Source organism: Bittarella massiliensis (ex Durand et al. 2017) (assembly GCF_017566145.1).
Lineage (GTDB): Bacteria > Bacillota > Clostridia > Oscillospirales > Ruminococcaceae > Bittarella > Bittarella massiliensis_A.
The window spans coordinates 57,312-114,982 of the sequence record NZ_JABFCL010000004.1; the positions used below are offsets into that span (position 1 = coordinate 57,312).

Annotated in this window: 50 protein-coding genes, 1 CRISPR repeat array, 3 riboswitches and 1 other annotated feature (2 of these 55 cut by a window edge); of the genes, 16 read left to right on the top strand and 34 right to left on the bottom strand. The window is 64.6% G+C overall.

The genetic code is table 11. From position 1 onward, the window contains the following. From ffh to HJY11_RS06410, 4 genes are all read right to left on the bottom strand, one after another. Window positions 1–470, bottom strand: the beginning of a protein-coding gene (gene ffh, locus HJY11_RS06395; RefSeq protein WP_208075165.1) for a signal recognition particle protein. 853 nt of this gene lie to the left of the window's left edge; only the first 470 of its 1,323 coding nucleotides appear in the window; it begins with the start codon at window positions 468–470; its stop codon lies beyond the left edge, outside the window. Window positions 471–488: 18 nt separating this feature from the next. Then, entirely contained in the window at window positions 489–851 is a 363-nt protein-coding gene (gene ylxM / locus HJY11_RS06400) for a YlxM family DNA-binding protein (RefSeq protein WP_059003921.1), read from the bottom strand. Between the two features lie 173 nt (window positions 852–1,024). Further along, a complete protein-coding gene (locus HJY11_RS06405) occupies window positions 1,025–1,648 on the bottom strand; it encodes a GNAT family N-acetyltransferase (protein ID WP_208075166.1) in 624 nt (207 codons plus the stop codon). A 173-nt stretch (window positions 1,649–1,821) separates the two neighbouring features. After that, a complete protein-coding gene (locus HJY11_RS06410; RefSeq protein WP_208075167.1) occupies window positions 1,822–3,006 on the bottom strand; it encodes a metal-dependent hydrolase family protein in 1,185 nt (394 codons plus the stop codon). Window positions 3,007–3,231: 225 nt separating this feature from the next. Between HJY11_RS06410 and HJY11_RS06415 the strand changes: the two genes are divergently transcribed. The 5 genes from HJY11_RS06415 (at window position 3,232) to HJY11_RS06435 (ending at window position 9,919) form a co-directional block, all read left to right on the top strand. Continuing rightward, complete coding sequence (locus tag HJY11_RS06415) at window positions 3,232–3,567, top strand: FeoA family protein (protein WP_208075168.1); 336 nt, start codon at window positions 3,232–3,234, stop codon at window positions 3,565–3,567. Then, a complete protein-coding gene (feoB, locus tag HJY11_RS06420) occupies window positions 3,564–5,579 on the top strand; it encodes a ferrous iron transport protein B (protein ID WP_208075169.1) in 2,016 nt (671 codons plus the stop codon). Before HJY11_RS06415 ends, feoB begins: the two co-directional genes overlap by 4 nt. 25 nt (window positions 5,580–5,604) lie before the next feature. Then, window positions 5,605–5,808 carry a FeoB-associated Cys-rich membrane protein gene (locus HJY11_RS06425; protein WP_208075170.1) on the top strand — a complete coding sequence of 68 codons (204 nt, stop codon included), beginning with the start codon at window positions 5,605–5,607 and terminating at the stop codon, window positions 5,806–5,808. An 812-nt stretch (window positions 5,809–6,620) separates the two neighbouring features. Continuing rightward, on the top strand, window positions 6,621–7,499 hold the full coding sequence (locus HJY11_RS06430; protein WP_208075171.1) for an SPL family radical SAM protein: 879 nt from the start codon (window positions 6,621–6,623) through the stop codon (window positions 7,497–7,499). A gap of 242 nt (window positions 7,500–7,741) precedes the next feature. After that, window positions 7,742–9,919 carry an InlB B-repeat-containing protein gene (locus HJY11_RS06435; protein WP_208075172.1) on the top strand — a complete coding sequence of 726 codons (2,178 nt, stop codon included), beginning with the start codon at window positions 7,742–7,744 and terminating at the stop codon, window positions 9,917–9,919. A 96-nt stretch (window positions 9,920–10,015) separates the two neighbouring features. Here HJY11_RS06435 and HJY11_RS06440 read toward each other — a convergent pair whose 3' ends face one another. From HJY11_RS06440 to acpS, 3 genes are all read right to left on the bottom strand, one after another. After that, window positions 10,016–10,375, bottom strand: coding sequence for a type II toxin-antitoxin system PemK/MazF family toxin (locus tag HJY11_RS06440; RefSeq protein WP_044993090.1), 360 nt, complete (start codon window positions 10,373–10,375; stop codon window positions 10,016–10,018). A gap of 291 nt (window positions 10,376–10,666) precedes the next feature. Next, the gene (locus tag HJY11_RS06445) at window positions 10,667–11,209 is read right to left on the bottom strand and encodes a hypothetical protein (protein ID WP_208075173.1); all 543 of its coding nucleotides are present in this window, start codon (window positions 11,207–11,209) and stop codon (window positions 10,667–10,669) included. Window positions 11,210–11,286: 77 nt separating this feature from the next. Next, window positions 11,287–11,640 carry a holo-ACP synthase gene (gene acpS / locus HJY11_RS06450; RefSeq protein ID WP_368041549.1) on the bottom strand — a complete coding sequence of 118 codons (354 nt, stop codon included), beginning with the start codon at window positions 11,638–11,640 and terminating at the stop codon, window positions 11,287–11,289. 192 nt (window positions 11,641–11,832) lie between these two features. Beyond that, window positions 11,833–12,069, top strand: a binding site (T-box leader). A 103-nt stretch (window positions 12,070–12,172) separates the two neighbouring features. Here acpS and pheS point away from each other — a divergent pair. From pheS to HJY11_RS06495, 9 genes are all read left to right on the top strand, one after another. Continuing rightward, complete coding sequence (pheS, locus tag HJY11_RS06455; RefSeq protein ID WP_208075175.1) at window positions 12,173–13,186, top strand: phenylalanine--tRNA ligase subunit alpha; 1,014 nt, start codon at window positions 12,173–12,175, stop codon at window positions 13,184–13,186. Window positions 13,187–13,494: 308 nt separating this feature from the next. After that, entirely contained in the window at window positions 13,495–15,870 is a 2,376-nt protein-coding gene (gene pheT, locus HJY11_RS06460; RefSeq protein ID WP_208075176.1) for a phenylalanine--tRNA ligase subunit beta, read from the top strand. A 76-nt stretch (window positions 15,871–15,946) separates the two neighbouring features. Next, window positions 15,947–16,192 carry an IreB family regulatory phosphoprotein gene (locus HJY11_RS06465; protein ID WP_021660717.1) on the top strand — a complete coding sequence of 82 codons (246 nt, stop codon included), beginning with the start codon at window positions 15,947–15,949 and terminating at the stop codon, window positions 16,190–16,192. A 160-nt stretch (window positions 16,193–16,352) separates the two neighbouring features. Beyond that, window positions 16,353–16,439, top strand: a riboswitch (cyclic di-GMP riboswitch). Between the two features lie 81 nt (window positions 16,440–16,520). Next, the gene (locus HJY11_RS06470; RefSeq protein ID WP_208075177.1) at window positions 16,521–19,460 is read left to right on the top strand and encodes a leucine-rich repeat protein; all 2,940 of its coding nucleotides are present in this window, start codon (window positions 16,521–16,523) and stop codon (window positions 19,458–19,460) included. A 130-nt stretch (window positions 19,461–19,590) separates the two neighbouring features. Beyond that, on the top strand, window positions 19,591–20,070 hold the full coding sequence (locus HJY11_RS06475) for a helix-turn-helix domain-containing protein (protein WP_208075178.1): 480 nt from the start codon (window positions 19,591–19,593) through the stop codon (window positions 20,068–20,070). Next, on the top strand, window positions 20,067–20,546 hold the full coding sequence (locus HJY11_RS06480; protein ID WP_208075179.1) for a methylated-DNA--[protein]-cysteine S-methyltransferase: 480 nt from the start codon (window positions 20,067–20,069) through the stop codon (window positions 20,544–20,546). The genes HJY11_RS06475 and HJY11_RS06480 overlap by 4 nt, the downstream gene beginning before the upstream one ends. 388 nt (window positions 20,547–20,934) lie before the next feature. Further along, on the top strand, window positions 20,935–21,228 hold the full coding sequence (locus HJY11_RS06485) for a hypothetical protein (protein WP_208075180.1): 294 nt from the start codon (window positions 20,935–20,937) through the stop codon (window positions 21,226–21,228). 86 nt (window positions 21,229–21,314) lie between these two features. Then, window positions 21,315–22,118: an alpha/beta hydrolase gene (locus HJY11_RS06490; protein ID WP_208075181.1), complete on the top strand. Its 804-nt coding sequence runs from the start codon at window positions 21,315–21,317 to the stop codon at window positions 22,116–22,118. A 15-nt stretch (window positions 22,119–22,133) separates the two neighbouring features. Continuing rightward, window positions 22,134–24,125: a fructose-1,6-bisphosphatase gene (locus HJY11_RS06495; RefSeq protein ID WP_208075182.1), complete on the top strand. Its 1,992-nt coding sequence runs from the start codon at window positions 22,134–22,136 to the stop codon at window positions 24,123–24,125. A 120-nt stretch (window positions 24,126–24,245) separates the two neighbouring features. Here HJY11_RS06495 and HJY11_RS06500 read toward each other — a convergent pair whose 3' ends face one another. The 8 genes from HJY11_RS06500 to HJY11_RS06535 are packed head-to-tail and all read right to left on the bottom strand — an operon-like array spanning window position 24,246 to window position 32,565. Then, on the bottom strand, window positions 24,246–25,481 hold the full coding sequence (locus HJY11_RS06500) for a peptidase U32 family protein (RefSeq protein WP_208075183.1): 1,236 nt from the start codon (window positions 25,479–25,481) through the stop codon (window positions 24,246–24,248). Between the two features lie 6 nt (window positions 25,482–25,487). After that, complete coding sequence (mltG, locus tag HJY11_RS06505) at window positions 25,488–26,564, bottom strand: endolytic transglycosylase MltG (protein WP_208075184.1); 1,077 nt, start codon at window positions 26,562–26,564, stop codon at window positions 25,488–25,490. A 21-nt stretch (window positions 26,565–26,585) separates the two neighbouring features. Further along, window positions 26,586–27,155, bottom strand: a complete 570-nt coding sequence (locus HJY11_RS06510) for a 5-formyltetrahydrofolate cyclo-ligase (protein ID WP_368041550.1) — start codon at window positions 27,153–27,155, stop codon at window positions 26,586–26,588. Continuing rightward, entirely contained in the window at window positions 27,156–27,695 is a 540-nt protein-coding gene (locus tag HJY11_RS06515) for a DJ-1 family glyoxalase III (protein WP_208075186.1), read from the bottom strand. It lies immediately after the preceding gene. A gap of 51 nt (window positions 27,696–27,746) precedes the next feature. Next, window positions 27,747–28,601 carry a GNAT family N-acetyltransferase gene (locus HJY11_RS06520; RefSeq protein ID WP_208075187.1) on the bottom strand — a complete coding sequence of 285 codons (855 nt, stop codon included), beginning with the start codon at window positions 28,599–28,601 and terminating at the stop codon, window positions 27,747–27,749. Continuing rightward, window positions 28,601–29,491, bottom strand: coding sequence for a DUF2156 domain-containing protein (locus HJY11_RS06525; protein WP_208075188.1), 891 nt, complete (start codon window positions 29,489–29,491; stop codon window positions 28,601–28,603). Before HJY11_RS06525 ends, HJY11_RS06520 begins: the two co-directional genes overlap by 1 nt. A 22-nt stretch (window positions 29,492–29,513) precedes the next feature. Then, entirely contained in the window at window positions 29,514–30,176 is a 663-nt protein-coding gene (locus tag HJY11_RS06530; RefSeq protein WP_208075189.1) for a dTMP kinase, read from the bottom strand. A gap of 13 nt (window positions 30,177–30,189) precedes the next feature. Further along, window positions 30,190–32,565, bottom strand: a complete 2,376-nt coding sequence (locus HJY11_RS06535; protein WP_208075190.1) for an ATP-dependent helicase — start codon at window positions 32,563–32,565, stop codon at window positions 30,190–30,192. Between the two features lie 296 nt (window positions 32,566–32,861). On the opposite strand from HJY11_RS06535, the gene HJY11_RS06540 reads away from it, so the two are divergent. Then, window positions 32,862–33,107, top strand: a complete 246-nt coding sequence (locus HJY11_RS06540; protein ID WP_208075191.1) for a hypothetical protein — start codon at window positions 32,862–32,864, stop codon at window positions 33,105–33,107. A 124-nt stretch (window positions 33,108–33,231) separates the two neighbouring features. Here HJY11_RS06540 and HJY11_RS06545 read toward each other — a convergent pair whose 3' ends face one another. Together HJY11_RS06545 and HJY11_RS06550 are read right to left on the bottom strand one after the other, a co-directional pair. Next, entirely contained in the window at window positions 33,232–34,398 is a 1,167-nt protein-coding gene (locus HJY11_RS06545; RefSeq protein ID WP_208075192.1) for a sodium ion-translocating decarboxylase subunit beta, read from the bottom strand. A 33-nt stretch (window positions 34,399–34,431) separates the two neighbouring features. After that, the gene (locus HJY11_RS06550; RefSeq protein ID WP_208075193.1) at window positions 34,432–34,785 is read right to left on the bottom strand and encodes an OadG family protein; all 354 of its coding nucleotides are present in this window, start codon (window positions 34,783–34,785) and stop codon (window positions 34,432–34,434) included. A 303-nt stretch (window positions 34,786–35,088) separates the two neighbouring features. Between HJY11_RS06550 and HJY11_RS06555 the strand changes: the two genes are divergently transcribed. Then, the gene (locus HJY11_RS06555; protein WP_208075194.1) at window positions 35,089–35,931 is read left to right on the top strand and encodes a mechanosensitive ion channel family protein; all 843 of its coding nucleotides are present in this window, start codon (window positions 35,089–35,091) and stop codon (window positions 35,929–35,931) included. Window positions 35,932–36,272: 341 nt separating this feature from the next. Continuing rightward, window positions 36,273–36,698: a CRISPR direct-repeat array (repeat unit 32 nt; unit sequence GTCGCACCCCGCGCGGGTGCGTGGATTGAAAT). A 148-nt stretch (window positions 36,699–36,846) separates the two neighbouring features. Here HJY11_RS06555 and HJY11_RS06560 read toward each other — a convergent pair. The 17 genes from HJY11_RS06560 to rpoB all read right to left on the bottom strand — a co-directional run. Further along, the gene (locus HJY11_RS06560; protein ID WP_208075195.1) at window positions 36,847–37,158 is read right to left on the bottom strand and encodes a spore coat protein; all 312 of its coding nucleotides are present in this window, start codon (window positions 37,156–37,158) and stop codon (window positions 36,847–36,849) included. Window positions 37,159–37,180: 22 nt separating this feature from the next. Then, complete coding sequence (locus HJY11_RS06565) at window positions 37,181–37,363, bottom strand: spore coat protein (RefSeq protein WP_208075196.1); 183 nt, start codon at window positions 37,361–37,363, stop codon at window positions 37,181–37,183. A gap of 205 nt (window positions 37,364–37,568) precedes the next feature. Then, window positions 37,569–38,579, bottom strand: coding sequence for a rod shape-determining protein (locus HJY11_RS06570; RefSeq protein ID WP_208075197.1), 1,011 nt, complete (start codon window positions 38,577–38,579; stop codon window positions 37,569–37,571). Continuing rightward, window positions 38,566–39,276, bottom strand: coding sequence for a ComF family protein (locus tag HJY11_RS06575; protein ID WP_208075198.1), 711 nt, complete (start codon window positions 39,274–39,276; stop codon window positions 38,566–38,568). The genes HJY11_RS06570 and HJY11_RS06575 overlap by 14 nt, the downstream gene beginning before the upstream one ends. Then, entirely contained in the window at window positions 39,273–41,480 is a 2,208-nt protein-coding gene (gene recD2 / locus HJY11_RS06580; protein ID WP_208075199.1) for an SF1B family DNA helicase RecD2, read from the bottom strand. The genes HJY11_RS06575 and recD2 overlap by 4 nt, the downstream gene beginning before the upstream one ends. An 87-nt stretch (window positions 41,481–41,567) precedes the next feature. Then, on the bottom strand, window positions 41,568–41,897 hold the full coding sequence (locus HJY11_RS06585; protein WP_208075200.1) for a hypothetical protein: 330 nt from the start codon (window positions 41,895–41,897) through the stop codon (window positions 41,568–41,570). A gap of 457 nt (window positions 41,898–42,354) precedes the next feature. Beyond that, entirely contained in the window at window positions 42,355–43,533 is a 1,179-nt protein-coding gene (metK, locus tag HJY11_RS06590; protein ID WP_208075254.1) for a methionine adenosyltransferase, read from the bottom strand. 109 nt (window positions 43,534–43,642) lie between these two features. Next, a riboswitch (SAM riboswitch) is annotated at window positions 43,643–43,748 on the bottom strand. Window positions 43,749–43,777: 29 nt separating this feature from the next. Next, complete coding sequence (locus tag HJY11_RS06595) at window positions 43,778–44,359, bottom strand: ECF transporter S component (RefSeq protein ID WP_208075201.1); 582 nt, start codon at window positions 44,357–44,359, stop codon at window positions 43,778–43,780. Between the two features lie 94 nt (window positions 44,360–44,453). Continuing rightward, a riboswitch (FMN riboswitch) is annotated at window positions 44,454–44,598 on the bottom strand. A gap of 73 nt (window positions 44,599–44,671) precedes the next feature. Continuing rightward, window positions 44,672–45,130, bottom strand: a complete 459-nt coding sequence (locus HJY11_RS06600) for a GNAT family N-acetyltransferase (protein WP_208075202.1) — start codon at window positions 45,128–45,130, stop codon at window positions 44,672–44,674. A gap of 124 nt (window positions 45,131–45,254) precedes the next feature. After that, entirely contained in the window at window positions 45,255–46,178 is a 924-nt protein-coding gene (locus HJY11_RS06605) for a SufB/SufD family protein (protein WP_208075203.1), read from the bottom strand. After that, on the bottom strand, window positions 46,175–46,906 hold the full coding sequence (locus HJY11_RS06610; RefSeq protein WP_208075204.1) for an ABC transporter ATP-binding protein: 732 nt from the start codon (window positions 46,904–46,906) through the stop codon (window positions 46,175–46,177). The genes HJY11_RS06605 and HJY11_RS06610 overlap by 4 nt, the downstream gene beginning before the upstream one ends. A gap of 343 nt (window positions 46,907–47,249) precedes the next feature. Beyond that, complete coding sequence (gene tuf, locus HJY11_RS06615; RefSeq protein WP_208075205.1) at window positions 47,250–48,452, bottom strand: elongation factor Tu; 1,203 nt, start codon at window positions 48,450–48,452, stop codon at window positions 47,250–47,252. A gap of 130 nt (window positions 48,453–48,582) precedes the next feature. Beyond that, window positions 48,583–50,667 carry an elongation factor G gene (gene fusA / locus HJY11_RS06620; RefSeq protein ID WP_044992113.1) on the bottom strand — a complete coding sequence of 695 codons (2,085 nt, stop codon included), beginning with the start codon at window positions 50,665–50,667 and terminating at the stop codon, window positions 48,583–48,585. A 63-nt stretch (window positions 50,668–50,730) separates the two neighbouring features. After that, window positions 50,731–51,201: a 30S ribosomal protein S7 gene (gene rpsG, locus HJY11_RS06625; RefSeq protein WP_052537609.1), complete on the bottom strand. Its 471-nt coding sequence runs from the start codon at window positions 51,199–51,201 to the stop codon at window positions 50,731–50,733. Window positions 51,202–51,316: 115 nt separating this feature from the next. Next, window positions 51,317–51,742, bottom strand: coding sequence for a 30S ribosomal protein S12 (gene rpsL / locus HJY11_RS06630; protein WP_021658698.1), 426 nt, complete (start codon window positions 51,740–51,742; stop codon window positions 51,317–51,319). 234 nt (window positions 51,743–51,976) lie between these two features. Then, window positions 51,977–55,552, bottom strand: a complete 3,576-nt coding sequence (gene rpoC, locus HJY11_RS06635) for a DNA-directed RNA polymerase subunit beta' (RefSeq protein WP_208075206.1) — start codon at window positions 55,550–55,552, stop codon at window positions 51,977–51,979. A 30-nt stretch (window positions 55,553–55,582) separates the two neighbouring features. Further along, window positions 55,583–57,671 carry the 3' portion of a DNA-directed RNA polymerase subunit beta gene (rpoB, locus tag HJY11_RS06640; protein WP_208075255.1) on the bottom strand. Its footprint extends 1,631 nt past the window's final position, so 2,089 of the gene's 3,720 nt are visible here — the last part of the coding sequence; the start codon falls outside the window, past its right edge; it ends in the stop codon at window positions 55,583–55,585.

Consider the following 57,671-nt stretch of genomic DNA (forward strand, 5'->3'; position numbering starts at 1 on the left):
ACCCCGGCCTGTTCGCCCACCACCTGCAGCTGTTTGATGGCCGCCGGGCGGTAGACGTCGCAGGCCACCAGCAGCGGGCGGTGCCCCTGGCTTTTGAGCAGTTTGCCCAACTTGCCCGAGTGGGTGGTTTTGCCCGCGCCCTGCAGGCCGCACATCATGATGACGCAGGGCGGCTTGGAGGGGATGTGCAGGCGGCTGACCTCCCCCCCCATGAGGGAGATGAGCTCCTCGTGGACGATCTTGATGACCTGCTGGGCGGGGGTCAAACTCTCAAAGACGGCGGCGCCCACCGCCCGCTCGGTCACCGCGTCCACAAACTGCTTGGCGACCTTGTAGTTGACGTCCGCCTCCAGCAGGGCCAGGCGGACCTCCCGCATGGCGGTCTTGACGTCCTTCTCCCCCAGCTTGCCCTTCTGCTTTAACTTTTTAAAGGCGGCAGACAGCTTTTCAGACAATCCTTCAAAGGCCACGGTATTCCCCCCTTTCCCCTATTCGCCGATTTCTTTGACGGTCTCCAAGATCGCCTTGACCGACCGCTCGATCTCGGCGGAGGAGTTGTAGTTGTCGTTGAGCAGCGAGATGTTTTTGGCCTCCTGGGTGATCCGCTCCAGCCCCTGGTACATCTGGCGGTAGCGGCGGCAGAGGCCCAGCTTCTCCTCCATCTCCAGCAGGGTGGCCTCCCCCCTCTTGATGGAGTCGCGCACCCCCTGGCGGGTGATGCCGGTGTTCTCGGCAATCTCGCCCAGGGAGAGGTCCTGGTCGTAGTAGAGGACGATGCAGTCGCGCTGCTTCTCGGTGAGCAGCTCCCCGTAGAAGTCGCACAGCAGGGCGATCTCCAAATTTTTGGACACGGGCCGCTCCCCCCTCTCAAAAAGACACGCCGGAGGCCCGGCGTCGAGCCATCAGCGTGTAAAGTGTTTTTCTTTACATTGAGTATAGCAGAGCTCCGGCCCCCTGTCAAGGCCTTTCCCTTTACCAATTGCAATGTTCGTCAAAAAAGAAGGGGATATTTTGTGCAGGCGACCTATTTCTTCTTTCCGTAGACAAAGACGGTCACGTTTTCCACCCCGGCGTAGGAAAAGTGGGTCGCGGCCTCGGCCAGCCGCTGCAGCCCCTGCGCCTCGTAAAAGCGGTGGTTGCAGCCGGTGTCGGTGTGGACGTAGAAGCTCTCGACCCCCTGGGCGGCAAAGTGGTCCATCAAGTTTTGGTAGAGCCGCTTGCCGATGCCCAGGCCGCGGCAGCTCTCGTCCACCAGGAAGAGGGCGAGCTCGGCGTCAAAGGGGTAGCCGACCTCCCGGTCCAGGGCGGCCAGGGTCTCGCCGTAGCCCGACCACTCCCCATTCCCCTTGCGAAAAGCGCGGTCAAAGAGGAGGGGGACGGTGTGGCGGAGGGCGCGGAAGTAGGCCCCCCAGTGCCACCGCCTTTTGCCCCTGCGGCGCTCGGCGCCCACAATGACCCCCACCGGCCTGCCCTCCCGCAGGGCCACGCAGGTATAGCTCGCTTGCAGCAGGCAGGAGAGCAGGTAGCTCTGCCCGAAGTGGCCGGCCCCCTTGGGGCCGGCTGTGAACTGGTCAAACTGCCAGGTGTCGACGATGATGCGGCCCAGCTCGGCGCAGTCGGACGGCTGGATGCTTCGGTAGGTGATCACCTGTTTTCCCCTTTCCCACAGGCGGGCGGACCGGTGGGCCGCCCGCAAAAAGTACATGATTGTACCAACAGGATGCCATCTCCCCCTCCCCCTGTCAACCCCCGGCCCACAAAAAAAGGGGCGGAGCCCCTCGCTCCGCCCCCTTTGAAAACGGCGCTTCCCCTCTGCCGCCGCTAGGCCCGGTAGACGATCTCCCCGTCCTTGACCGTCATGCGGTTGTCGGTGACGGTGGCGATGGTTTGCAGCGGGTCTTCCCGGTAGACGGCAAAGCAGGCCCGCTTGCCCGGGGTGATGGAGCCCAGGCTGTCTTCCACCCCGCAGAGCTTGGCCGACTCGATGGTGCCGATGCGCAGCGCCTGGAGGGGGGTGAGGCCGCCCTTCTCCACCATCAGCACGTACTCGCTGCAGCTGTTTTCCGGCGGGTTGGAGGGGGTGCCCGCGTCGGTGCCCATGCAGATGTTGACCCCGGCGGCACAGGCGTCCCGGAAGGAGCGGAGATGGGCGTCGATGACCTCTTTGGTCTTGCGGATGACGTAGTCGGGCTGCTTCACCGGGCTGTCGCCGTGGAGGATGAAGTGGCTGGCCGCCAGGGTGGGGCAAAACCAGGTGCCCTGCTCCACCATCCGGCGGATGGTCTCCCCGTCCAGATAGCAGCCGTGCTCGATGGAGTCGATCCCCGCCCGCACCGAGTCGCGGATGCCCGAGGCCCCCTGGGCGTGGGAGCAGACCTTGGCCCCGCACTTGTGGGCCTCCCGCACCACGGCCTCCATCTCCTCCAGATCCATCTGCTGGGCGCCGGGCTCCACCCCCTTGGTCATGATGCCGCCGGTGGCGATGACCTTGATCCAGTCGGCCCCGGCCCGCAGCTGGTCCCGGGTGGCCTTGCGCATCTCCTCCGCCCCGTCGGCCTGCAGCCCGCAGAGGGTCCAGCTGTGCCCGCCGGTGATGCAGATGCAGCGGCCGCAGGCGAGCATGTCCGGTCCCTGCACCCGCCCGGCGCGAATCTCGTCGCGCAGCAGGATGTCGATGCCCGAGTAGCCGCCCACGTCCCGAATGAAGGTCACCCCCGCCTTGAGAAAGCCCTGCAAGCTCTTGACGGCCAGCAGGGTCAGCCGGGCGTCGCTGCCGCCGATGAGGTTCATGTCGGCGTCGCTGCTGATGGTGATGTGGGTGTGGCAGTTGAAGGCGCCGGGGGCCAGGTACTGGCCCCCCATCTCCACCACCTGGCAGCCCTCGGGCAGGGGGCCCACCTCGCCGACCGCGGCGATCTTGCCGTCCTCCACCAGCAGGTCGCCGGCAAAGCTGCGGCCCTCCAAGACGTCCACGATGTTGGCGTTTTTAAAGCAGACCTGTTTCACCGTTTTCACTCCTCCTCTGCCGGCCGTGCGGGCCGGCTCTTTTTTCTGCAAGTATGGCACGCCCTGCGCCATTTGTCCAACCCGGAAACCCCTTGCGGGGCCGCCTTTAAAAAAAGTTGTGAAAATTGTACAGACAGCCCCCCTTTTTCTTGACAATGCCGACAGGCAATAGTATCCTGTAAGCAGAGACTAACTTATGGACGTGTGGAGAGGGGAAGTGCAGGTATGACATTGGACAAAGTGACACCGGGACAGGGGGGCGTCATCACCCAGGTGGGGGGCGAGGGGGTCCTCCGCCGCCGGTTGCTGGACATGGGGCTGACCCCCGGCACCCGGGTTTCGGTGCGCAAGATCGCCCCCATGGGCGACCCGATCGAGCTGTTTTTGCGCAGCTACGTGCTGACCATCCGCAAGGAGGAGGCGGCCAACATCGCCCTGGAGGGGGTGGGGGACGCCGCCCTCCCCCGCGCCGCCGAACACCGCCCTGAACCGGCGGAGGCGGCACCGGGCCACCGCGGCGGCAGACCGGAAAAGCACCGCAGAGGGAGGTGGGGCAGATGAGCCATCTGCTGGCCCTGGCGGGCAACCAGAACTGCGGCAAGACCACCCTCTTCAACGCCCTCACCGGCGCCAACCAGCACGTGGGCAACTTTCCCGGGGTGACGGTGGAGAAGAAGGAGGGCACCATCAAGCGCCAGAAGGACGCGGTGCTGGTGGACCTGCCGGGCATCTACTCCCTCTCCCCCTACACCTCGGAGGAGGTGGTGACCCGGGACTTTATTTTAAAGGAAAATCCCCTGGCCATCATCAACATCGTCGACGCCACCAACATCGAGCGCAACCTCTACCTGACGCTGCAGCTGATGGAGCTGCGCATCCCCATGGTCATTGCCCTGAACATGATGGACGAGGTGCGGGCCTCGGGCAACGCCATCGACGTGCCAAAGCTCAGCGCGCACCTGGGGCTGCCGGTGGTGCCCATCTCCGCCTCGAAAAAAGAGGGGATCTCCGACTTGCTGGACGAGGTGCGCAAGGTCATCAAAAACCCGGTGCCGCCGGAGAAGCTGGACTTCTGCACCGGGGAGGTGCACAAGGCCATCCACTCCATCGCCCACATCGTCGAGGACCAGGCCAAGGCCGCCGGCTACCCCCTGCGCTTCGCCGCCACCAAGCTGGTGGAGGGCGACAAGCCGATGCACGAGGACCTGGGGGTGAGGGGGGAGGAGTACCACATCGTCCACCACATCATCCACCAGATGGAGCGCAACCTGGGCACCGACCGGGAGGCCGCCCTGGCGGACATGCGGTACAGCTACATCGAAAAGATCTGCGCCGACTGCGTCATCAAGCACCAGGAGACCCACGAGCAGATCCGCTCTGAAAAGATCGACCGGCTGCTGACCCACAAGTACCTGGGCATCCCCATCTTCTTCGGGATCATGTTCTTCATCTTCTGGCTGACCTTCGGGGTCATTGGCGAGCCCCTCAAGGGGCTGCTGGAAGAGGGGATCGCCGCCGCCACCGCCGCCTTTGGCGAGCTATTGGTGCGGGTGGGGGTCAGCGACTGGCTGCGCTCCCTCCTCATTGACGGGGTCTGCGTGGGGGTGGGCAGCGTCCTCTCCTTCCTCCCCATCATCGTGCTGCTGTTTTTCTTCCTCTCCATTTTGGAGGACAGCGGCTACATGGCCCGGGTGGCCTTTGTGATGGACAAACTGCTGCGCAAGATCGGCCTCTCCGGCCGCAGCTTTGTCCCCATGCTCATCGGCTTTGGCTGTTCGGTGCCCGCCATCATGGCCACCCGCACCCTGGCCAGCGAGCGGGACCGGAAGATGACCATCGTCCTCACCCCCTTCATGTCCTGCAGCGCCAAGCTGCCCATCTACGCCATGATCACCGCCGCCTTCTTCCCCCAAAACGGGGCGCTGGTGATGATCTCCCTCTACCTCACCGGCATTCTGGTGGCCGTTCTCTCGGGGCTGCTGCTCAAGCGCACCCTCTTTCAGGGCGAGCCGGTCCCCTTTGTGATGGAGCTGCCGGCCTACCGCATCCCCTCGGCCAAAAGCGTGGCCCTGCACATGTGGGAGAAGGCCAAGGACTTCATCCGCAAGGCCTTCACCATCATCTTCCTGGCGGCCATCATCATCTGGTTTTTGCAGAGCTTTGACTGGCGGCTCAACCCGGTGCTAAACAGCGCCGACAGCATCCTCGCCTCCATCGGCTCCTTCATCGCCCCCATCTTCACCCCCCTGGGCTTTGGGGACTGGCGGGCCTCCACCGCCCTGATCACCGGCATCACCGCCAAGGAGACGGTGGTCAGCACCCTGACCGTTCTCACCGGGGCCCAGAGCGGGGCCCAGCTGGGCCAGATCTTGGGGACCATCTTCACCCCCCTGTCGGCCTTCTCCTTTCTGGCCTTCACCGTTCTCTACATGCCCTGTGTGGCCGCCTTCGCCGCCGAGCGGCGGGAGCTGGGCAGCACCCGCGGGGCGCTGCTGGCCTCCCTCTACCAGACCGGCGCGGCCTATGTGGTCGCCCTGCTGATCTACCAGGTGGGCCGTCTCTTCATCCGCTGATCGCTCTTTTCGGGAGGTGTTTTTCATGGGTGTTGCCGACTGGGTGGTTTTGGGGCTGCTGGCCCTCTGCGTCGCCGCCGTCCTCCTCTTCCTGCGCCGGCAGAAGCGGCGGGGCGGGGGCTGCGCCGGCTGCTCTGGCTGTTCCGGCGGGAAGGCGGGCGGCTGTGGGGGCTGCCCCTCCGCCGGGGGTTGCCCGCCGCCGGGGGGCGACGGGCAACCCCCGGCATAGTTACCCCCCAAAGAGGGGCGGGCCACCGACGGCCCGCCCCTCTCCATTTCCCCTTACATATTGACACTCCTTTTGCAGTTTGTTCACACTCTCCAAATAAATCGACCAATTTACACAAAAACCAGGCAATAACTTTAACGAAAATGCAAATGGACACCCGCCGGCCGATCGACTATACTAAAGGTGCAATAGGGAAGCAGAATGACAGACAGAATGGAGGAGATTCCAGTGCAGCAGTTGGACCCACAGCATTGTGGTGATTGCCCGTGCCGCGTCTTTGCTCGTTTCTCTGTGAGTTCCCTCGGCGGTTTGTCCTGGTAACCCTCGACCGATCTCCAGCGCGCACCTCACAGTTCCCCAAGGCGAACCAAAGCGCGAGAATGCGCCGACTTTATTTGTATCCTGCGCACGACGAACGTCCAGCCCCTTGAAGTGTTTGTTTTACCAGCCCTCTGCGGTGTGCGGAGAGACCCCTGTGTAAGACCTGACTCCCGGCGTCCAAACCGCCGAGCGAGGGAGCCACTCTGACCCAGCGTTTTCGTGCAGTGCTTTATAAAAGGCGAATACCGGCCGTATGTGGGTATTTGACAACGCCCTCTCAAAAGAGGTGGCCATCAAAAAATCCCCTGGCACGGGCGATCCCACAATTTTTTATAAGACAAGTTCATAGAGAAAGAACGGGGCTGCCGCACTGCGACAGCCCTTCTTTTTGGCCGCGCACACAATACCGGACAGACTGCCGCCGGTATTGTGTGCGATCCTGTGAGGGAGAAACAGGCCCCGCCCCCGGGGCCGCGCGAGGAGGAAGCGCCATGGAAACCGTGCCCGCCAAACACCTGTTGCAGAGAAGTCGCTCCCCCGCCTGGTTTGGGACCGAGTACAACCTCAACCTCTACCGGGGCTGCTGCCACGGCTGCATCTACTGCGACAGCCGCAGCGAGTGCTACCGCATCGACGACTTCGACCGGGTGCGGGCCAAGGAGAACGCCATCCCCCTGCTGCGGCGGGAGCTGGCGGCCAAGCGGCAGAGCGGGGTGGTGAGCCTGGGGGCCATGAGCGACAGCTACAACCCCTTTGAAAAGGGGCAGCAGCTGACCCGGCAGGCCCTGGCCCTCTTTTTGCAGCACGGCTTTGGGGCGGCCATCGCCACCAAGAGCGACCTGATCGTCCGGGACCGGGTCCTGCTGGCGGAGCTCTCCGCCCAAGCGCCGGTGATCGTCAAGTTCTCCCTCTCCACCGCCGACGAGGGGCTGGCCGCCCGGGTGGAGCCCCACGCCCCCTCCCCCGCCCGGCGGCTGCGGGGGCTGGAACAGCTGGCGGCCGCCGGGGTGTTTGCCGGGGTGCTGCTGATGCCGGTGCTCCCCCTGCTGGAGGACGGGCCGGAACAGGTGGTGGAACTGGTGCGCCGGGCGGCCGATGCGGGGGCCCGGTTTGTCTACCCGGCCTTTGGGGTGACCCTGCGCCAGAACCAGCGAGAGCACTACTACCGCCAGCTGGACCGGCACTTTCCCGGCCTGGCGGAGCGCTACCGCGACCTGTACGGCGACGCCTATTGGTGCGCCTCCCCCCGCCACCGAGAGCTCTACGGCGTTTTTTCCGCCGCCTGCCAGCGGCGGGGCCTGCTCTACACCATGGAGGAGATCGTCAGGGCCTACAAGGCCCCCCGCAGCCCCCAACTCTCCCTGTTCTAAGGCGCAGCCTTCCCCCCTTTTTGAGACGGGCCGATTTGGCCCTTGCTTTTTCGACCCATTTTCCGTATAATCTTACTAAAAGATCGACATTTTTTGCTCTTTTTAAGGCGAAATCTGCGCAAAATCCAAGCCCTTTCCCCATCGAAGAACGAAAACCTTTAGGCAATCGCTCAAACCCATCCGCCCACCGCCGGGAGACCCCTTGCCATCCCCGGCCCAGCCAAAAGAGGAGGTAGTTCACCATGCAATCACAGACACATCGGGGAATCCGAAGGGCGGTGGCCGCGCTGGTGGCGGCCTTGCTGCTGTTGGCGGCCCTCCCCCGGCCCGCCTTTGCCGCCGGAGAATGCGCCTTCGCCGTGGAGGGAAGTTCCGACTACACCTTCGACGCCCGGAATGGGGTGCTGCACATCACCGGACACGGCAACCTCACCATCTCCATGGTGAACCCTGCCGCCCCCACCAGCCAGCGCATCGTGGTGGACGACGGCAGCGGGGGGAACATCACCCTTGACAACCTGTGGATCGAGGCCGCCAACGGCCCAGCCTTTCAAATTGCCGACAACAACAAACAATCCACCACCCTATTTTTGAAGGGGGAAAACATCCTCTCCGGCGGCGAAAACGCCGCCGGCCTGCAAAAGGAGTGCACCCACCCCGACGGCAACTGCGACTGCGGCGCCCTGACGATCAGATGTGAGGAAGACGGTGACCACCAGTGCGACGCCAGCTGCGGCAGCCTGCGGGCCACCGGAGGCAACCAGGGCGCCGGCATCGGCGGGGGCAACGGCCAAAGCGGCAAGAAGATCACCATTGCCAGCGGCCGCATCACCGCCCAGGGCGGGACCGACGCCGCCGGCATCGGCGGCGGCCAGGGCCGCAGCGGCCAGTACATCAGCGTTATCAACGGCCGGGTGAAGGCCGATGGCGCCGGGGGCGGCGCCGGCATCGGCGGGGGCCGGGGCGGCAATGGCCGGAACATCACCATCACCGGCGGCGAGACCGAGGCAAGCGGCGTGTCGGGGGCCGGTGTCGGCGGCGGCAGCTACGCCCAAAACCTGGCCCGCGGCGGCGAGGGCAGCACCATCCGCATCAGCGGCGGGCGCCTCCTCGCCGGCAGCACCACCGGCGCCGGCATTGGCGGCGGCTGGGGCGGTTCCGGCACGGGCATCCACATCAGCGGCGGCACGGTGGTCTGCAGCGCCGAGCAGGGGGCAGCCATCGGCGGCGGCGGTTTTCGCGGTCAGGCGGGCGCCAACAGCGGCCGGGACATCGAGATTTCCGGCGGCTATGTGGTGGCCCAGGCCGGGATGATCGGCATCGGCGCCCCCATGGGGGGCGACGCCTCCAACATTCATATCTCCGGCGGCACCATCTACGCCGACGGCAGCTATTCCGGCTTCGGCATTGGCAACTACCCGCCAGCCATGGGGGGGAGTACCACCAACGTGACCATCAGCGGGGGCAACCTCTGCGCCGGCAACGACAACCACCCCCAGGACCTGCCCATCAAGACCCAGCCCACCAACGGCCAGTCCCCCAGCCAGGAGGTGCAGCTCTACCGCCTGGTGTTCCCCAAATCTTGGGACGTTCTCAGCGGCGAGCCGGGGGTCAACTGGCAGGACCCGGTGGCCAATCTGGTCATTGAGGGGGCCCCCTACTACGGCACCAAGGACATGGTCATCAACCAGGATGGGGAAATCCTCTTCTGGCTGCCGGAGGGCTGCGCCGTCCAATCGGCGGAGATGGCGGACGGCACGGTTTACCACCCGGTCACCGTTCAGGTCACCGGCAGCGGCAAGGTCAGCGCCAACCACCCCTTTGCCGCCCAGGGCAACCGGATCGCCCTGCAGGTGGAGCCGGAGGCCCCCAACAGGCTGGCCAGCTTGCAGGTAAACGGGCAGGAGATCCAGCAGGACCAGGGGGGCTACCAATTCGACATGCCCAACCAGGCAGCCCTCATCACCGCCACCTTTGACCAGAAGCTGGCCCTCACCGTCACCGGCGGCAGCGGCAGCGGCCGCTACCTGAAGGGGGAGCGCCTGACCATCGCCGCCGGCCCGGCCCCCGACGGCCAGGTGTTTGACCGCTGGGAGCTGGTCTCCGGCGACGGGCTGATCGCCGACCCGGCGGCGGCCAGCACCGCCTTTACCATGGGGGCGGGCGACTGCGCTGTGGCGGCCCGCTACAAGGCGGCCCCCGCCACAGTCGACCCGGAGGGGGAGAATCCCCCCGAAACGCCCGACGAGAAGCCGGGGGAGAATCCCCCCGAAGCGCCTCCAAAGGAGACCGGCGGCCAGGGCGACGCCCCCCGCACCGGCGATCCCACCGCCCCCCTCTGGGGGGCCGCCGCCCTGGCGGGCGCGCTGATTTTGGCGGGGCGGCTCCTCCGCCGCCGGGCCGCCGAGAAGCGCCGGTAACTTTGCCGGGTAGACACAGCCAATCCAAAATCAAAGGCAGACGGCTTTTTTGCAGCCGTCTGCCTTTTTTGCGGTGTCACACGCCCCCAGGCCGCTTTATGTATGGGGGTTGCCCAAACCAAAGCTGACGCTCAAGGCGTGGTCGATCTGATCCATAGCGCCTGTATCCAGCTGCCCCATCCGCTCCTTGAGGCGGGTTTTGTCGAGGGTTCTGACCTGCTCCAACAGGACGATGGAGTTTTTGGCCAGCCCGCAGGTCCCCCCGGTCACCGAGATGTGGGTGGGCAGGTGGTTTTTGTCCTTTTGACTGGTGATGGCTGCGGCGATGACGGTGGGGCTGTGGCGGTTGCCCACGTCGTTTTGAACGATGAGCACCGGGCGCACGCCCCCCTGTTCTGAGCCCACCACCGGGCTCAAGTCGGCGTAGTAGATCTCCCCGCGCTTGACGGTATTCACGTCTGTCACACTCCCAAAAGAAAATTGCGAAAGTCGCCCGCCGCGGTCCGCGGCTGCTGCCTGCACCCATAGTTTGGCCCGCTGCGGCTCCCCTTAAACACGGGAGGTGTACCCCATTCTATTTTTGGGAAGCGGCTTTGGTGTGACCGGCCGCCCGCCCCGCCGCCCCGGTTCGAAAGGCGGGCGCAAAAAGAGGCGGGGAGCAGCCGGACAGCCGGCTTTCCCCCGCCTTTTTCCTGTTCAAAAGTGGCCGCGAACCGGGCCGTCGACCCGGCCTGCGGGCCTGCATCCTCACGAGACGGCCTTGAAGTTCTCCACCGCAATGCGGGTCTTGGCCCGCTCCCCCTCGCCGCCGTAGGTCATCTCCAGGGGGGCGAGGGTCTCCCCGTCAAAGGTGAGGGTGTAGGGGCCGTTCTCGTCCTCCCCCCGCACGGTGATGCGGCCCTTCTTCTCGGTGACCTTGCAGTTTTGGGCCCGAAACAGGGTCTTGATGACGTTGGCCACCGCCGTCCCCCGCATCGGCGCACCGCCGGGGTTGATGCGCAGCCCCCCGTAGGTGAAGGAGAGCTCGGCGACGGTGATGGTGCAGCCCAGCCCCTTGAGGGTCTCCGGGCTCTGCACCGTGAACTGATAGGTGCCCTCCGCCGTCTTTTCCAGGCGGAGGGCGCAGGAGAGGCCCTCGCCCTCCACCGCCACATCGCAGGTAAAGGCCCCCTCAAAGGCGGTGGTGGGGTTTTTCACCCCCGCCCCGCCGTCCTTCTTGCAGCCGGCCAGCCCGCCCAGGCAGCAAAACAGCGCCAGGGCGGCGGCCCACCCCCTCTTTGTCCGCGTCATCGCCTCTCCCGCCTTTCCCACAAACTGGTTCTCTCTACTTCTATGCAGAGAGGGGGGCGTTCATGTGCGGGAGGGGGCTAGAGCATCACCACAAAGGCCACGGCCTGGGTCCGGTCGTGGCTGATGCTCAAATCGACGGCCCCCTCCCCCGCCAGCGCCCGGGCGCGGGGGGAGAGGGAGAGCACCGGCTTGCCCCGGCGGTCCCGCAGCACCGAGATGTCCTGAAAGCCGACCCCGCAAAAGCCGGTGCCCAGGGCCTTGACAAAGGCCTCCTTGGCCGCCCAGATGCCGGCGGCCGTCTCGGCCGGGTGGCGGCGAGATGCCAGCAGCGCCCGCTCCCCCTCGGTGAAGCAGCGCGCCAAAAAGCGCGGATTTTCCAGGCAGCGGCGCACCCGCTCGATCTCGACGATGTCCACCCCACAGCGCAACACAGCCAATCCCTCCCCTTGCAGCATTTCTCTTGTCGGCGACCCAGCGAAAGGCGGGTTTCCAGTAAATGGGCCGAAAAGGGCCATCCACCACGCCCGCCGTCTCCCCCCACTATACCAAATTCTGTCCGACTTTTCAAAAATTCGGCGGACGGGGTGTTGAAACCGCCCAAAAAATGTGGTAGAGTAGGGGCAGTAAACGCAGTGACGAAGGAAAGTAACCGTCCACAGACCGCCTCACAGAGAGGGCCCGGCCGCTGAAAAGGGCCCGGGGCGGGCGGGCGGCGAAGTTCCCTTCCGAGCGGCCCCGCTGAACGGCTTGTCTCAATAGGCGGGGACGGCAGGCCCCGTTACGGTTAAAAGAGTGTTTGCTCTATTGGCAAAAATCAGGGTGGTACCGCGGAAGCTGTTGACACGGCCTTCGTCCCTATAACAGGGGGCGAAGGCCGTTTTGTTTTCTCCCCCATCCCCCGGCCGGGGCAGCGGCCAAAAAACAGGAGGGGCCCTGGCCCCGCCGCAAAGAAGGAGTACAGAGATGAAAGAGGCACTGAAGAGAATCGAAGAGGAGGCGCTGGCCCAGATCGCCGCCGCCGAGGAGGGGCTCGACGAACTGCGGGTCAAATACCTAGGCAAAAAGGGCGAGCTCACCGCCATTTTAAAGCAGATGGGCGGACTCTCGGCCGAGGAGCGGCCGGTGGTCGGCCAGCTGGCCAACCGGGTGCGCAGCGGCATTGAAGAGGCCATTGCCCAGAAGACCGCCCAGCTGAAGGCCGAGAAACTGGCCCGCCAGCTGGAGAGCGAGGCCCTGGACGTCACCATCCCCGGGCAGGCGCCCAAACTGGGCAAAAAACACCCCCTGACCCAGGTGCTCGACGACCTGACCGAAATCTTTTTGGGGATGGGCTTCTCGGTGGCCACCGGCCCCGAGGTGGAGTACGACTACTACAACTTCGAGGCCCTGAACCTGCCGCCGGACCACCCGGCCCGGGACACCCAGGACACCTTCTACATCACCGACAAGGTACTGCTGCGCACCCAGACCTCCCCGGTGCAGGTGCGGGTGATGGAGCGGCAAAAGCCCCCCATCAAGATCATCGCCCCCGGGCGGGTCTACCGCTCCGACGCGGTGGACGCCACCCACGCCCCGGTCTTTCACCAGATCGAGGGGTTGGTGGTGGACAGGGGCATCACCATGGCCGACTTGAAGGGCACCCTGAACACCTTTATCAAAAAGCTCTACGGGCCCGACACCGTCACCCGCTTTCGCCCCCACCACTTCCCCTTCACCGAGCCCTCGGCCGAGGTGGACACCCAGTGCTTTGCCTGCCACGGCGAGGGCTGCCGCCTCTGCAAGGGGGAGGGTTGGATCGAGCTGCTGGGCTGCGGGATGGTGCACCCCAAGGTGCTGAAAAACTGCGGCATCGACCCGGAGGAGTACTCCGGCTTCGCCTTCGGCATCGGCCTGGAGCGCATCGTCATGCGCCGCTACAACATCGACGACCTGCGGCTGTTCTCCGACAACGACCTGCGGTTTTTGAACCAGTTTTAGCCCTCACGAAAGGGGCTTCGTGCAAAGCGATTCCCGCTTTGCAGCCGCCCCTCTCGTGAACTCTCCCCAGCGGCAGACCGCGCTCACCGCGCGGCCCGCCGAGAGGAGTTTCCTTGGCGGCAAAGCTGCCAAGGAAACAGAATTGAAAATATGGGGTGATCGTTGCCCACCCCATATTTCATGGGCGGCGGCAAAGCTGCCGGAAAAACGGAGGCGCGGCAGAGCCGCGCGAGAACGGCCAGCAGGCCCCGATACAAAAGGGGCGGCAGCGCCCTATTTTCTCACACAGACAGATGGAGGAATCGAGTATGAACCTTTCTTATAAATGGCTGCAGGACTACACCCCCTGCGACCTCGCCCCCCGCGCCTACGCCGAGGCCATGAGCCTCTCGGGCTCCAAGGTCGAGGGCTGGTCCAACCTGGCCGACGAGATCAAAAACGTGGTGGTTGGGCAGGTGCTCTCCATTGCCCCCCACCCGGACGCCGATAAACTGGTGGTCTGCCAGGTGGAGGTGGGCCAGGACAAGCCCCTGCAAATCTGCACCGGGGCGGACAACCTGAAACCCGGCGACAAGGTGCCGGTGGCCCTGCACGACAGCTACCTGCCCGGCGGGATGCACATCCAGCGGGGGGAGCTGCGGGGCCAGCTCTCCGACGGGATGATGTGCTCCTTTGCCGAGCTGGGCCTCACCATCCACGACTGCCCGGACCAGCGCGAGGACGGCATCATGGTGCTGGCGGCCGACGCCGCCGTCGGCCAGGACATTGTGCAGGCCCTGGGGCTGGACGATCTGTCGGTGGAGTTTGAGATCACCTCCAACCGGCCCGACTGCCTTTCGATGATCGGCCTGGCGCGGGAGACCGCCGCCACCCTGAACCGGCCCCTGCACCTGCCCGCGCCCACCGTGGAGCGCGAGAGCGGCGACATCGCCGACTACCTGAAGGTGGACGTGGAGAGCGAGCTCTGCCTGCGCTACGCCGCCCGGGTGGTCAAAAACGTCAAGATCGGCCCCTCCCCCAAGTGGATGCGCGACCGGCTGCGGGTCTGCGGGGTGCGCCCCATCTCCAACATCGTCGACATCACCAACTACGTGATGCTGGAGTACGGCAACCCCATGCACGCCTTTGACTACGACCGGGTCGCCGGGCACCACATCATTGTGCGCACCGCCAGGGAGGGCGAACACCTGGTGACCCTGGACGATGTGGACCGCACCCTGACCCCCGAAATGCTGGTCATCGCCGACGATGCCGGCCCCTCGGTGGTGGCCGGCATCATGGGCGGCGAGCAGTCGGGCATCAGCGATGAGACCACCACCGTCATCTTCGAGGGGGCCTGCTTCTCCGGCCCCTCGGTCCGCCGCACCAGCAAGAAGCTGGGGCTGCGCAGCGAGAGCTCGGCCCGCTATGAGAAGGGGCTCGACCCCAACACCTGCATGGACGCCCTGACGCGCGCCTGCCAGCTGGTGGAAGAGCTGGGCTGCGGCGAGGTGGTCGGCGGGGTGATCGACTGCTACAAAAACCCGCTGAAGCCCTGGAAGATCGCCCTGGACGAGGGCTACATGAACCGCTTTTTGGGCATTGACATCCCCCGCAGCGAGATGGAGGAGTACCTGACCCGCCTGGGCTTTGGCATAGACGGGGACGACGTGGTAGTGCCCACCTTCCGCGCCGACGTGGAGCACAAGGCCGACGTGGCCGAGGAGATCGCCCGCATCTACGGCTACGACAAGATCCCCGCCACCCTGGCCAAGACCGCCGACGAGGCCGAGCTGACCGAGGAGCAGAAGTTCAAGCGCGTGGTGGGCGGCGCCCTGGTGGGGATGGGGCTCAACGAGATCATCACCTACACCTTCATCAGCCCCAAGTACTACGACAAAATCGACCTGCCCGCCGGCAGCCCCCTGCGCGACAGCGTCACCATCCAAAACCCCCTGGGCGAGGACACCAGCGTCATGCGCACCACCGCCATCCCCTCCATGTTGGAGGTGCTCGCCCGCAACTACGCCAACCGCAACCTCTGCTGCCAGATGTACGAGATCGCCACCGAGTACCGCAAACAGGGCGGCCCCGACGACCTGCCCGACGAGAGCGAGGCCGTTCTCATTGGGATGTACGGCGGGGAGAGCGACTTCTACCGCCTCAAGGGGGTCGTGGAGAACCTGCTGGAGAGCACAGGGGTGAACGGCGCCGCCTTCCTGCCCGAAAAGGGCGATCCCACCTTCCACCCCGGCCGCTGCGCCAAACTGCTGCTGGGCGGCGAGGAGGCGGGCGTCCTGGGGGAAATCCACCCCCACGTGGCCCAGAACTACGGCATCAAGCAGAAGGTCTACCTGGCCCGCATCCCCCTGGCGGGGCTGCTGAAAAACGCCCGCAGGGAGATCAGCTACCGGCCGCTGCCCAAGTTCCCCGCCACCACCCGCGACCTGGCCCTGGTCTGCGGCGAGGAGGTGCTGGTGGGGGACATCTCCCGCACCATCGCCGAGAGCGCCGGCGACCTGCTGGAAGGGGTGGAGTTTTTCGACATCTACCGCGGCAAGCAGATCGGCGAGGGCAAAAAGAGCGTCGCCTACAAGCTGATTTTCCGCTCGGACAGCGAGACCCTCAAGGACGAGCACGCCGACGCGGCCGTGGAGCGGGTGCTGGGGGCGCTGGCGCCCCTGGGCATCACCCTGCGCAGCTAATATTTCCCAGAAGTGGACGGCATTTTTCTTGATTCTTGGGGCAGGATAGTGTATCCTACAAAGAGAGGTGATCGCTATGCAGGACAAAACCATGACCTTTTCAATCTATGAGGACAAGGAGGACGAGACCCGCCGCATCCTCACCCAGGTCTACGACGCCCTGAAACACAAGGGCTACAACCCCATCAACCAGATCGTGGGGTACATTCTGTCCGAGGACCCCACCTACATCACCACCTACGACAACGCCCGCAGCCTGGTGCGGAAGCTGGACCGGGACGAGCTGCTGCGCACCCTGGTCAAATCCTACCTGGGCGAATAGGCGCGCTCTCCCTCAACACCCGCCAGCTGCCCCCTGCCGGGGCAGCTGCCAAGGGGCGCGGACTCCCGACAGGGAGGTCCGCGCTCTTTTTTTGTTTTTGCTTGTCAAACCCCTGACAAAGGTGTATCATAAAGGGGAAATAGTCTTACTTTTAAAAACAGAATCTGTTTGGCAAACCTGCAGAAATGCAGGGACGCAAAGCCAGAGGGTCTTCTTCCTGTATGGGAAATGACAGCCGGTTGCCGCATTTGGCCCTGTCGCGGGGCCTTTGGCGTCCGTCTGCCATTTTGCAGGCGGACGCCTTTTGGCAAAAAAAGGGGGTTTTACCGTGCACTTTGCAAAGAGACGGCGGGGGGCGGCCATCCTCGCCCTGGCGGCGGCGCTGCTTGCCCTATCGCTTCCCGCCTGGGCGGAGGAGGCCCCCTACACCGGGGCGGTCTTCACCTACAAGGCGGCCGGGGAGGGGGCGGCCATCACCGGCTTTGACGAGGGGTATCTGGCCTCCCTCACGGCGGCGCAGAAACAGGATATTGCCATCGTCCTTCCCGAAACCATCGGCGGGAAGCCGGTGACCGCCATCGGCGCGGATGCCTTTTCCAACAACACCCACCCCTCCTACAAGGAATGCCGGTTCACCTCCCTGGACCTCTCCCAGGCGACCCACCTGGTGCAAATCGGCGATCAGGCATTTGACGGGCACAGCGAGCTCACCGGCCCGCTGGTTCTCCCCGCCTCGCTGGAATCCATCGGCATGCAGGCCTTTATGAACTGCCAATTCACCGGCCTCCTCGACCTGCCCGCCGCCCTCACCACCCTGGGGAAATCGGCTTTCAGGTACAACACCGGCCTCACCGGGGTGCGTTTTCCCGCCGGGCTGACCACCATTGAAAGCGCGGCCTTTTCGGGTTGCACCAAGCTGTCGGGGGAGCTGGCCTTCCCCCCGTCCCTCCAGTCGATCGGCAGCCAGGCCTTTCAGGAATGCCCCGCCCTCACCGGCACCCTGACCCTCCCCGACGGGCTGACCCACCTGGGCTCCCAGGCCTTTTACGGGACCAACTACTCCACCGCCGTCCTCCCCCAAAACCCGGCGGTTGTTTTTGAAAACGGCGGCACCGCCTTTCGCAACTGCACCAAGCTGACCGCCCTCCTCTGCACCGGGGAGAACTACGCCGCATACAGCCAGTCCCTCACCTATGCCGACGCCAAAAAGCTGCTGGGCTACCCGGTGCGCATCTCCTATGCCGACGGCTCGGCCCCCGCCATCGAGCGGCTTTTCGGCCGCCCCCTCAACCTGGTCAAGGGCGCAGACGGCCACTGGGCGACGGACAGCGGCTTTGCCCTGCCGGCGGGCGACGGCAGCAGCGGCTACCTGACCCGGTGGAGCTTTTCTGAAGGGGGGAGCGCCGTCTCCCCCACCAGCGCGGTGGGGGGCGCCACCCTCTACCCCGTTTCCGGCTATGCCGACCCGGTGGTGACCCCCAGCGACAGGCAGGTCTCCAAGGTGTACGACGGCCAGCCTGTGACCCTGAAAGTCGACATCTCCCACCCCCTCAAGGGCGACAAGGTCTACTTCCTCTGCCAGTGGGTAAAGGTTCACAACTACCAAAAGGACAAGGACAAGTGGTCCGGCGACAACACCTGGGCCGTCACCGATGTGGCCGACAGCGCCCCCGGCGGGGGCGATTGGTACCAGGCGATCGTCTGCGGCTACGACTACGCCACCAAGACCAAATTTTACCAAAGCCCGACCTACTACTTTTACCCCGACATCCAGCCGGCCGACGCCACCGCATTGCCCGTCTGCGCCGGCGACGCCCCGCTGGAACCCGGTCTCCCCGCCCTGACCCTGGGGGAGGGCAGCACCCCCGGGACCATCGCCTGGGAGGAGGGCCAAACCCCGGTGGATGGTACCGCCCGCTACCGCTGGACCTTCCTCCCCGAGAGCGGCAACTACCAAAGCGCCAGCGGCGAGGTGGAGCTGACCCTGCACCCGGCCCCGGCCGTCGCCGCCGAGGCGGGAGAGGGCGGCGCTGTCAGCTTGGAGGGGGAGGTTCTCTGGGGGGCGGACGCGGTCTACCGCTTCACCCCCGACCCCGGCTACCGGGTGGAGGCTGTTCTGGCCGACGGCATTCCGGTGGAGGCGGCAGATCGCCACACCTTCCCGCAGATCGACGGCCCCCACACCCTGCAGGTCACCTTTGCCCCCCTGCGGGCGGAGGAGGCCGAGGAGATGATCGAGGCCCTGCCCCCGCTGGAGGGCGATCTCTCCCCGGAAGAGCAGGCCGCGGCAGAGGAGGCGGTCCTGGCCGCCAAGGTGCACGCCGAGGCGATGAAAAAGGGGGGCGCCACCCTCTCTGCTGCGGCGCAGGACGCCCTCAATGCCGCCCTGGCCCAACTCCCCGCCGTTGCGGTGGAGGGGCCGGAGCACCCCGCCCTCGCCCTCAAGCACCCTGCCGCCCTCCTCTCCAACATGAGCCAGGAGGAGGCAGCCGCCCTGCAGGCGGGGGAGATCACCCGCTACTGCCTCTCGCTGCGGCGCGACAGCGCCGCCCCCGGCGCCCAGGAGCAGGCCGCCATCGAGACTGCCGCCCAGGGGTATACCCTGGCCGGCCAGCACAGCCTCACCCTGCAAAAGATCATCGCCCGGGGGGATGACACCGAGGTGGCGCTGGTCGCGCAGACCGACGCGCCCATCCCCCTGACCTTCACCGTTCCCACCGCCCTGCAAGCGCCCGACGGCGTTGCCCGGACATACGCCGTCCTGCGCACCCACCAGGCCCCTGACGGCAGCTGGTCGGCCGAACTGTTGGGGGATGTGGACAGCAGCGCCGCCACCGTCACGGTGCTGACCGACCGCTTTTCCACCTACACCCTGGTCTACCGGGACGAGGCGGTGGCCCCCCAGCGCTACCCCATTCACTTTGCCGGCACCGAGCTGGCGGACAGGGAGGCCGCCGCCGGCGGGCTGCTGTCCCGCCCCGCAGACCTGGCGAGAGAGGGCTACCGCTTTGGCGGCTGGTACCAGGACGAGGGCTGCACCCTCCCCTGGGACTTTGCCACCGACCGGGTGGAGGGGGCGCTCACCCTTTACCCCCGGTGGATCGCCCTGGAAGGGGCGCCGGCCGAAGAGGAGCCGCCCGCCCCCGCCCCGAAACCCGGCGAGCGGCCGCTGGCTGAAACCGGCGACGCCGGACGCCCCCTGGCCATGGGGGCGCTGGCCCTGCTCGCCGCGGGGGCGGTGGCCGCCACCCGCGGAAAGCGGCGGTGACCTGCACCCGATGGCGGGGCCCTCTAGGGGCCCCGCCATTTTTTCTGCCCCGGCGAATTTCTTCCCGCCAAACAGGAAGATTTTTGGGCCGGAACATGGTACACTGGTAGGCAGAGAGGGGGTGCGGCAGATGGACGATGAGGAGAGGTGGCGGGCGGTGCGGGACTGTGACCCGGCCTGCGACGGACGCTTTTTCTACGAGGTGAAGACCACCGGCATCTACTGCCGGCCCTGCAAGCGCTGCCGCCCCGATCTGGCCGCCTACCGGCCGGAGGAGGAGTTGGTGCAAAGGGCCGCCGGGTGGCTGGAGGAGCACCTCTCCCGCCCCGACGCGCTGCGCTGTCTGCCGGGGGCCCTGGGGGTCAGCGGCGATCACCTGCGGGCCCTCTTTCGCCGCCAGCGGGGCGAGACCCCCGCCGCATTTCTGGCCCGCCGCCGGGTGGAGGCGGCCTGCCGGGCTTTGGAGCGGGGGGACGCGCCCATCTTACAGGTCTCCCAGGCGGTGGGCTTTGCCAGCCTGTCGGCCTTTTACGCCGCCTTTCGGCGGCAGGCCGGCCTGTCGCCGGGGCAGTACCGCCGGAGCATGTTGTCAAAGGAGAGGTGTCTATGAAAACCATCTGTTGGAGAGAGAGCCCCATCGGCCCCCTGGGGGTGGGAGAGGAGGACGGCGCCATCACCCTGATCCTCTTTGCGGGGCAACAGCCCCCCGAGGGCTACCGCGAGGGGGAGACCCCCCTGTTGCGGGAGGCCTGGGAACAGCTGGAGCGCTATTTCGCCGGTGAGCTGCGGCAGTTCTCCCTCCCCCTGGCCCCGGCCGGAACCCCCTTTCAGCAGGCGGTCTGGCGGGCGCTGGAGGAAATCCCCTACGGCGAGACCTGCAGCTACGGGGAGATCGCCCGCCGGGTGGGCAGGCCCCAGGCCAGCCGGGCGGTGGGGGGCGCCAACCACCGCAACCCCATCCCCATCGTCATCCCCTGTCACCGGGTCATCGGCGCGGGGGGGACCCTCACCGGCTACGGCGGCGGGCTGGACAGAAAGGGGCTGCTGCTGGACTTGGAGCGGGAGAACCGCCCCCCAAAGGGATGAAGCGATCCAGTTTTGCCCGACAGCTCCCCCTGCTTTTAAAAATTGTTGATATTGGGGCAGAGGGACAGCCAGCCCTTCCACGAAAACAGCCAGACAGCAAGGGGACGAGGGCAAACGGAGTTTGCACATCTGCCCGGCCATCTGTGGGGCCGCGTCCGTTTGGCGGCGGTGATACCGCGCCGGCCCGCTCTCTCCAAGAACAGCGCGCGGCCGCGTTTTTCGGCCACCCGCCCATCTGCGGCAGGAACCGACAGCCCCTTCCCTTTACAAACCCGCGGGGCAATGGTATACTGATAAAAAGTACCCAATAGGGAGTTGTGCGGCAACGCGGGGAGGGCTCTCCGCGTTGCCGCTCTCTGGCGGAGATCAAACAAAGGAGGCCACCGGGATGGCACAGGTAAAAACAGCGCTGAAATACCAGGGGAAACCCCTGGCCCGCTGCGGCGACGAGCTGTATTTCGGCAGCATGGACGATAAATACATCGTGTATATGCAGATTGTGAGCAAGCAGACCTACCAGGGCGAGGAGATGGCCGACAAGGTGCGGCTCTCCCTCATGCTCACCGACACCAACCTCTCCCCCATCGAGCGCATCGTCAAGAGCAGCGAGAAAAAGGGGCTGTGGGGGGCGCTGGAGATCGCCAACATCTGGCTGGAGCGCGCGAACGCAGAAGAAAAGTAAATCGAGTTTGCAAAAAGGCAGGGGACGGGGTTGTCCTCTGCCTTTTGTGCAACTGTTTTTCAACCAAACGGGAAGGAGTGTTTCACATGTCCCTGTTCAACTGCCATTTTTTCTCCAAGGTGCTGCAAACCCCCACCGAGCTGACCGTCTGCCTCCCCTCGCCCCCCGACTACATCTGCAAGGAGACCCCCATCGACCAGCTCTACGCCCCGGTGCAGGACAGGCTGCCGGTGCTGACCCTGCTCCACGGCCTCTCGGGGGACTGCACCAGCTGGCTGCGCCAGTCCAGCGTTGAGCGCTATGCCGCCGAGGCGGGGGTGGCCCTGGTCATGCCCTCGGCCCAGAACAGCTTTTACAGCGACCTCTCCCCCGCCGGCCCCTACTTCACCTACATCGCCGAGGAGGTGCCCCGGTTCTGCCGCGCCGCCTTCGGCCTCTCCACCCGGCGGGAGCAAAACTTCATCGCCGGGCTCTCCATGGGCGGGTACGGGGCGGCCAAGCTGGCCCTCACCCTGCCCGAGCGGTACGCCGCCTTCGCCAGCCTCTCGGGGGCGCTGGACGCGGTGGACTTGGCCAGCCAGTGGCGGGGTGACCCCGCTTTCGCCCAGTTTGAGACCGCTTTTGGCGGTTCCGACGCGGTGGCCGGCAGCGAGCACGACCTCTACGCCCTGGCCCAGGGGCTGGCCGAGAGCGACGCCCCCCTGCCCGCCGCCTACCTCTGCTGCGGCACCGAGGACTTTCTCTACCCCTACACCCCCGCCTTTGCCGACTTTTTGGGGGCCCTGGGCTTTGCGGTGACCGAGGAGGAGGGGCCCGGCGCTCACGACTGGGCCTTCTGGGACGAGTTCATCCAAAGGGTGCTGGCCTGGCTGCCCCTTTCCGGGCTGTAAAGGGGGGGAAGTGCTGTGAACATCACCCGCCGCCAGGTGCTGGACGACCTGCGCTTTTTGAAGGTGCTGGCCCGCCAGTACCCCACCATTCAGTCGGCCTCCACCGAGATCATCAACCTGCAGGCCATCCTCAACCTGCCCAAGGGGACCGAGCACTTTATGAGCGATCTGCACGGGGAGTACGAGGCCTTTTTGCACATCATGGGCAACGCCTCCGGCGCCATCCGCGAAAAGGTGGACCTGCTCTACCAGAACACCCTCTCCCAGGCCCAGCGGGCGGCCCTGGCCACCCTCATCTACTACCCGGAACAAAAGCTCAAAGAGATCAAGGAGGAGACCCCCCAGGAGGAGCTGGGGGAGTGGTACCGCCTCACCCTGGGGCGGCTGGTGGAGGTCTGCCGGCTGGTGGCCTCCAAGTACACCCGCTCCAAGGTGCGCAAGGCCCTGCCGCCCGACTTTGAGTACATCATCGACGAGCTGCTGCACACCACCTACGACGAGCGCAACAAGGGCCGCTACTACGAAAACATCATCGCCACCATCATCGAGATCGAGCGGGGGGACGCCTTTATTGCCGCCCTCTGCGGCACCATCAAGCGGCTGATCGTCGACCGGCTGCACATTGTGGGGGACATCTACGACCGGGGCCCCCGGGCCGACATCGTCATGGACTCGCTGATGGCCCACCACTGCGTGGACATCCAGTGGGGCAACCACGACGTTCTCTGGATGGGGGCCGCCGCCGGCAGCCGCACCTGCATCGCCAACGTCCTCAACAACTCCATCACCTACAACAACTTGGAGGTGGTGGAGCAGGGCTACGGCATCAGCCTGCGGCCCCTGGCCCTCTTTGCCGCCGAGACCTACGGCGGCCGGGACATGGCCGCCTTCCTCCCCAAGGGGGAGGCCACCCGCGGATACAGCCCCAAAGACATTCACCGGGTGGCCTGCATGCACAAGGCCATCGCCGTCATCCAGTTCAAGCTGGAGGGGCAGATCATCCTGCGCAATCCCGGCTTTTTGATGGGGGAGCGGATGCTGCTGCACAAGATCGACCGGGCGCGGGGCACCGTCCACCTGGACGGGCGGGATGTCCCCCTCAAGGACACCGACTTCCCCACCGTCGACCCCGCCGACCCCTACGCCTTGAGCGAGGAGGAGGCCCGGGTGATGGAGCAGCTGAAATTCTCCTTTTTGCAGAGCGAGAAGCTGCAGCGCCACGTCCAGTTCCTCTACGCCAAGGGCGGGCTCTACAAGTGCTTCAACGACAACCTGCTCCTCCACGGCTGCGTCCCGCTGCGAGAGGACGGCAGCTTCCTCCCCTTCTCCTGCGAGGGGGAGGAGCTCTCGGGCCGGGCCTTTCTCGACTACGCCGAGGGGTTGGCCCGCCAGGGCTACTACGCCCAGCCCCACTCCCCCCAGCGCCAGCAGGGGAAGGACTATCTCTGGTACCTGTGGTGCGGCAAGAACTCCCCCCTCTTCGGGCGGGAGCGGATCGCCACCTTCGAGCGGCTGCTCTGCGAGGACGCGCGCACCTGGGAGGAGCCCAAGAACCCCTACTACCTCCTCTACGAGCGGCCGGACATCTGTGAGAAGATCCTGCGGGAGTTCGGCCTGGGGGGGCCGGGCAGCCACATCGTCAACGGCCACGTGCCGGTGCGCACCAAGGACGGGGAGAACCCGGTCAAGGCCGGGGGAAAATTGATCGTCATCGACGGCGGTTTCTGCCAGGCCTACCAGTCCAAGACCGGCATTGCCGGCTACACCCTCATCTACAACTCCTACGGGCTGCGCATCGTCTCCCACAGCCCCTTTGAGGGGGTGAAGGAGGCCATCCGCCAGAACCGGGACATCCTCTCCACCACCGTCCTCACCCAGGCCACCGAGCACCGCATCCAGGTGGGGGAGACCGATGTGGGGCAGGAGATCCGGGAGAACATCGAGGGGTTGCGCCGGCTGCTGGCCGCCTACCGGATGGGGATCATCAAGCAGGACCACGGCCACTAAACCTCCAAAGCCCGCCAAAAAAGCGCTGTGAGAAGCCCCTTCTCACAGCGCTTTTTCCCTTTTGTGAATCCCGCCTCTCGCCCACACCGCCCGGCAAAAGGGGGGCCGGCGGCATCTGTTTTATCCTCTCTGCCGGGGAGAGGTCCCCCCCAACCGCCGGCGGAGGATCGCCCCCCTGGGGGCCGGTTCCCCGCAGCGCAGGGAGAGGGCCATGTGGGGGTGGATGGCCTCGCGGATGGGCTCCCCCGCGCCGTCGCGCAGACCGGCCACCGGCAGGGCCAGCGGGGCCCGGCCGGGGAGGAGGAGCTCCAGCTCCTCCCCCTCCCGCAGCCGGTTTTTCATCCGGCACCAGAGGCGGCCGCCCTCCCAGCGCTCGGCCACCGCCACCACCTGGCAGCTCTGCAGGTACTGCCCGCTCTCGGTGAACTGGCGGGGCTGGCCGAAGTAGAAGCCGGTGGTGTAGGGGCGGTGGCTCACCGCCTCGGTCTCCTCTATCAGCCAGCTGGGGCAGGGCTCGCCCGGCGCGGCGGCCCAGCGGTCGACGGCGATGCGGTAGGCGTTGGTGACGGCCGCCGCGTAGTAGACCGACTTGGCCCGCCCCTCGATCTTGAAGCTGCCCACCCCGGCGGCCGCCAGGTCGCCGAGGTGCTCGATCATCCGCAGGTCGCCGGCGTTGAGGAGGTAACTCCCCTGGCCGGGGATCTCCCCGATCTCGTGGTAGACGCCGGGGGCGCTCTCCTCCTCCAGCCGGTAGCGCCAGCGGCAGGGCTGGGCGCAGTCCCCCCGGTTGGGGTCGCGGCCTGCCAGGTACTGGGAGAGGAGGCACCGCCCCGACACCGACATGCACATGGCCCCGTGGACAAAGGCCTCCAGTTCCAGCTGGGGCGGGGTCTCCCGGCGGATGGAGGCGATCTCCTCCAGGGAGAGCTCCCGGGCCAGCACCACCCGGCTGGCCCCCATTTTGTAGAGGGCGGTGGCGGTGGCCCCGTTGACCACCCCCAGCTGGGTGGAGACGTGCAGCGCCACCTGGGGCGCCGCCTGGCGGGCCATCTCCATCACCCCCAAATCGGCGATGATGAAGGCGTCCACCCCGGCCTCTGCCGCCCCGGCCAGAAAGGCGGGCAGGGCGTCCAGCTCCCCCTGCCGGGGAAGGGTGTTGCAGGTCAGGTAGACCTTGACCCCCTTTTGGTGGGCCAGGGCCACCGCCCGCCGCAGCCCGTCGGGGGAGAAGTTCTCCGGACCGGCCCGCATGCCAAAGCGCTGGCCGCCCAGGTAGACGGCGTCCGCCCCGTAGAGGAGGGCGGCCTCCAGCCGCTCCTCATCCCCGGCGGGGGCCAGCAGTTCCGGTTTCTTCACCACCGCCTACTTCCCCCGGGTCGCGTCGGCCTGGGCCACGTTCTTCTCGTGCTCGGGGAAGGTCTTGGCGTAGAGGTAGTTGTTGTCGGCGTCGGTGACAAAGTAGTAGTAGTCGTGGCTGGCCGGCCAGAGGGCAGCTTCCAGGGCGGCTTTGCCCGGGCAGGCCACCGGGCCGATGGGCAGGCCGGTGACGGTGTAGGTGTTGTAGGCCTCCGACTGCTCCTCGGTGTAGGGGAGGCCGTAGGCGTCATAGGCCCGCAAAAAGACGATGGTCACGTCCGACTGGAGCATGGGCAGGCTGCTGCCGGCGGCCATCCGGTTGTGAAACACCCCGGAGACCTGCTTCATATCCTCGTTGGTGAAGGACTCCTTCTGGATGATGGAGGCCAGGGTCACCGTCTCCTCCAGGCTCATCCCCAATTCGTCCATCCGCGCCCGCATCTCCGGGGTGATCTGGCTGTCAAAGTGGGCCAGCATGGTCTGGGCCACGGCGGCCGGGTCGCTCCCCTTTTCAAACTGATAGGTGTCGGGGAAGCAGTAGCCCTCCATCTTCAAAATCTTCAAGGGGGAGTCACTCACCTCCGCCTCAAAGGAGCCCTCAAACCGGCCGGTCTGCAGGGCGTCCAGGAAGGCGTCGCCGCCGCAGACCCCCGCCTCTTCCAGGGCGGTGGCGATCTGGGGCAGGCTGTACCCCTCGGGGATGGTGACGGTGGCCACGTTCTCGTTGACCGCCGTCTGCTGGAGGGTGGCGATGACATCCTTGTAGGCCGCCTTCTTGGGCAGTTTGTGGTTGCCGAACTGGTAGGTGCCGTCGCCTCCGTTTAGCTTGGAGTAGAGGCGAAAGAGGGCCTTGCTGCCGATGACCCCCTCCTCCTTGAGGGCCGAGGCGATGGCCGCCGTCGAGGCGCCCTTCTCCACCGTCACCGTCACCAGCTGGCTGTCGTCGCCCCCCCAGCCGCCGATCTCCGAGGCGGCGTAGAGGCCCAGCCCCCCGGCGATGAGCAGCAGCGCTGCCAGGGCGATCCCCACAATCAGCAGGGCCTTTTTCTTCTTTCCGGCGGTTTGCTTATTCAGGTGTTCCATGCGCTTTCTCCTATCGGGCGGCTATCGCTTTGCCGCGTACTCTCCCCCCTCGGTGAGGAGGATGTCCACCGGCTGATCCCAGGGATCAACCTCGATCTCGTCCAGCAGGCAGGCCTCGTAGCAGAGGCCGACCTTGAGCCCGGGGTAGTTTTTCAGGTACCGGTCGTAGTGGCCCCCGCCATAGCCCACCCGGTAGCCCCGGCGGTCAAAGGCCAGGCCGGGCACCAAAATGGGCAGCGCCATCCGCTTGTCCAGGATCTTGGAGCCGGTGGGCTCCAACACGCCGTGGGGGCCTTTGGCCAGCTGCCGCGTCCCCTCAAAGCGGACCATCCGCATCTTCCCCGAAGGGCTGGTCTGGGGCAGGTAGATCCGCTTCCCCTCGGCCAACAGCCGGCGCATGATCCGCCGGGTGTCCACCTCCTGGGGGAGGGAGTAGTAGAGGACGGCGCCCCGGTCCTCCCCGCCCGTCGCCTCGAAAAACCGGCGGGCAATGGCGGTGTCCATCCTGTTTTTGGGCCCTGCCCGCAGCCCTTGACGGCAGTTGCGGGCCAACGCCCTGGCCTCCTTTTTAGAGACCGCCTTCTCCGCCACTCAAATTGCCATAGAGGCTTTGACCGCCTCCATGGCCTCTCTGCCGCAGAGCTGCTCCACCAGCGCCAGGCCGAATTCCACCGCCACCCCGGCGCCCCGGGCGGTGGTGAAAAGGCCGTCTTGGCAGACGGCTTCCCCGGTGCAGACGGCCTTCCCCAACTGGTCCTGAAAACCGGGGTTGGCGGTGGCCCGGCGGCCATCCAGCAGCCCCCGGTGTCCCAGGATGGAGGGGGCGGCACAGATGGCGGCGATGGGAATCTCCCGCTCCACACAATAGTCGATCGCCCCCTGGACCGTCGGGCTCTCCTCCAGGTTGAGGGTGCCGGGCAGCCCGCCGGGCAGGACGATCATCTCCAGCTCCTCCCCCGGGGAGAAGGCGCTGTCGGCCAGGTCACAGCGGACCGTCACCCCGTGGGAACTGGTGATCTCCCGGCCGCCGATCCCCACGGTGCGCACCTCTTTCTTGGCGCGCCGCAGGGCGTCCACCGGGGCCAGGGCCTCGGTCTGTTCAAATCCCTCTGCCAAAAAAATCGCTATCATCGCGCAAAACCTCCATTCTCGCCCCGCAAAAAGGGGGCCTTTCCCCGCCGGTCAGTCGTAGAGGAGACCGGCGTAGCCGCTCTCCGTCCCCGCCCCCAGCAGGCCGCCGGGAGCGCCTGGCGCCGGCCGCAGCTGGGCAAAGGGGCCGATCTCCCCCCGGCCGGCGAAAAGGGGGGAGAAGACCGGCAACACCAGCCGGGCCCGGGCGGCCCCCGTCTGGGCAAAGAGGGCGGCGAGGGCGGCGAGGACCCGCCCGTCGTCGGGGGCGGCCAGCTCCTTTATCACCAACTCCGCCCCGTCCCTCTGGTAGAGCAGGTGCCCGCCGGCAAAGCCCAGGGCGTCGCCCCCCCAGAAGCGGCAGTCGGCCACCGCGTGGCGAAGGCCCGCCGGGCCGTGGGCCAGGTAGCCGCCGGCCAGGAAGGCCGCCTCCCGCCGGCCGGCCAACTCCTCCGGCGAGAGGGGGGTCAGGGGACAGCCCTCCCCGGCGCACCCGCCCCGCTCCACCGCCAGCCGCCGCAGGCCGCCCCACGCCCGGTAGCCGCGGGCCCCGTAGAAGGAGAAGAGGGAGGGTTCCCCCGGCACCAGGACGATGCCCGCCCGCCCGCCGCTCTCCCGGCGGTAGACCTCCTCCAGCATCCGGGACATGATCCCCTCCCCCTGCCGCTGGGGCAGGGTGGCCGCCGCGTAGAGGTACCAGAGGGGGACCCGCTCGCCCCCCCTGCGGTACTCCACCGGCAGCAAAAAGAGGGCGGCGGCGGGGCCTGCTTCGTCCTGCCAGAGGTAGGGGCGGCAGTTCTCCCGCCAGTTTTGCCAAAAGAGGCGGACATACGCCTCCCCGTCGCCAAAACCGGCCCGCCAGATCGCGCAGAGGGACGAAAAGTCCTCCGGCCCCGCCAGGCGCAGCATCAGTCCGCCACCCGGGCGATGAATTTCTCCACCATGCACGCGGGGTGGTAGGAGAGTTTGGCCTTGCGCAGCCCCTCCTCGCCCAGGTCCTCCTCCCGGTTGATGTAGGTGTAGCCCCCGCAGAGGTTGCGGGCAAACTCCCGGTTGATGATGGGGTAGGCCCCCCGGTAGTCGGAGAAGGCCTTCTCCACGTGCACGTCCACCATGGTGTCGTTGAGGGCGTGGCCGAAGCTGTAGGCCACCACCCGGTCGTCCACCCGGATGAGCCCGCCGAAGAGGCCCAGCTCGTCCCAGTGGGCAAAGGCCTTCTTCACCGCGCAGTGCTCGATCTGCAGGCTCTCGCTCTGGGTGCAGCCGTTTTCGCGGCACCACTCCTCATTCATGGCCAGGCAGTCGGCTATGTTGTCCTCGTCGATGATCTCAAAACGCCAGTTGTAGTTTTGCTCAAAGTAGGAGATGTGGTTGCGCTTGGAGTGGTACTTCTTTCCCGAGAGGGAGGCCAACTTCTCCTGCAAGTAGACGTAGTCGTAGAAGTCCCGGTTGTACTCCATGCGCACCCGGTCCCCGAAATAGCCGGTGAGCAGCGCCGCCTGTTTGGGCCCCGCGCCGCTGATGGTCAGCTGCTTGCCCAGGGCGTCGGCGTCGGCCTTGCAGGCCTCGTACCACACCCCCACATCCACCGCGCCGGCGGGGAACATGTAGTTGGCCGTCTCCCCCTCCACACTGCGGGCGAGAAACATTCCCCCGTACTCGGTGAACTGGATGCCGTACCCCTCCCACCACATGAACATGTTGCTGAAGGTGTACTCGTCGCTGGTGTACTGGCTCTGGTCCAGCAGGGGCTGGACCCATTTTCGGTCTTCGATCTCCGGCGTTTTAAATGACAACATACAATTTTTAACTCCTTTTTTGTTACAGGGCGGCCCCAACCGCGCCGCGCAGCTCCTCGCCGATCTCCTCCACCGGGCGGGGAAGCCCCTCCCGGGCGCAGTCGATGACCGTCCACCCCAGCTTTTGACAGCAGTAGAGGGCGGCCTGGCGGCAGTGGTTGAGGTAGGGCAGGTCCTGCTCGTGAATGTCCTTCTCGCCGCTGTCGGCATAGCGCCCATCCATCAGCTTTTGCGAGGTCTCGGGCGGCATGTCCAGGTAAAAGACCGCCGTCGGGCGGGGGATCCCCAACTTGCTAAACTCAAAGTCGTAGAGCCAGTCGAGGAAGCCGTCCCACTCCCCTCGCGGGAGCTTGGCCGTCTGGTGGACGGCGTTGGAGGTGGTGTAGCGGTCGCAGAGGATCAAACTGCCGGACAGATAGGCCTCCCGCCAGTCCTGTCGGAAGCTGGCGTAGCGGTCCACGGCGAAAAAGGTGGAGGCGGCGTAGGCGTTGACGTCCTCCGGCTTTTGGCCGTAGCTGCCGTGCAGGTACTCGGTGAGGGCCCCGGCGGCCGGGTCGCCGTACCGGGGAAAGGAGAGCTGGCGCACCGCCCGCCCCTCCCCCTGCAGCCGCTGGGCCAGCAGCTTGGTCTGGGTGCCCTTGCCGCTGCCGTCGAGCCCTTCGATGACAAACAGTTTGCCGCTCACCGGCAAGACCTCCTCACAGTTTTTCCAATTTGGCGAAATTCGCCATAATCTTTTTCACCCCGGCGCCCTCAAAGGCGATCTCCAGCAGGGTGTCGCCCCCCATGGGGGTGGTGCGCAGCACCCGCCCCCGGCCGAACACCTTGTGGGCGACCAGGTCGTCGGCCTGGTAGGTATTTCCGCTCTTCGCCGCGGCGGGGCGGCTGGCCTGGCCCCCCAGCCCCAGGTTGTTCTGGGCCCGGAAGTGGCCCACCTGTTTGGCCGCGCCCCCGCCGAAGAGGCCGGCGGGCAGTTCCTCCGCCCCCTCGTGCTCCAGATACTCCTCGGGGATCTCCTGCAAAAAGCGGCTGGGCTGGTTGCGCTGGGTCTGGCCGAAGAGCATCCGCTGCCGGGTGTGCAGCAGGTAGAGGTTCTCCTTGGCGCGGGTGATGCCCACATAGCACAGCCGGCGCTCCTCCTCCAACTCCTCGGGGGAGTAGAGGGACTGCCGCCCGGGGAAGATGCCGTCCTCCATCCCGGCGATGAAGACGTTGGGGAACTCCAGCCCCTTGGCGGCGTGCATGGTCATGAGCACCACGCTGTCGGCCTCCCGGTCGAAGTTGTCGATGTCGGTGATGAGGGCGATCTCCTCCAAAAACTCCTGCAGGTTGGGCTCCTCGGCGGTCTGCTCGTAGCGGACCACGTTGGAGACAAACTCCTCGATGTTTTCCAGCCGGGTCTCCCCCTCAAACCCCTGGGCCCGCAGGGAGGCGGCGTAGCCGGTCTCCTCCAGCAGCCGCAGGGTCAAATCCGACATCTTCTCCTGCTCCCTGGCGGCGATCAGCCCGTCCATCACCTGGGTAAAGGCGGCGATGGCCTTTTTCTTGCCGGAGAGGGCGGGGTAGCTTTCCGCCTCCCGCAGCACCTCGTAGAGGCTAAGGCCCAACCCGGCGGCGATCTGCTCGGCCTTGGCCACGGTGGCCTCGCCGATGCCCCGCTTGGGCTCGTTGATGATCCGCTTGAGGCGGATGGCGTCGGAGGGGTTGTTGAGGACGCTCAAATAGGCCACCAGGTCCCGGATCTCCTTGCGGTCGTAAAAGCGCAGGCCGCCGATTATTTTATAGGGTACCCCCGCCCTGGCAAAATATTTTTCAACGGCGTTGGACTGGGCGTTCATCCGGTAGAGGACGGCGTGGTCGCCGTAGCGGTACCTCCCCTCGGAGACGTTTTTCACCACCGTGTCGCCGATGAACTCGGCCTCGCCGAACTCGTCCCTGGCGGTGTAGTCGGTGATCTTGGCCCCGTCGCCCTTGTCGGTCCAGAGGTTTTTGCCCTTGCGGGCGGTGTTGTTGGCAATGACGCTGTTGGCCGCGTCGAGGATGTTCTGGGTGGAGCGGTAGTTCTGCTCCAGCCGGATCACCTCGGCCCCGGGGAAGGTTCCCTCAAAGTTGAGGATGTTCTCGATGGTGGCGCCCCGGAACTTGTAGATGGACTGGTCGTCATCCCCCACCACGCAGAGGTTTTGGTGGCCCCTGGCCAGCATGCTCACCAGTTCAAACTGCACCCGGTTGGTGTCCTGGTACTCGTCCACCAGTATGTAGCGGTAGCGCTGCTGGTAGTATTCCAGCACGTCGGGATTTTGCTGGAACAGCCGCACCGTGTGGTAGAGGATGTCGTCAAAGTCCACGGCATTGGCCCGCTTGAGGGCGTCCTGGTAGCGCTTGTACACCTGGGCGGTGACGCGGAGCTTGTAGTCCGGGTGCTCCTCCTCGGCGTACTCCTCCCAGTCCACCATGCTGTCCTTCAGCCGGCCCAGGTTGTGCAGCATCGCCTTTGGGGGGAACATCTTGTCGTCGGCCTGCATCTCCTTTAAGATGGTTTTGAGCAGCCGCAGGGCGTCGTCCTGGTCGTAGATGGTGAAGTTAGAGGAGAAGCCCAGCCGGTCGATATTCCGGCGCAGAATCCGCACGCAGGCCGAGTGGAAGGTGCTGGCCTGGATGTCGCTGGCCTCCTCCCCGATCATGGCCATCAGCCGGTCCTTGAGCTCGCCGGCGGCCTTGTTGGTAAAGGTGATGGCGAGGATGTTCCAGGGGCGAGGGGCGTTCACCGAGAGCTTGCGAAAGGTCTCGGCGGGGATCTCGTCCCCGTTTTGGAGGGCGCTCTCCAGATTGAGGAGGTCCTCCTCGGTGGGGTCGCCGTAGACCTTGTCGCTGTGGTAGGCCTGGCCGAAGGCCACCAGATTGGCCACCCGGTTGACCAGCACGGTGGTCTTGCCGCTGCCGGCACCGGCCAGAATCAAGATGGGCCCCTCGGTGGTGAGGACAGCCCTCTTCTGCATCTCGTTGAGGTCCCGAAAGCGGTGGTCGATATACTGCTTGCGCAGAGTCAAAAATTGGGATCGGTAGTCTGTCATAAAAATCTCCTCGCGGGTGTGATGGGAAGGCGCGGCGCCACCCCTGCCGACCGCTGCCAAACGGGGTGGGGCGCGGGGCGGCCACCGACGACGGGGGCCGCTTTTTCTCCCCTATTGTACCACATCTCCCCATTCAAGAAAAGAAAAAGCACCGATTTTCAGCCCGCAAATTGGATATATGCCCTCTCCTTTTTTGCGGCGTGGACAGATGGCGAAATTGGTCGTATAATGGAAAAAAGGCGGGTTGGCGTTTCTGTCCCCAGGGCGGCAGCCGGCCAAAAAGGATGTGTTTCACCGTGAAAAAAGAGAGTCTCATACAACTGATCTTGGCGGTGCTGGTGCTGCTCCTCTCCGCTCTCTGCCTGGCGCAGGTGCTGGCCATGGACCTGTGGATGCCGGTGATCTTGGGGCTGTTGAGCGTCATCAGCTTTGTGGCCGGGTGGCGCGCGGTGAAGGAGAAAAAGACCTTTTTGGTGGTGGTCTTTTACCTGTGCGGGTTGTTTGCCCTGGGGGTGGCTCTGGTCGCGGTGTCCATGCGGTAAATGCCTCTCCCCTCTCCCTGTTCCCGGTTGAGCGGGGCGGCGCACAAAAAGTGAAAGAGCGCCCGAAGCGCAATGCTTCGGGCGCTCTTTTTTAACAAATGTAGAGGAGATCGCCGGGAAAGGGCTATTTGCAGATGTTGATGAGCACACCGGCCGCGACCGCCGAACCGATGACGCCGGCCACGTTGGGGCCCATGGCGTGCATCAGCAGGAAGTTGGCGGGGTTCTCTTTCTGGCCGACCTTCTGGGAGACGCGGGCGGCCATGGGCACAGCCGAGACGCCGGCCGAGCCGATGAGGGGGTTGATCTTGCCCTTGCTCAGGACATACATCAGCTTGCCCAGCAGCACGCCGCAGGCGGTGCCGACACAGAAGGCGACGAGGCCCAGGGCGATGATCTTGAGGGTCTTGGGGTCGAGGAACCGCTCCGCCGTGGCGGTGGCGCCAACCGTGACCCCCAGGAAGATGGTGATGATGTTCATGAGCTCGTTCTGGGCGGTCTTGGCCAGGCGATCCACCACGCCGCTCTCGCGCATCAGGTTGCCCAGCATCAGCATGCCGACCAGGGGGGCGGCATCCGGCACCAGGAAGGAGACGATGATGGTGACCATGATGGGGAAGACGATCTTCTCGAGTTTCGAGACCGGCCGCAGGGTCTCCATCACCACCGAGCGCTCTTTCTTGGTGGTGAGCAACTTCATAATGGGCGGCTGGATGATGGGGACCAGGGCCATGTAGGAGTAGGCCGCAATGGCGATGGCGCCCAACAGGTCGGGGGCCAGCTTGCTGGTGACGAAGATGGCAGTCGGGCCGTCAGCGCCGCCGATGATGCCGATGGAGCCGGCCTCCTGCGGGGTGAAGCCCAGCAGGGTGGCGCCGATGAAGGTGAAGAAGATGCCGCCCTGGGCGGCAGCGCCCAGCAAAAAGCTTTTGGGGTTGGCGATGAGGGGGCCAAAGTCGGTCATACAGCCAATGCCCAGGAAGATGAGGGGCGGGTAGATGCCCAGCTTTACGCCCTGATAGAGGTAGTAGATCAGGCTGCCGGCCATCTCCTTGCCGGTCACTGGGTCTATGTAGGGGGCCGCATAGGAGTTGAGGTTGGCGACCGGAATGTTGGCCAGCAGCATGCCAAAGGCGATGGGGAGCAACAGCAGCGGCTCAAACCCGCGGCCGATGGCCAGATAGATCAGCACACAGGCAATGGCGATCATGACCAGGTTCTGCCAACTGCAGTTGGCAAAGCCGGACGACGTGAGGATGCCGCCAATGGCGTCCAAAGCTTGTTGAATCATGGCTTCATTTCCTTTCTGTTTCGGTTACAGGATTTAGAAGGGGCGGGTGTTTTCCACAATGCCGGCTGCGCCCCAGGCGGGACGGGTCTGCTTTTTGCGCTTGATGCTGCGCACGGCAAAGGGCTTGCCGCCCATCATGCTGGCAACTGCGGCGGAAATGGCTGCCACGACCTCGCCCGGGATGCCGGCGGAGGCGTTTGCCACCGGAGCGGGCGCCTTGGGGGCGGGAGCGGCGGGCTTGGTCTCGGTCTTGGGAGCGGCGGGCTGTTTCGGCTTGGTGAGGCTGCTCAACAATTTGCCCATCAGCCAGATGCAGAAGGTCAAAAAGGCCAACGCTGCAAACACCACGACCAGACCGGTGATGGTGACCAGAATTGCAAAGTCCATATCGCGATCTCCTTTTCTGTATTTCATTTTGTGAAAATTCCAATCGAATACATTATACCCCAAGGGCCTGTCTATTTCAATTCGGAGTGAATAATTTTTTAACAAATGGCTGCCGATTTTTTAACAGCCCTCTTGTCACAGTTTTGTCAATGTCGCCCAACGGCCGGAGGCCAAGGCAATCTTTTCCGGCGGGCGGGCCGATTGCCTTTTTCGCCAAAATGTGATAGGGTAAGACCACTGACGGGAGCGGCGCGCGGCCGCTCCCCTACCCCGCCGCACAGGCGGCCGACAGGAGGAACTGCCATGGACACAAGTACTGTCAAACTGCCGGACATTCCCCAGGGGCTGACGCTGGACAGCGTTTGGGGGTGGCTGCAGGGGATGCTGCCCTCGCTGCTGAAGGCGGCCCTCATTCTGCTGGTGGGCTACATCGCCATCAAAATCGTCATGCGGCTGGTGGACCGGGTGGTCAAAAAGCGCAACCTCTCCCTGGGCGCCAACAAGTTCTTCTCCTCCATGCTGAAAATCGTGCTCTGGTTTTTGGTGCTCTTCACCGCCGGCAGCTCCCTGGGCATCGAGCTGTCGAGCTTCCTGGCCATCTTCAGCGTGGCCGGCATCGCCGTCTCCCTGGCGGTGAAGGACAGCCTGACCGACGTGGCCGGGGGGCTGCAGATCCTCATCACCAAGCCCTTTGGGGTGGGCGATTTTGTGGATTTGGACGGCACCGCGGGCACGGTGCTGGAAATTGGGGTGGTGTACACCAAGCTGCTGACCATCGACAACCGGGGCATCTACATCCCCAACGGACAGGTGACCAGTTCCAAGATCATCAACGCCTCCAGCGAGGAGAGCCGCCGGCTGGACCTGGTGGTCCCCATCCCCTACGAGGCCGACTTTGAGCGGGCCATCGAGCTGCTCAAAGGGATCGTCTACGCCCACCCGGACAGCTACAAAGAGCCCGCCCCCCTGATCCGGCTGTCGGAGTTTGGGGACAGCGCCCTGGAGATCGCCGTGCGGGTCTGGACCGAGCCGGCAAAGGTCTTCCCCCTGAAATACGACCTGTTGGAGGAGATCAAGCGCACCTTTGACCGGGAGGGCATCGCCATCGCCTACCCCCATTTGGACGTGACGCTGCTCAAGCCGTAAAGCAAGCTCTTTTCCCATGGCCGCCCCAATGCGCGAAACAGCGCCGGGGCGGCTTTTTTTGCCGTTCAAAATGGCGATTCACCCTTTGCCATGCCGCTTCGCCTGCCAAGGCGGGCCCTTGAGATCAATCATCTTTTGGAAAAACAAAGATAAGCGGCTTGCATTCAAGGCAGTGCGAACATCAAGCGCACATGGATTTCTCTGCAGGTCCGCACCGAGAATACGGAGGAAAAACAGGAAAGGAGGGTGGGTAATAGAAAAACTGCGAAAAAATTGACAAGAGCTTGTACAAAAGATATAGTAAAGGGGCAAACAAGCATCCGCTTTTATGCACGTTTGCTGTCGCACCCCGCGCGGGTGCGTGGATTGAAATCGCCAACCAGTCGGCGATCCCCTTGTACCCTACGTCGCACCCCGCGCGGGTGCGTGGATTGAAATATCAAGTATGGCCTGCGCCTGGGGGGTTAACACCGTCGCACCCCGCGCGGGTGCGTGGATTGAAATATCCGGATCACCTCTATAATAGCGGTAGTTGAGGTCGCACCCCGCGCGGGTGCGTGGATTGAAATACGTGACATCCACCATTCTGGCCCGATTATTTGGTCGCACCCCGCGCGGGTGCGTGGATTGAAATGACGGTATCGGCGGCTTCCCGCTGGTGTGGGAGGGTCGCACCCCGCGCGGGTGCGTGGATTGAAATAGTCGGTTGCGGATGACTTCACTGAGCAGCTTCGCGTCGCACCCCGCGCGGGTGCGTGGATTGAAATTCTCATGCCACATTTCCCGCACGCTTGGCAAATCGTCGCACCCCGCGCGGATGCGCAGACAGACGTCTCCCCCTTTTCCCCCCTTACAGCAGCAAAACAGCTGCCGCCGATTCTCTCGGCGGCAGCTGTTTTTTCGGTGCGGGCGGCTTTACTGGGCGGGGTCGATCTTGATCTCGGGCGCACACGGGGCGCTGCACTGGGCGTTTTCCTTGGTGAACTTCTGCTTGGCCTGGTTGATCTTGTCCGCCTGGGCGGCGGGGGTCTGGTACCAGCCCCGCTTCTGCATCTCCTCGAAGACCTCCATCTGAATCTGGTGCTCCTCGGCAAGGATGTCCATCATCACGCCCTTCATCTGCTTGGTGGCGCATTCGTCGGCAAAGGTGTTGTAGATGCCGGTGATCTGTTTTTGCGAACTCAACATATCCGTCAAAATCGACTTGTCATCCATCCTGTTGTTCATCTTCCCTTCCCCCTTCCCTGCCCTACAGGCAGGAGAGCAGCTTGTCAAAGTGGTTCTGGTGCTTGGCGGCCATCTGCTCACACTTGCTCTTCACCTGCGGGTCGGCGCAGATCGAGGCGTACATCTGGTACTTGGCAATGAGATTTTGCTCCATGGTCAGGCTGTCCTCAATGCCGGACAGCTCCTTCTCGGTAATCTTCTCCACCGGTCATTCCCCCTTTTTTTGCTTGGAAAAAACAGCCGCCGCAGTCCCTGCCGCCGCGGCGGCCGCTTCTTCCCTATCAGTTTGCGCAGTCCGGCGGGGAAGATGCAAAAAAGCGGATGGAAGCCCATCCGCTTTTTTCTTTTGAAAAGAGCCGTTTTTTTGATAAATTTCGGCAAAATTTAGCTACAAACTGTATAAAACGCAATCAATAGTCCCTGTCGTAATTGATGCTGTACCCGTCTTCCATCAAGTCCAGGGCCATGCCGGTGCCGATGGCCACACAGTCGATGGGGGTTTCCGACACATAGCAGCGCACCCCGGTCTCTTTGGAGATGAGTTCGGGCAGGCCCTTGATGAGGCTGCCGCCGCCGGTGAGCATGATCCCATCCTCCCAGATGTCGCCCACCAGCTCGGGCGGGGTCTTTTCGAGGATGCCCTTGATGGTGGTGACCATGCTCATGGCAAACTCGTTGAGGGTGGGGGTGAGTTCGGAGGAGGTGACGTTGATCTTCACCGGCAGGCCGGTCTCCAGGCTGCGGCCCTTGACCTCCATCTCGGTCTCGGGGAGGACCCCATCCATCACCGCGCCGATCTCCTTTTTGACCCGCTCGGCGGTCCGCTCGCCGATGAGCACCTTGCGGTTGAGGCGGATGTAGTTGATGATCTTCTCGTCAAACTGGGTGCCGGCGCACTTGACCGAGGTGGAGAGAACCACGTCGTTGAGGGAGATGACGGCGATGTCGGCGGTGCCGCCGCCCACGTCCACCACCATCCGCCCCCGGGGCTTGGAGATGTCGATCCCCGAGCCCAGGGCGGCGGCGATGGGCTCTTCCACCAGAAAAATCTTGCGGGCTCCGGCCGAGAGGGCGGCGTTGACCGCGGCCCGCGACTCGACGTTGGTCACCGAGGAGGGGACGCAGATGGCCACCTTGGGCTTGACCACATAGGAGGAGCTGACCTTGCGGATGAAGTATTTGACCACCTCTTCGGTCATGTCGATGTCGGAGATGACACCGTTTTCCAGCGGGCGCTTGGCGACGATGTAGGCCGGGGTCTTGCCCGCCATCTCCTGCGCCTTTTCGCCGATGGCCAGCACCTCGCCGGTCTTTTGGTTGACGGCGATGACCGACGGCTCTTTGACCACGATCCCCTTGCCCACCACATAGATGATGATGGAGGTGGTCCCCAGGTCAAAGCCAATATCATAGTTTGCCATTTGCTTCCCTATTCCTTTCCTTACCTGCGGCTGCCGCCGCGCAGAAATACACCCGTTCACAGCCCCTGACCCGCAGCATCTTGGCGCACTCGGCGGCGGTGCCGCCGGTGGTGACGATGTCGTCGCAGAGGAGGAGGGTCTTCCCCCGCACCGCCGCCCGGTCGGCCACCTCAAAGGCGCCCAGCAGGTTTTCCCTGCGGGCCGGGAGGCCCATCCGGTGCTGGTAGGGGGTGTCAAACAGCTTGACCAGTGCCCCCTTGAAAAAGGGGAGGCCCAACTCTCGGGCCAGGTGCTGGGCCAGCAGCTCGCTGTGGCCAAACCCCCGCTCCCGCCGCTGGCGGGGACGCCCCGGCACGCAGACGACGCCCTCGATCTCCTCCAGGGGGAGGACGGCGCGGCAGGTGTCGGCCATGTGGGCCGCCAGCACCTCGGCCGCACCCAGGCGGGCGGAGAACTTGTAGGCGGTGATGGCCCGGCGAACCGGCCCCTCGTACCAGAAGGGGGCGATGGCCCCTTCGGTGTAGGGCAGGGTCTCCCCCTGCGCCTCCAACACGCCCTTATGATTTATTGTATCCGATATGCGGTGGCTTTGCAACGTGCATTTTGGACAGACTCTCTGCCCCAGGGGGATGGCGTCGCCGCAGAAGGGGCAGACCCGGGGGTAGAGCAGGCGGAGCGCCGCCGAGAGGGCCCTCATCCGAGGATGTCCCGCAGAAAGGAGCCCAGGCCGCTGTACCGCAGGGTCTTGCGGTTGTTCTCCACCATCATCTCCACGGCGCGGCGGCTGCCCACGATCACCAGCAGCTTTTTGGCCCGGGTGACGGCGGTGTAGAGGAGGTTGCGAAAGTAGAGTTTGGGGTTGGGTTCCAACAGGGAGAGGATGACCGCGTCGAACTCGCTCCCCTGGCTCTTGTGGACGGTGACGGCATAGGCGTGCTCGATCTCCCCCAGCATGTCGGGGGTGTAGGCGGCGCTCTTGTCCTCGTAGCGGATGTGGATGAGGCCGTTCTTGCGGTCGATCTCCTCGATCTGCCCCATGTCGCCGTTAAAGACCCCGGTCCCCTTCTCGCCGGTCTCCTCCTGGGTGGTGACGATGTCGTAGTTGTTGCGCGTCTGCATCACCTTGTCCCCCTGGCGAAAGCTCAGCCCCATGTAGCCGATCTCCGGCTGGCCGCGGGCGGGGTTGACCGCCTCCCGGAGGATGCGGTTTTGCTGCTGCACCCCGGCGGCCCCCCGGCGGCCCGGGGAGAGCACCTGGATGTCGGCGGGAGAGAGGCCGTAGGCCTTTGGCAGCCGGGCGGTGACCAGGTCGCGGATGAGGGCGAGGCCGGAGGGCTTGTCCCTTGCGGGGAGGAAGAAAAAGTCCTTGTCCCGCTGGGCCAGGTCGGGCACCTGCCCCTCCAAAATTTCGTGGGCCGAGGTGACGATGGCGCTCTGGGCGGCCTGGCGAAAGATGTGGGAGAGCCGCACCACCGGGAAAAAGCCCGAGTCGATGATGTCTTTGAGGAGGTTGCCCGCCCCCACCGAGGGCAGCTGGTCGTAGTCCCCCACCAGCACCAGCTTGCAGTTGAGTTTGATCGCCCGCAGCAGCGCCTCAAAGAGGAGGACGTCCACCATCGACACCTCGTCGAGGATGAGGACGTCGCAGTCCAGCAGGTCCTCCTCGTTTTTGGTGAAGGCCAGGGTGCCGTCCTTTTGGTACCCCGCCTCCAGCAGGCGGTGGATGGTCTTGGCCTCCCGCCCGGTGACGGCGCTCATCCGCTTGGCGGCGCGGCCGGTGGGGGCGCAGAGGGCCACCTTGCGGCCATCCTTCTCGAAGAGCTCGATCATCCCGTTGATGGTGGTGGTCTTGCCGGTGCCGGGCCCGCCGGTGAGGACCACGAACCCCTGGCGCAGGGCCTGGGCGATGGCCTCTCGCTGGGTGCCGGCGTAGACGATGCCCAGGGCCTTCTCCTGGGCCGCGATCTGCCGGTCCCACTGGGTGCCGTTGTCGGGCATAAAGGAGATGAGCATCTGCAGCCGGGTGGCGATGTAGCCCTCGGCCCGGTAGTAGTCGGGCAAAAAGATCATGGGCCGCTCGTCCCCGGTGTATTCCACCAGGCTCTCCCGCTCCAACATCTCGCCGATCTCAAAGTCCACCCGCTCGGGCGGGAGGCCGATGTAGCTGGCGGTGACGGCGGCCAGCTTCTCCCGCGGCAGGCAGGTGTGGCCGTTTTGGGTGTTGTGGCGCAGCACGTGGGCGGCGGCGGCCTGCACCCTCTCCCCCGAGTCGGGGGAGAGGCCCAGCTGGATGGCCATGGCGTCGGCCCGGTCAAAGGAGATGCCGATGAAGGAGAGGCAGAGGCGGTAGGGGTTTTCGCAGAGCAGCTCCTGCGCCTGGGGGCCCCAGAACTTCCACACCTTGATGGCCTCGGCGGCGGAGAAGCCGTACTGGGCCATAAAGGCCAGCAGGGAGCGGATGCCGAAGACCCGCTGGTATTCCAGGTGGATGTCCTCCGCCTTTTTTAGGGAGATGCCCTGAATCTGCGCCAGGGCGTCGGGGTCCTTTTCGATGATCTCGAGGGTGCGGCTGCCGAAGCGGTCGACGATGCGGCGGGCCGTCACCGGGCCGATGCCCTTGATGGCCCCGGAGGCCAGGTATTTGAGGATGGCCCCGGCGGTGGCGGGGAGCTTGGTGGTGCAGAGGCTGGCTTTAAACTGGCGGCCAAAGGTGGGGTGGTTGACAAAGACGCCGGTGAGTTCCACCTCCTCCCCCTCGCAGAGTTCGGAGAACTCGCCCACGGCGGTGATCAGTTCGCCCTCGCAGGAGATGTCCACCACCGACCAGCCGTTTTCCCGGTTGCGAAAGACCACCCCCTCCACCGTGCCGGCGAGCTGGGTGAGCTGCTCTGCGCGTTCCATCTGGTCCCCTTCCCCCTTCAAAAAGGGCCGCCTTCTGGCGGCCGATACGTCCTGTAATCCGTGTACCAGTATACCCCAACTGCCCCCTCAATGCAAACCCAGTTGGCGGGGGTCAAAGGTCTCCCAGATCTCGGGGAGGTCCTCGCTGCCGTAGAAAAAGCCGAGGATCTCCCGCTGCTCCTCGGTGAGTTCGCCGGGGCTGGTGAGGACCAGTTTGCAGTCAAAGGTGCTGCGCTCCACCGTGCGGCGAAGGCTGCGCAGGGCGTTTTCACAGTCGCCCGGCCGGGCGGGGAGGGGCGCGATCAGGTAGAGGGGCAGCTTGCGGCGGCGGTCGATCAAATCGCCCAGCAGGCCCACGCACTCGGCCAGTCCCACGGCCGCCAACACCACCAGCAGGAGTTTTGCGACGAATTCCATACTCAATCACCTCTTGCGCCAGTGTATGGGCGCAGGGGGCAAAAGGTGCCCCCTCCCGCCCCCTTTTGCGGGAAAAGCGGGGGAAAAATGACGGGCGGCCTGGGGCAAATGGGGGGCTGGGACAGAAGGCAGGGCAAAGGTGGGGGTGGGGACGAGGCGAGGGCGGAAGGGGAAAGCCCCTTTTCTGGGGCCGGGGGCGTCCCCCCTTTTCTGCCCCGGCTCCCCTTGCAAAGAAGGGGGGAACGGGCACACCGGGCCGCCTGAGAAAAGCAGACGGGGCGGGAGCGGCCCCTGGAGTTGAGCGGCGGCTGGCCCGGAAGGGAGGCCCTCCCGCCGCCCCCCTTTCGAGGGCAAAAAAGGGGCCGGGCAGGACGGCGTGTGCCCTGCCCGGCCCCTTGCCGGGATGGTGTTGCGGGAAAGGCGGATCGGCGGCTGCCCGCACGGCCCCAAAGGGGGGCTACTGCGCAGAAACGGCGGCCCGGAGGGCGTCGACCCGGTCGGTCTTCTCCCAGGGGACCTGCAGGTCCTCTCTCCCCAGGTGGCCGTAGGCGGCCAGCTGGCGGTAGATGGGGCGGCGCAGGTCCAGGTCGCGGATGATGGAGGCGGGGCGGAAGTCAAAGACCTGCACCAAGGCTTCGGCCAGCTTGTCGTCGCTGACGGCGCCGGTGCCGAAGGTGTCCACCAGCACCGAGACCGGGTGGGCCACCCCGATGGCGTAGGCCAGCTCCACCTCGCACTTTTTGGCCAGGCCGGCGGCCACCACGTTCTTGGCGGCATAGCGGGCGGCGTAGGCGGCGGAGCGGTCCACCTTGGTGGGGTCCTTGCCGGAGAAGGCGCCGCCGCCGTGGCGGCCGTACCCGCCGTAGGTGTCGACGATGATCTTGCGGCCGGTGAGGCCGCTGTCCCCCTGGGGCCCGCCGATGACAAAGCGGCCGGTGGGGTTGACCAGGTACTTGGTCTTTTCGTCCAGCAGGGCGGCGGGGACGATGGGCTTGATGACCAGCTCGATCATGTCTTCCCTGATCTGCTCGAGGGTGACCTCGTCGCCGTGCTGGGTGGAGATGACCACCGTGTCCACCCGCACCGGGGTATCGCCGTCGTACTCGACGGTGACCTGGGTCTTGCCGTCGGGGCGGAGGTAGTCCACCGCCCCCTCCTTGCGGATCTTGGTCAGCTGTTTGGCCAACTTGTGGGCCAGGGAGATGGGCAGGGGCATCAGCTCTTCGGTCTCGTCGCAGGCAAAGCCGAACATCATCCCCTGGTCGCCGGCGCCGGTGCCGGCGTCCTCCTCCCCCGCCTTGGCCTCGAGGGCCTTGTCCACCCCGAGGGCGATGTCGGGGGACTGCTCGTCGATGGAGGTGAGGACCGAGCAGGTGTCGCAGTCAAACCCGTATTTGGCCCGGGTGTAGCCGATGTCGCGGATGACCTGGCGGGCGATCTTGGGGATGTCCACATAGCAGCTGGTGGTGATCTCCCCCATCACCATCACCATACCGGTGGTGACGCAGGTCTCGCAGGCCACCCGGCCGGCGGGGTCTTTCTCCATGATGGCGTCGAGGACGGCGTCGGAGATCTGGTCGCAGATCTTGTCGGGGTGCCCCTCGGTGACCGACTCGGAGGTAAAGAGTTTTCTCATGCTCACAGTTTTTTCCTTCCTTTCAATGCATGTGTTGTTCTGCCATTGAAGAGATCACTTTTGCCGGGGTCGAAAAAAGCCCGGTGGCAAACACCGAGCTTTTATGCGAAGCTTATCTTTCGGCTTTACCCGCAGGATTTGGCACCTTGCGCCCCCGCGGGGGGCAGGTTGTCGGGCTTCACAGGGCCTGTTCCCTCAGCCGCTCTTGATAAGTGATATTCAATTGTGCGAAAATCAGTATACGCTATTTGGCGGAGGTTGTCAACACCGGCTGTTCCCTGCCGAAAACCAGCTTGCTGATGGGCTTGTAGACCAGGTAGGTGATGGCGCTGTTGCCCAGGGCCTTGACCAGATTGAAGGGGATGATGATGGGGATGAGCATGGCGGCCACGTCCTTGGCGGTCCCCCCCATAAAGAGGGGGGTAAAGACCAGGTTGCACAGGCACATGACGGCGGTCATGGCCAGGGAACCCAGCAGCAGCCCTGCCAGCGCCCCCTTGCGGCTGTGCCACCTTTGGTAGACCGAGCCGGCCAAAACCGAAAAGACCCCGGTGGCGAGAAGGTGCATGAGGATGCCGATGACCCCCGACCCGGCGCTGACGGTGAGGCCCTGGATCACCGAGACCACGGCGGTGAGGGCCAGCCCCGCCCAGGGGCCGAAGAGGAAGGTGCCCACCAGGATGGAGACGTCGGCGGGGTCGTACTCCAAAAAGGCGGCCCCGGGGATGATGGGGAAGTGGATGAGGGCCACCAGCACGATGGAGATGGCGGCCAGCATGGCCATGGTGGTGAGTTTGCGGGTGCGGTTGGCAGTTTGTCTGGACATAAAAATCCCTCCAAAAAAAGTGTTTGGAAGGTCTGTCTGGGACGCAAAAACCCCCGGTCAAAAAAGACCGAGGGCGTGCAGACGCAGAAGAGATGCGCCGTTTCTCTCATCCGGACTATACCGTCGGCTTCGGAATCACACCGAATCAGTCCGCCGGCCGGGGCCGGAGGAGTCGCGGGCTTCAGGGCCGAGGCCCTGTCACCGCCGGTGGGGAATTGCACCCCGCCCTGAAACAGACTTTCTACTCCCATTATAGGCCGCTGCCCGCCGTTGTCAAGGTGGGGGACAGGCCTTTTTTCGCGGGGAGGGGCGCTAGAGGTCCCGCTCCAGGGCGCAGTTGATGAGGGTCTCCTCCCCCCGCTTGACCTGCTGTTCCCTGACCACCCGGTACCCCCGGGCCAGAAAGAAGGGCAGGGCGGTGATGGAGGCGTCGGTGCGCAGCACCTTGACCCCCTCCTGCAGGGCGCGGGCCTCCAGGGCGTCCACCAGCAGGGCGGCCAGCCCCTGGCCCCGGCAATCGGGGTGGACGTAGAGGCGGTCGAGATAGCTGCCGTCCAGGTCGCCAAAGGCGGCGAGGCCCTCCCCCCTCTCCACCACCAGGCTGTAGTGCTGGGTGAGGGTCTTCTGCCAGCGGAAGCGGTCCGGGTTTGGGGGCGCCCAGGCGTCCAGCTGGGCCTGGGTGTAGTCCCGGGTGCAGCAGCTGTGGACGGCCCGGTAGAAGAGGTCCAGCACCCCGTCTAAGTCTTTGGAGCGGTAGAGGCGCAAAAGCACAGGTATTCCCCCTTGTGTAATTTTGGTTTGGGGTGTGGGGCTGCTTTTGCGCAGCCCCCTGCCCTCTCACAGAGGGCGGAGAGGGGAAGCGGGCAAAGCCGCACAGGTGAGCCGGCCCGAGGGGCTATTTCAAAAAGCCCTCGATGATCTTGGCCTCCGCCTCCTCGGCGGTGAGGCCCAGGGTCATCAGCTTGGTGAGCTGCTCGCCGGCGATCTTGCCGATGGCCGCCTCGTGGATGAGGGCGGCGTCCAGGTCGTTGGCGGTGAGTTCGGGGATGGCGGAGACGGTGCCCTCCTCCATGATGATGGCGTCGCAGGCCGAATGCCCGGTACAGCGGACGTTGCCGTTGATGCGGGAGCGAAAGAGCTGCTTGGAGCGGCCCTTCGCCACCGAGCGGGAGATGAGGTCGGCGCCGCTGTCCTCCCCGTTGAGGTCCACCTCGAAATTGGTCTCGGCGTACTGGTCGCCGTGGGTCATCAGCTTCTCGCGGACCACCAGCCGCGCCCGGGGGCCGACCACGCCGGTGGTCAGCCGCTGGGTGGAGTCCACCCCCTTGATCTGGGTGGTGTCCATCTCCAGGTAGCTGTCCTTCTGCAGTTCCACATAGGTCTGGGGGTTGATGATGCGCTGGCCGCCCCCCTCGCCGGTGCCGATGTGTTTTTCCCGGTAGAGGACACGGGCCCCCGGCTCGAGGTAGAAGCGGTGGATGCCGTTGTGCTGGGAGCTCTCCTCCCCGTCGGTGTGGACGCCGCAGCCGGCCACCACCACCACGTCGGCCCCGGCGCCGATGTAGAAGTCGTTGTAGACCAGGTCGTCCACCTTGCTGTGGGTGACGCAGGCGGGGATGTAGACCGTCTCCCCCTTGGTGCCGGGTTTGACCCGGATGTCGATGCCGGGCTTGTCCGCCTTGGAGGTGATCTCGATGTTCTGGCTGTTCTGGCGGCCGGCGCAGCCGGTGTCCTCGCGGATGTTGAAGGCCCCGGCAAAGCCGGTCTCGGGGTCAAAATCGCTGATGAGCGATAGCAGCTGTTTGGTGATGTCGTTCACAGGTTACTCCTCCCCTCTCTGCAAAAGGCACAGCGGTCCCCCCGCAGGAGACCGGGCAGAATTTCGTCCTTCGGGCCGTGCATGGTGAGGGAGCCGCCCGAGAGGACCACGATCTCGTCGGCGATGTCGAGAATCCGCTCCTGGTGGGAGATGATGAGGACCGAGCCCTCGGTCTCCCGCCGCAGATCGGCGAAGACGTCGATGAGGTTGCCAAAACTCCAGAGGTCGATGCCGGCCTCCGGCTCGTCGAAGAGGGTGAGGGGGGTCTTGCGGGCCAGGACCATGGCGATCTCGATGCGCTTCATCTCGCCGCCGGAGAGGCTGGCATTGGCCTCGCGGTCGATGTAGTCGCGGGGGCAGAGGCCCACCGCGCGCAGGTAGCGGCCGATGTCGCAGTCGGAGAGGGAGTCGTCCCCGGCGGCGAGGGTGATGAGGTCGCGCACCGTCAGCCCCTTAAAGCGCACCGGCTGCTGAAAGGCAAAGCCGATGCCCATCTTGGCCCGCTCGGTGATGGAGGCCTGGGTGATGTCCCTTCCGTCTAAGAGGATGCGCCCCTCGGTGGGGGCGAGGATCCCGGCAATGACCTTGGCGAGGGTGGATTTGCCGCCGCCGTTGGGGCCGGTGATGACCACAAAGCGGCCGTCGTCAACGGTGAGGTTGACGTCTTTGAGGATCTCCCTGTTGGCGCCGTCTTCCACCTGCAGGGAGATGTGTTGTAATTGCAGCATATTCTTTCTCCGCATCTTTCACAAAACAATTTTGAACGGTATTAGTATACCACATTTTCCCGCCTTTGCAGCAGTAAAATACCAATTTGGTAAACATTTTGTGGGACGGGATTCGAAAAGGGGGAAAAGGGGGATCTGGCAGGGGAAGGCGGTTCTCCAGCCCCTCTGTTTTCCCCTGCCCGCGCCGCAGAGGGGCGGATGGGCCCAAAAAGAGGGGCCGCCCCCCTTTCAGGTCTTGCGCGGGTCTCCCGAAACGGCCTTTCCCCCGCCCCGCCACAGGATAAATGGACAGAGAAAAAGCGCCCCGGCAAGATTGCCGAAGCGCTTTTTGAAGGGCTAAAAACTAGTCGCGAACGCCAGTGACAACGCCCGAACCAACGGTGCGGCCGCCCTCGCGGATAGCGAAGCGGAGGCCTTCCTCGATGGCGATGGGGGTGATGAGCTCGACGTCCATGGTGACGTTATCGCCAGGCATGCACATCTCGGTGCCCTCGGGCAGGGAGATGACGCCGGTCACGTCGGTGGTCCGGAAGTAGAACTGGGGACGGTAGTTGTTGAAGAACGGGGTGTGACGGCCGCCCTCTTCCTTCTTCAGGATGTACACCTGGCCGGAGAACTTGGTGTAGGGGTGGATGGAACCGGGCTTGGACAGAACCTGGCCGCGCTCGATCTCATCTCTCTGGATGCCGCGGAGCAGGGCGCCGATGTTGTCGCCGGCCTCAGCGTAGTCCAGAATCTTGCGGAACATCTCGATGCCGGTGACAACGGTCTTTCTCTTCTCGTCGGCCAGACCAACGATCTCGACCTCGTCGCCGGTGTTCAGCTGACCGCGCTCCACACGACCGGTGGCAACGGTGCCGCGGCCGGTGATGGTGAAGATGTCCTCGATGGGCATCAGGAAGGGCAGGTCGGCTTTGCGCTCGGGGGTGGGGATGTACTCGTCAACAGCGTCCATGAGCTCCAGGATGGGGGCGTACTCAGGGGCGTTGATGTCGGTGCTGGCGGACTCGATGGCCTGCAGGGCGGAACCCTTGATGATCGGAATGTCGTCGCCGGGGAAGTCGTAGCTGCTCAGCAGCTCGCGGATCTCCATCTCGACGAGCTCCAGCAGCTCTTCGTCGTCGACCTGGTCGGCTTTGTTCATGAAGACAACGATGTAGGGAACGCCGACCTGACGGGACAGCAGGATGTGCTCGCGGGTCTGGGGCATCGGGCCGTCAGCCGCGGAGACAACCAGGATCGCGCCGTCCATCTGGGCCGCACCGGTGATCATGTTCTTGACGTAGTCGGCATGCCCGGGGCAGTCGACGTGCGCGTAGTGGCGCTTGTCGGTCTCGTACTCAACGTGGGCGGTGTTGATGGTGATGCCGCGCTCTCTCTCCTCGGGGGCCTTGTCGATCATGTCGTAGGCCTCGTACTGGGCCTGGCCCTTCATTGCCAGAACCTTGGTGATGGCGGCGGTGAGGGTGGTTTTACCATGGTCAACGTGGCCGATGGTACCAATGTTCACATGGGGTTTGTTTCTTTCGAAATGCTGCTTAGCCATTGGTGTTCCTCCTTTTTCTTCGCTTGTAATAGCGCAATTATCGTCTGTTGGACAGACCTCTCAATGTACCCCTATTGTAGCAACTTGCCAGGGGAAATGCAAGGCCCAAAGCCGGGCGCAGGGCGGGGAACTAGTCCTCTTTTTTGCCCCGTTTGCTCATGATCCCCTCGGCGATGGACTTGGGAACCTCAGAGTAGTGGCTGGGCTCCATGGTGTACTGGCCACGGCCCTGGGTCTTGGACCGCAGGTCGGTGGCGTAGCCGAACATCTCGGCCAGGGGGACGAAGGCGTTGATCTGCTGGGCGCCGGGGCGGGACTCCATGCCCTGGATCTGGCCGCGGCGGGAGTTGATGTCGCCGATGACATCGCCCATGTACTCCTCGGGGACGATGACCGCAACCTTCATGATGGGCTCCAGGATGACCGGGTCGCCCTTGCGCATGGCCTCTTTAAAGGCCATGGAACCGGCGATCTTAAAGGCCATCTCGGAGGAGTCGACCTCGTGGTAGGAGCCGTCGTACAGCTCGACCACCACGTCGACCACCGGGTAACCGGCGAGAACACCGGTCTGCATGGCGCCCTGGATACCGGAATCAACGGCGGGGATATACTCTTTGGGGATGGCGCCGCCGACGACCTTGTTGAGGAACTCATAGCCCTTGCCGGTCTCGTTGGGGCGAACGCGGATCTTGACGTGGCCGTACTGGCCGCGGCCGCCGGACTGGCGGGCATACTTGTGGTCCACGTCGCTCTCGCGGCGGATGGTCTCGCGGTAGGCGACCTGGGGCTTGCCCACGTTTGCCTCGACCTTGAATTCCCGCAGCAGACGGTCGACGATGATCTCCAGGTGGAGCTCGCCCATGCCGGCGATGATGGTCTGGCCGGTCTCCTCGTCGGTGTAGGTCCTAAAGGTCGGGTCCTCTTCAGCCAGTTTGGAGAGGGCGATGCCCATCTTCTCCTGCCCGGCCTTGGTCTTGGGTTCGATGGCGACCCGGATGACCGGCTCGGGGAACTCCATGGACTCGAGGATGATGGGGGCCTTGGGGTCGCAGAGGGTGTCGCCGGTGGTGGTGTTTTTCAGACCGACCGCCGCGGCGATCTCGCCCGCGTAGACCTTCTCAATGTCTTTTCTGTGGTTGGCGTGCATCTGCAGGATGCGGCCGACCCGCTCGCTGTTGCCCTTGACCGAGTTGTAGACGCTGGTGCCCGCGTCCAGGGAACCGGAGTAGACCCGGAAGAAGCAGAGCTTGCCCACAAAGGGGTCGGTGGCAATTTTGAACGCCAGGGCCGAGAAGGGGGCGTTGTCGTCGGAGGGACGGCTCTCCTCTTCGTCGGTCTCGGGGTTGACACCCTTGATGTCGGGGATGTCGGTGGGGGCGGGCATGTACTCGACGATGGCGTCGAGTAGCAGCTGCACGCCCTTGTTTCTGTAAGCGGTGCCGCACAGAACCGGAACCATTTCATTGGAGATGGTGGCCCGGCGGATGACTTTCTTCATCTCGGGGATGGTCAGCTCCTCGCCGTCGAGGTATTTCATCATCAGGTCCTCGTCCAGCTCGGCGACTGCTTCCACCAGCTCAGCGTGATACTTGTCCGCCAGCTCCCGCATATCCTCGGGGATCTCCTCGTCGCGCACGTCGTTGCCCAGGTCGTCGTAATAGACTTCTGCGCGCATGGTCATCAGGTCGACGATCCCCTTGAAGGTCTCCTCGGCGCCGATGGGCAGCTGCAGGGGCACGGCGTTGCACTTCAGGCGGTCTTTCATCATGGCGACAACATTGTAGAAGTCGGCGCCCATGATGTCCATTTTGTTGACGAAGGCCATGCGGGGGACTTTGTAGTTGTCGGCCTGCCGCCAAACCGTCTCGGACTGGGGCTCCACGCCGCCTTTGGCGCAGAACACCGTCACCGAGCCGTCGAGCACGCGCAGAGAGCGCTCCACCTCAACGGTGAAGTCCACGTGGCCCGGGGTGTCAATAATATTGATGCGATGGCCCTTCCAGTGGGTAGTCGTAGCAGCGGAGGTAATGGTGATACCGCGCTCCTGCTCCTGCTCCATCCAGTCCATTGTTGCCGCACCGTCGTGAGTCTCACCGATTTTGTGGTTGATACCCGTATAGTACAGAATACGCTCGGTGGTGGTGGTTTTACCAGCATCAATGTGAGCCATAATGCCAATATTTCTAGTCAGTTCCAGAGAAACGTCTCTTGGCATAATGCCCTCCTTATCAGGGTTTGCACGATTCTGTGCAGATGTTTGCCGAGAATATCGAAAACACTACCAGCGATAGTGGGCGAACGCCTTGTTGGCCTCGGCCATCTTGTGGGTGTCCTCGCGCTTTTTCACGGACCCGCCGGTGGAGTTGACGGCGTCCATCAGCTCAGCGGCCAGCCGCTCTTTCATGGTCCTCTCCGAACGCTTGCGGGCGTACAGGGTGATCCACCGCAGGCCCAGGGTCTGCCGGCGGGCCGGACGGACCTCCATGGGGACCTGGTAGGTGGCGCCGCCGACACGGCGGGCCTTGACTTCCAGTACGGGCATGACGTTTTCCATGGCCTCGTCAAACACGTCCAGGGGGTCTTTTCCAGTCTTCTCTTTTACGATGTCAAATGCCCCGTACACAATCTTCTGGGCCACGCCCTTCTTGCCATCATACATGATGCTGTTGATCAGGCGGGTCACCATCTTGGAATTGTACAGCGGATCGGGTAACACGTCGCGCTTGGCAATCTTACCTCTTCTTGGCACTTTTCTTCCCTCCTTCATATCAATGAATTCACAGGTACTCGAAAGCGACAAAACTCCCGTGCTGCCAAGGACAGGCATTTATAAAAACGCCGACACATGGCAAAAAAAGTCTTGATTACTTCGAAGCACCAGCCTTGGGCCGCTTGGCGCCGTACTTGGAACGGCTGCGCATCCGGCCGGAAACGCCCTGGGTATCCAGAGTACCGCGGATGATGTGGTAGCGGACACCAGGCAAGTCTTTGACACGACCGCCGCGGATCAGGACGACGCTGTGCTCCTGCAGATTGTGGCCGATACCGGGGATGTAGGCCGATACCTCCATACCGTTGGTCAGCTTCACACGGGCGATCTTACGGAGCGCCGAGTTCGGCTTTTTCGGGGTCATGGTACGAACGGCAGTGCAGACCCCTCTCTTCTGGGGAGAAGACATATCGCTCTGCGCCTTTTTGATGGAGTTGAACCCCTTCTGCAGGGCGGGAGCAGTCGACTTCTTCACCGAGACCTGTCTGCCTTTGCGTACGAGCTGGTTGAATGTTGGCATGTTGCACCTCCTCTTTACAAAATGTTTTTCTATATGAAAAGGGCGCGTTTTTAGCAAACGCGCCCTCTCATAAGCCCTATTTGCTCAACATTCAAAGTTTAACACTTCACCAATATTATTGTCAAGCATTTAGGCAATATTGCCAGTCAAATCTGAGAAAATTTCCCGCAAAAGCGGGGCTTTTCCCCCGTTCTCCCGGATTTCTCCCCCCCTTTGAGGGGAGGCGGGTCGAATCTAGTCGCCCAGCCCGTCGAGCTGGTACTCGCAGGGGGTCACTTTGCTCACCAGATCGCCCGCGGACTGGTGGGTGAGTTCCACGTCGTTGTAGACGTCGAGCCCGGTGCCGGCGGGGACCAGTTTGCCGATGATGACGTTCTCCTTGAGGCCGGTGAGGGGGTCGACCTTGCCCTTGATGGCGGCGTCGGTGAGGACCCGGGTGGTCTCCTGGAAGGAGGCCGCCGAGAGGAAGCTGTCGGTGGCCAGGGAGGCCTTGGTGATGCCCAACAGCACCGGGATGTAGTCGGCCTTCTGCAGGCTGACCTCGCCCTCGGCGATGCGGCGGTCGATCTCCATATTGGCCTTGATGAGGTCGGATTTCTCCACCACCGAGCCGGAGATGAGGTTGGTGTCGCCGGCGTTGTCCACCCGCACCTTCTTCATCATCTGGCGGACGATGACCTCGATGTGCTTGTCGTTGATGTCAACGCCCTGCAGGCGGTAGACCCGCTGCACTTCCTGGATCAGGTAGTTTTGCACCGCGGTCTCGCCCTGGATGGCCAGCACGTCGTGGGGGTAGACCGAGCCCTCGGTAAAGGCGTCGCCGGCCTTGACCTGGTCGCCCTCGGCCACCTTCAGGCGGCTGCCGTAGGGGATGAGGTAGCTGCGCTCGTCCTTGGTCTCGTTGTTGGTGACCACCACGTGGCGGGCCTTCTTGATCTCGCGGATGGAGACCACGCCGTCGATCTCGCTGATGATGGCCATGGTCTTGGGACGCCGGGCCTCGAACAGCTCCTCGACGCGGGGCAGACCCTGGGTGATGTCCTCCGCCGAGGCGATGCCGCCGGTGTGGAAGGTGCGCATGGTCAGCTGGGTGCCGGGCTCGCCGATGGACTGGGCGGCGATGATGCCCACCGCCTCGCCGATGGAGACCTCTTTCTTGTTGGCCAGGTTGGCGCCGTAGCACTTGGCGCAGATGCCCCGGGCGCTGTGGCAGGTGAGGATGGAGCGGATCTTGGCGCTGGTGACGCCGGCGGCCACGATCTTCTCGGCCAGGATGTCGGTGATGAGGGTGTCGCGGTCGGCCAGCACCTCGCCGGTCTCGGGGTGGCAGATGGGCTCGGCGGCGTAGCGGCCGGTGAGCCGCTCCTGCAGGGGCTCGATCATCTCTTTGCCGTCGCGGATGTCCTCGATGACGATGCCGTCATGGGTGCCGCAGTCCTCCTCGCGGACGATCACGTCCTGGGAGACGTCCACCAATCGGCGGGTCAGGTAGCCCGAGTCGGCGGTCCGCAGAGCGGTGTCGGCCAGGCCCTTGCGGGCGCCGCGGGAGGAGATGAAGTACTCCAGGATGTTCAGGCCCTCGCGGTAGTTGGCCTTGATGGGCAGCTCGATGGTCTTGCCCGAGGTGTTGGCGATCAGGCCGCGCATGCCGGCCAGCTGGCGGATCTGGTTGATGGAACCGCGGGCGCCGGAGTCGGCCATCATGAAGATGGGGTTGTACTGGTCCAGGTTGGCCGTCAGGGCGTCGGAGACCTTGGTGGTGCACTCGTCCCAGATCTCGACCACCTGGTTGTAGCGCTCGTCGTCGGAGATGAAGCCCCGGTTGTACAGGGCCACCACCTGGTCGATCTTCTGGTCGGCCTCGTCCAGGTACTGCTGTTTCTGCGGGGGGATCACCGCGTCGCAGACGGCGACGGTGATGGCCCCCTTGGTGGAGTACTTAAAGCCCTGGGCCTTGATCTCGTCGAGCACCTCGGCGGTGGTGGCGGTGCCGTGCACCTGGATGCAGCGGTCGATGATCTGCCCCAGCTGTTTCTTGGTGACCAGGAAGTCGATCTCCAAATCCAGCATCTTCTCGGGGTCGCTGCGGTCCACATAGCCCAGGTCCTGGGGGATGGGGTCGTTGAAGATCAACCGGCCCACGGTGGTGTCGATGATCTTTTGGTACTTGACCCCGTCGACCTCTTTCTCGCGGCGGACCTTGATGCCGGCGTGCAGCCCCAGGATCCCCTCCTGGTAGGCCATGAGGGCCTCGTTCTGGTCGCGGAAGACCATCCCCTCCCCCGGCTCGCCGGGTTTCTGCATGGTCAGGTAGTAGGAGCCCAGCACCATGTCCTGGGTGGGGACGGTGACGGGGCGGCCGTCGGAGGGCTTGAGCAGGTTGCCGGCGGCCAGCATCAGGAAGCGGGCCTCGGACTGGGCCTCGGCGGACAGGGGGACGTGCACGGCCATCTGGTCGCCGTCGAAGTCGGCGTTGTAGGCGGTGCAGGCCAGGGGGTGCAGCTTGAGGGCGCGGCCCTCGACCAGCACCGGCTCAAAGGCCTGGATGCCCAGGCGGTGCAGGGTGGGGGCGCGGTTGAGGAGGACCGGGTGGTCCTTGATGACGATCTCCAGGGCGTCCCAGACCTCGTTCTTGGCGCGCTCCACCATCTTGCGGGCGCTCTTGATGTTGCCGGCGGCGCCGGTCTCCACCAGGCGCTTCATGACAAAGGGCTTGAACAGCTCCAGCGCCATCTCCTTGGGGAGGCCGCACTGGTGCATCTTCAGTTCCGGCCCGACCACGATGACCGAACGGCCGGAGTAGTCGACCCGCTTGCCCAGCAGGTTTTGCCGGAAGCGGCCCTGCTTGCCCTTGAGCATGTCGGAGAGGGATTTCAGGGGGCGGTTGTTGGGGCCGGTGACCGGGCGGCCGCGGCGGCCGTTGTCGATCAGGGCGTCCACCGCCTCCTGCAACATCCGCTTCTCGTTGCGCACGATGATGTCGGGGGCCCCCAGCTCCAACAGCCGTTTCAGGCGGTTGTTGCGGTTGATGACCCGGCGGTAGAGGTCGTTTAAGTCGGAGGTGGCAAAGCGGCCGCCGTCCAGCTGCACCATGGGGCGGATGTCGGGGGGGATGACCGGGACCACGTCCAAAATCATCCACTCGGGCTTGTTGCCCGAGACGCGGAAGGCGTCCACCACCTCCAGCCGCTTGAGCAGCCGGATGCGCTTCTGGCCGGTGGCGGTCTCCAGCTCGGATTTCAGTTCCTTACTGAGCTGCTCCAGGTCGATGTCCTGCAGCAGGGCCTTGATGGCCTCGGCCCCCATCCCCGCTTTGAACTCGTCCTCGTACTTCTCCCGCATGTCCCAGTACTCTTTTTCCGAGAGGAGCTGCTTTTTCTCCAGGGGGGTGAACCCGGGGTCCACCACGATGTAGGAGGCGAAGTAGAGCACCTTCTCCAACAGCCGGGGGGAGATGTCCAGCATCAGGGCGATGCGGGAGGGGATGCCCTTGAAGTACCAGATGTGGGAGACCGGCGCGGCCAGCTCGATGTGGCCCATCCGCTCCCGGCGGACTTTGGAGCGGGTGACCTCGACGCCGCAGCGCTCGCAGATCTTGCCCTTGTACCGCAGCCGCTTATACTTGCCGCAGTAGCACTCCCAGTCCTTGGTGGGCCCAAAAATCCGCTCGCAGAACAGGCCGTCCCGCTCGGGTTTCAGGGTTCTATAGTTGATGGTCTCGGGTTTCTTGACCTCGCCGTAGGACCACTCGCGGATCTGCTCGGGCGAAGCAAGGCCGATTTTAATCGAATCAAACACATTAAATTCCATTGGCGACCCCTTCTTCTATAACCAGTCGGATTATTCTTCGTCTAACAGCTCTTCGGTTCCGTCGGCCAGCTCGGAGAAGAGCGCTTCCCCGCTGTCCTCCAGGCCGATCTCGCTGCCCGCGTCCTCGGGCACATCCTCCATGGTCAGGTTCTCGTCGACCTCGCTGTCCACGGCCACGTGGGAGAAGGCCTCGTCGTCCACCACTCTGGGAATGCCCATATCCTCGTCGTCAAAGTTCTGTTTGAGGTCGATCTCCTCGCCCTCTTTGTCCAGCACCCGCACGTCCAGCGCCAGGGACTGAAGCTCTTTGATCAGCACCTTGAAGGACTCCGGCACCCCCGACTGGGGCACGTTCTGGCCCTTGACGATGGCCTCGTAGGTCTTGACGCGGCCCACCACATCGTCGGACTTGACGGTGAGGATCTCCTGCAGGGTGTAGGCGGCGCCGTAGGCCTCCAGGGCCCAGACCTCCATCTCGCCGAAGCGCTGGCCGCCGAACTGGGCCTTGCCGCCCAGGGGCTGCTGGGTGACCAGGGAGTAGGGGCCGGTGGAGCGGGCGTGAATCTTGTCGTCCACCAGGTGGTGCAGTTTCAGGAAGTACATGTAGCCGACGGTGACCGGGTTGTCAAAGGGTTCGCCGGTGCGGCCGTCGTAGAGGACGGTCTTGCCGTCCTCCCGCATCCCGGCCTGCTTGAAGGCCTCGGTGATGTCCTGCTCGTGGGCGCCGTCAAAGACCGGGGTCATGACCTTCCAGCCCAGGGCCTTGGCCGCCATCCCCAGGTGCACTTCCAGCACCTGGCCGATGTTCATGCGGGAGGGGACGCCCAGGGGGTTGAGGACGATGTCCAGCGGGGTGCCGTCGGGGAGGAAGGGCATGTCTTCCTGGGGCAGGATGCGGGAGACGACGCCCTTGTTGCCGTGGCGGCCGGCCATCTTGTCGCCCACCGAGATCTTCCTCTTCTGGGCGATGTAGCAGCGCACCACCATGTTGACCCCGGGGCTGAGCTCGTCGGAGTTCTCGCGGGTGAAGACCTTCACGTCCACCACGATGCCGTACTCGCCGTGGGGCACCTTCAGGGAGGTGTCGCGCACCTCGCGGGCCTTCTCGCCGAAGATGGCCCGCAGCAGCCGCTCCTCGGCGGTGAGCTCGGTCTCGCCCTTGGGGGTGACCTTGCCCACCAGGATGTCGCCGGCCTGCACCTCGGCGCCGATGCGGATGATGCCCCGCTCGTCCAGGTCCTTGAGGGCCTCTTCGCCCACGTTGGGGATGTCGCGGGTGATCTCCTCGGGGCCCAGCTTGGTGTCGCGGGCCTCCAGCTCGTACTCCTCGATGTGGATGGAGGTGTAGACGTCGTCGCGGACGATCTTCTCGTTGATGAGGACGGCGTCCTCGTAGTTGTAGCCCTCCCAGGTCATGAAGCCGATGAGGGCGTTTTTGCCCAGGGCGACTTCGCCCCCGGCGGTGGCGGGGCCGTCGGCCAGCACCTGGCCGGCCTCGATCTTCTCGCCCTTGGAGACCATCACCCGCTGGTTGAAGCAGGTGCCCTGGTTGGAGCGGAGGAATTTGATGAGTTTGTAGCGGTCCAGTTCGCCCTTCTCGGTCTTGATGAGGACCTCGTCGGCGCTGACTGCCTCCACCACGCCGGCGCGCTTGGCCAGCACGCAGACGCCCGAGTCGACGGCGGCCTTGTACTCCATCCCGGTGCCCACGATGGGGGACTCGGTCTTGAGCAGGGGCACCGCCTGGCGCTGCATGTTGGCGCCCATCAGGGCGCGGTTGGCGTCGTCGTTTTCCAGGAAGGGGATCATGGCGGTGGCCACCGAGAGAACCATCTTCGGCGAGACGTCCATGTAGTCCACCTTCTCGCGGGAGATCTCGAGGATCTCGTCCCGGTGGCGGGCGTTGACCTTCTTGTGGAGGAAGTGGCCCTCCTCGTCCAGCGGCTCGTTGGCCTGGGCGACCACGTAGTTGTCCTCCACGTCGGCGGTCATGTAGACCACCTCTTCGGTGACCACGCCGGTGGCCTTGTCCACCTTTCTAAAGGGGGCCTCGATAAAGCCGTACTCGTTGATCTTGGCGAAGCTGGCCAGGTAGGAGATCAGGCCGATGTTGGGGCCC

Bases quoted from the DNA above. Each gene is read 5' to 3' on its own strand.
- HJY11_RS06490 (WP_208075181.1), top strand. From the start codon at position 21,315: ATGTCCCTGTTCAACTGCCATTTTTTCTCCAAGGTGCTGCAAACCCCC.
- feoB (WP_208075169.1), top strand. From the start codon at position 3,564: ATGAGCCATCTGCTGGCCCTGGCGGGCAACCAGAACTGCGGCAAGACC.
- pheS (WP_208075175.1), top strand. From the start codon at position 12,173: ATGAAAGAGGCACTGAAGAGAATCGAAGAGGAGGCGCTGGCCCAGATC.
- HJY11_RS06520 (WP_208075187.1), bottom strand. From the start codon at position 28,601: ATGCTGCGCCTGGCGGGGCCGGAGGACTTTTCGTCCCTCTGCGCGATC.
- HJY11_RS06535 (WP_208075190.1), bottom strand. From the start codon at position 32,565: ATGACAGACTACCGATCCCAATTTTTGACTCTGCGCAAGCAGTATATC.
- tuf (WP_208075205.1), bottom strand. From the start codon at position 48,452: ATGGCTAAGCAGCATTTCGAAAGAAACAAACCCCATGTGAACATTGGT.
- HJY11_RS06610 (WP_208075204.1), bottom strand. From the start codon at position 46,906: ATGCTGCAATTACAACACATCTCCCTGCAGGTGGAAGACGGCGCCAAC.
- HJY11_RS06445 (WP_208075173.1), bottom strand. From the start codon at position 11,209: ATGACGCGGACAAAGAGGGGGTGGGCCGCCGCCCTGGCGCTGTTTTGC.
- HJY11_RS06515 (WP_208075186.1), bottom strand. From the start codon at position 27,695: ATGATAGCGATTTTTTTGGCAGAGGGATTTGAACAGACCGAGGCCCTG.
- pheT (WP_208075176.1), top strand. From the start codon at position 13,495: ATGAACCTTTCTTATAAATGGCTGCAGGACTACACCCCCTGCGACCTC.
- HJY11_RS06575 (WP_208075198.1), bottom strand. From the start codon at position 39,276: ATGAGGGCCCTCTCGGCGGCGCTCCGCCTGCTCTACCCCCGGGTCTGC.
- recD2 (WP_208075199.1), bottom strand. From the start codon at position 41,480: ATGGAACGCGCAGAGCAGCTCACCCAGCTCGCCGGCACGGTGGAGGGG.
- HJY11_RS06570 (WP_208075197.1), bottom strand. From the start codon at position 38,579: ATGGCAAACTATGATATTGGCTTTGACCTGGGGACCACCTCCATCATC.
- HJY11_RS06425 (WP_208075170.1), top strand. From the start codon at position 5,605: ATGGGTGTTGCCGACTGGGTGGTTTTGGGGCTGCTGGCCCTCTGCGTC.
- HJY11_RS06465 (WP_021660717.1), top strand. From the start codon at position 15,947: ATGCAGGACAAAACCATGACCTTTTCAATCTATGAGGACAAGGAGGAC.
- metK (WP_208075254.1), bottom strand. From the start codon at position 43,533: ATGAGAAAACTCTTTACCTCCGAGTCGGTCACCGAGGGGCACCCCGAC.
- HJY11_RS06435 (WP_208075172.1), top strand. From the start codon at position 7,742: ATGCAATCACAGACACATCGGGGAATCCGAAGGGCGGTGGCCGCGCTG.
- HJY11_RS06430 (WP_208075171.1), top strand. From the start codon at position 6,621: ATGGAAACCGTGCCCGCCAAACACCTGTTGCAGAGAAGTCGCTCCCCC.
- HJY11_RS06475 (WP_208075178.1), top strand. From the start codon at position 19,591: ATGGACGATGAGGAGAGGTGGCGGGCGGTGCGGGACTGTGACCCGGCC.
- fusA (WP_044992113.1), bottom strand. From the start codon at position 50,667: ATGCCAAGAGACGTTTCTCTGGAACTGACTAGAAATATTGGCATTATG.
- rpsL (WP_021658698.1), bottom strand. From the start codon at position 51,742: ATGCCAACATTCAACCAGCTCGTACGCAAAGGCAGACAGGTCTCGGTG.
- HJY11_RS06555 (WP_208075194.1), top strand. From the start codon at position 35,089: ATGGACACAAGTACTGTCAAACTGCCGGACATTCCCCAGGGGCTGACG.
- HJY11_RS06585 (WP_208075200.1), bottom strand. From the start codon at position 41,897: ATGGAATTCGTCGCAAAACTCCTGCTGGTGGTGTTGGCGGCCGTGGGA.
- rpoC (WP_208075206.1), bottom strand. From the start codon at position 55,552: ATGGAATTTAATGTGTTTGATTCGATTAAAATCGGCCTTGCTTCGCCC.
- HJY11_RS06525 (WP_208075188.1), bottom strand. From the start codon at position 29,491: ATGTTGTCATTTAAAACGCCGGAGATCGAAGACCGAAAATGGGTCCAG.
- HJY11_RS06595 (WP_208075201.1), bottom strand. From the start codon at position 44,359: ATGTCCAGACAAACTGCCAACCGCACCCGCAAACTCACCACCATGGCC.
- HJY11_RS06485 (WP_208075180.1), top strand. From the start codon at position 20,935: ATGGCACAGGTAAAAACAGCGCTGAAATACCAGGGGAAACCCCTGGCC.
- HJY11_RS06550 (WP_208075193.1), bottom strand. From the start codon at position 34,785: ATGGACTTTGCAATTCTGGTCACCATCACCGGTCTGGTCGTGGTGTTT.
- mltG (WP_208075184.1), bottom strand. From the start codon at position 26,564: ATGGAACACCTGAATAAGCAAACCGCCGGAAAGAAGAAAAAGGCCCTG.
- HJY11_RS06415 (WP_208075168.1), top strand. From the start codon at position 3,232: ATGACATTGGACAAAGTGACACCGGGACAGGGGGGCGTCATCACCCAG.
- HJY11_RS06480 (WP_208075179.1), top strand. From the start codon at position 20,067: ATGAAAACCATCTGTTGGAGAGAGAGCCCCATCGGCCCCCTGGGGGTG.
- HJY11_RS06560 (WP_208075195.1), bottom strand. From the start codon at position 37,158: ATGAACAACAGGATGGATGACAAGTCGATTTTGACGGATATGTTGAGT.
- HJY11_RS06545 (WP_208075192.1), bottom strand. From the start codon at position 34,398: ATGATTCAACAAGCTTTGGACGCCATTGGCGGCATCCTCACGTCGTCC.